Source organism: Pseudomonas sp. B35(2017), from assembly GCF_002113645.1.
In the GTDB taxonomy this organism is placed as follows: domain Bacteria; phylum Pseudomonadota; class Gammaproteobacteria; order Pseudomonadales; family Pseudomonadaceae; genus Aquipseudomonas; species Aquipseudomonas ekonensis.
The window spans coordinates 55383-113053 of the sequence record NZ_NEIZ01000016.1; the positions used below are offsets into that span (position 1 = coordinate 55383).

The 57671-nt window shown below is 65.7% G+C and carries 46 protein-coding genes (2 of these 46 cut by a window edge); 34 read left to right on the top strand and 12 right to left on the bottom strand.

Translation table 11 applies throughout. The features are described from left to right. The 4 genes from speA to CAG41_RS22065 form a co-directional block, all read right to left on the bottom strand. A protein-coding gene (gene speA, locus CAG41_RS22050) for an arginine decarboxylase (RefSeq protein WP_085582687.1) crosses the window boundary here: on the bottom strand, positions 1-1839 show its 5' portion. Its footprint begins 75 nt before the window's first position; only the first 1839 of its 1914 coding nucleotides appear in the window; it begins with the start codon at positions 1837-1839; its stop codon lies off the left edge, out of view. Between the two features lie 219 nt (positions 1840-2058). After that, positions 2059-2430, bottom strand: a complete 372-nt coding sequence (locus CAG41_RS22055) for a translation initiation factor Sui1 (RefSeq protein WP_085582968.1) — start codon at positions 2428-2430, stop codon at positions 2059-2061. Between the two features lie 188 nt (positions 2431-2618). Further along, complete coding sequence (locus CAG41_RS22060; protein ID WP_085582689.1) at positions 2619-3176, bottom strand: NUDIX hydrolase; 558 nt, start codon at positions 3174-3176, stop codon at positions 2619-2621. Between the two features lie 3 nt (positions 3177-3179). Beyond that, entirely contained in the window at positions 3180-4247 is a 1068-nt protein-coding gene (locus CAG41_RS22065) for a DUF2333 family protein (RefSeq protein WP_085582691.1), read from the bottom strand. 503 nt (positions 4248-4750) lie between these two features. On the opposite strand from CAG41_RS22065, the gene gcbA reads away from it, so the two are divergent. The 13 genes from gcbA to CAG41_RS22135 all read left to right on the top strand — a co-directional run bounded on the left by gcbA (position 4751) and on the right by CAG41_RS22135 (position 22860). Beyond that, the gene (gene gcbA, locus CAG41_RS22070) at positions 4751-6421 is read left to right on the top strand and encodes a diguanylate cyclase GcbA (protein ID WP_085582693.1); all 1671 of its coding nucleotides are present in this window, start codon (positions 4751-4753) and stop codon (positions 6419-6421) included. A 51-nt stretch (positions 6422-6472) separates the two neighbouring features. Continuing rightward, complete coding sequence (locus CAG41_RS22075) at positions 6473-8419, top strand: methyl-accepting chemotaxis protein (RefSeq protein WP_085695299.1); 1947 nt, start codon at positions 6473-6475, stop codon at positions 8417-8419. A 192-nt stretch (positions 8420-8611) separates the two neighbouring features. Continuing rightward, a complete protein-coding gene (locus CAG41_RS22080; RefSeq protein ID WP_085707474.1) occupies positions 8612-10357 on the top strand; it encodes a protein-disulfide reductase DsbD in 1746 nt (581 codons plus the stop codon). 132 nt (positions 10358-10489) lie between these two features. Next, positions 10490-10942, top strand: a complete 453-nt coding sequence (aroQ, locus tag CAG41_RS22085; RefSeq protein WP_085582699.1) for a type II 3-dehydroquinate dehydratase — start codon at positions 10490-10492, stop codon at positions 10940-10942. 48 nt (positions 10943-10990) lie between these two features. Further along, on the top strand, positions 10991-11452 hold the full coding sequence (gene accB, locus CAG41_RS22090; RefSeq protein ID WP_085582701.1) for an acetyl-CoA carboxylase biotin carboxyl carrier protein: 462 nt from the start codon (positions 10991-10993) through the stop codon (positions 11450-11452). 17 nt (positions 11453-11469) lie between these two features. Next, positions 11470-12828, top strand: a complete 1359-nt coding sequence (gene accC, locus CAG41_RS22095; protein WP_085582703.1) for an acetyl-CoA carboxylase biotin carboxylase subunit — start codon at positions 11470-11472, stop codon at positions 12826-12828. Positions 12829-13095: 267 nt separating this feature from the next. Then, complete coding sequence (gene prmA, locus CAG41_RS22105; protein WP_085582707.1) at positions 13096-13974, top strand: 50S ribosomal protein L11 methyltransferase; 879 nt, start codon at positions 13096-13098, stop codon at positions 13972-13974. Between the two features lie 30 nt (positions 13975-14004). Further along, positions 14005-15294, top strand: coding sequence for a DUF3426 domain-containing protein (locus CAG41_RS22110; protein WP_085582709.1), 1290 nt, complete (start codon positions 14005-14007; stop codon positions 15292-15294). 185 nt (positions 15295-15479) lie between these two features. After that, entirely contained in the window at positions 15480-16490 is a 1011-nt protein-coding gene (gene dusB / locus CAG41_RS22115) for a tRNA dihydrouridine synthase DusB (RefSeq protein WP_085582712.1), read from the top strand. After that, the gene (gene fis, locus CAG41_RS22120; protein ID WP_085582714.1) at positions 16487-16807 is read left to right on the top strand and encodes a DNA-binding transcriptional regulator Fis; all 321 of its coding nucleotides are present in this window, start codon (positions 16487-16489) and stop codon (positions 16805-16807) included. The genes dusB and fis overlap by 4 nt, the downstream gene beginning before the upstream one ends. Positions 16808-16890: 83 nt before the next feature. Next, positions 16891-18498 carry a bifunctional phosphoribosylaminoimidazolecarboxamide formyltransferase/IMP cyclohydrolase gene (purH, locus tag CAG41_RS22125; protein WP_085582716.1) on the top strand — a complete coding sequence of 536 codons (1608 nt, stop codon included), beginning with the start codon at positions 16891-16893 and terminating at the stop codon, positions 18496-18498. A gap of 189 nt (positions 18499-18687) precedes the next feature. Beyond that, a complete protein-coding gene (purD, locus tag CAG41_RS22130) occupies positions 18688-19980 on the top strand; it encodes a phosphoribosylamine--glycine ligase (RefSeq protein ID WP_085582718.1) in 1293 nt (430 codons plus the stop codon). A gap of 102 nt (positions 19981-20082) precedes the next feature. Beyond that, complete coding sequence (locus CAG41_RS22135) at positions 20083-22860, top strand: hybrid sensor histidine kinase/response regulator (protein ID WP_085582720.1); 2778 nt, start codon at positions 20083-20085, stop codon at positions 22858-22860. On the opposite strand, the gene CAG41_RS22140 is transcribed toward CAG41_RS22135, so the two are convergent. Further along, positions 22861-23577, bottom strand: a complete 717-nt coding sequence (locus tag CAG41_RS22140) for a hypothetical protein (protein ID WP_085582722.1) — start codon at positions 23575-23577, stop codon at positions 22861-22863. A 62-nt stretch (positions 23578-23639) separates the two neighbouring features. Beyond that, positions 23640-24434 carry a hypothetical protein gene (locus tag CAG41_RS22145; RefSeq protein WP_085722051.1) on the bottom strand — a complete coding sequence of 265 codons (795 nt, stop codon included), beginning with the start codon at positions 24432-24434 and terminating at the stop codon, positions 23640-23642. Positions 24435-24686: 252 nt separating this feature from the next. Here CAG41_RS22145 and CAG41_RS22150 point away from each other — a divergent pair, with 252 nt between their 5' ends. Then, complete coding sequence (locus tag CAG41_RS22150; protein ID WP_085582726.1) at positions 24687-25283, top strand: MarC family protein; 597 nt, start codon at positions 24687-24689, stop codon at positions 25281-25283. 62 nt (positions 25284-25345) lie between these two features. Here CAG41_RS22150 and CAG41_RS22155 read toward each other — a convergent pair whose 3' ends face one another. The 6 genes from CAG41_RS22155 to CAG41_RS22180 all read right to left on the bottom strand — a co-directional run bounded on the left by CAG41_RS22155 (position 25346) and on the right by CAG41_RS22180 (position 37819). Beyond that, complete coding sequence (locus CAG41_RS22155) at positions 25346-32410, bottom strand: TcdA/TcdB pore-forming domain-containing protein (protein WP_085707475.1); 7065 nt, start codon at positions 32408-32410, stop codon at positions 25346-25348. Positions 32411-32683: 273 nt separating this feature from the next. After that, positions 32684-34378, bottom strand: coding sequence for a precorrin-3B C(17)-methyltransferase (cobJ, locus tag CAG41_RS22160; protein ID WP_085707476.1), 1695 nt, complete (start codon positions 34376-34378; stop codon positions 32684-32686). Further along, on the bottom strand, positions 34378-35112 hold the full coding sequence (locus CAG41_RS22165; protein ID WP_371856109.1) for a precorrin-2 C(20)-methyltransferase: 735 nt from the start codon (positions 35110-35112) through the stop codon (positions 34378-34380). Before CAG41_RS22165 ends, cobJ begins: the two co-directional genes overlap by 1 nt. Next, positions 35109-35735, bottom strand: a complete 627-nt coding sequence (locus CAG41_RS22170) for a precorrin-8X methylmutase (RefSeq protein WP_085582734.1) — start codon at positions 35733-35735, stop codon at positions 35109-35111. The genes CAG41_RS22165 and CAG41_RS22170 overlap by 4 nt, the downstream gene beginning before the upstream one ends. Next, a complete protein-coding gene (cobG, locus tag CAG41_RS22175; protein WP_085656619.1) occupies positions 35728-37026 on the bottom strand; it encodes a precorrin-3B synthase in 1299 nt (432 codons plus the stop codon). Before cobG ends, CAG41_RS22170 begins: the two co-directional genes overlap by 8 nt. A gap of 142 nt (positions 37027-37168) precedes the next feature. Further along, positions 37169-37819 carry a hypothetical protein gene (locus CAG41_RS22180; protein ID WP_085582738.1) on the bottom strand — a complete coding sequence of 217 codons (651 nt, stop codon included), beginning with the start codon at positions 37817-37819 and terminating at the stop codon, positions 37169-37171. Positions 37820-38001: 182 nt separating this feature from the next. Between CAG41_RS22180 and cbiE the strand changes: the two genes are divergently transcribed. The 20 genes from cbiE to urtE all read left to right on the top strand — a co-directional run. After that, a complete protein-coding gene (cbiE, locus tag CAG41_RS22185) occupies positions 38002-39213 on the top strand; it encodes a precorrin-6y C5,15-methyltransferase (decarboxylating) subunit CbiE (protein WP_085707477.1) in 1212 nt (403 codons plus the stop codon). Continuing rightward, on the top strand, positions 39206-40303 hold the full coding sequence (locus CAG41_RS22190; protein WP_085707478.1) for a cobalt-precorrin-5B (C(1))-methyltransferase: 1098 nt from the start codon (positions 39206-39208) through the stop codon (positions 40301-40303). Before cbiE ends, CAG41_RS22190 begins: the two co-directional genes overlap by 8 nt. Next, entirely contained in the window at positions 40300-41022 is a 723-nt protein-coding gene (locus CAG41_RS22195) for a cobalt-precorrin-6A reductase (RefSeq protein ID WP_085707479.1), read from the top strand. Before CAG41_RS22190 ends, CAG41_RS22195 begins: the two co-directional genes overlap by 4 nt. A gap of 59 nt (positions 41023-41081) precedes the next feature. Then, entirely contained in the window at positions 41082-41417 is a 336-nt protein-coding gene (locus CAG41_RS22200; protein ID WP_085707480.1) for a type II toxin-antitoxin system RelE/ParE family toxin, read from the top strand. 4 nt (positions 41418-41421) lie between these two features. Continuing rightward, positions 41422-41745 (top strand): DNA-binding protein, encoded by a 324-nt coding sequence (locus tag CAG41_RS22205; protein WP_085582748.1) that lies wholly within the window; start codon positions 41422-41424, stop codon positions 41743-41745. A 112-nt stretch (positions 41746-41857) separates the two neighbouring features. Beyond that, positions 41858-42259 carry a DUF2946 domain-containing protein gene (locus CAG41_RS22210; RefSeq protein WP_085582750.1) on the top strand — a complete coding sequence of 134 codons (402 nt, stop codon included), beginning with the start codon at positions 41858-41860 and terminating at the stop codon, positions 42257-42259. A 48-nt stretch (positions 42260-42307) separates the two neighbouring features. Further along, complete coding sequence (locus CAG41_RS22215; RefSeq protein WP_085582752.1) at positions 42308-42787, top strand: copper chaperone PCu(A)C; 480 nt, start codon at positions 42308-42310, stop codon at positions 42785-42787. Between the two features lie 21 nt (positions 42788-42808). Beyond that, positions 42809-43255 carry a DUF2946 domain-containing protein gene (locus CAG41_RS22220; protein WP_085707481.1) on the top strand — a complete coding sequence of 149 codons (447 nt, stop codon included), beginning with the start codon at positions 42809-42811 and terminating at the stop codon, positions 43253-43255. Positions 43256-43339: 84 nt separating this feature from the next. Beyond that, positions 43340-45457, top strand: coding sequence for a TonB-dependent copper receptor (locus tag CAG41_RS22225; RefSeq protein ID WP_085707482.1), 2118 nt, complete (start codon positions 43340-43342; stop codon positions 45455-45457). A 179-nt stretch (positions 45458-45636) separates the two neighbouring features. Next, a complete protein-coding gene (locus tag CAG41_RS22230) occupies positions 45637-47016 on the top strand; it encodes a PepSY domain-containing protein (RefSeq protein ID WP_085707483.1) in 1380 nt (459 codons plus the stop codon). Between the two features lie 151 nt (positions 47017-47167). Continuing rightward, the gene (locus tag CAG41_RS22235) at positions 47168-49291 is read left to right on the top strand and encodes a TonB-dependent siderophore receptor (RefSeq protein WP_085707484.1); all 2124 of its coding nucleotides are present in this window, start codon (positions 47168-47170) and stop codon (positions 49289-49291) included. A gap of 12 nt (positions 49292-49303) precedes the next feature. Further along, positions 49304-50092, top strand: a complete 789-nt coding sequence (locus CAG41_RS22240) for an ABC transporter ATP-binding protein (RefSeq protein ID WP_085582762.1) — start codon at positions 49304-49306, stop codon at positions 50090-50092. Then, positions 50089-51036, top strand: coding sequence for an ABC transporter substrate-binding protein (locus CAG41_RS22245; RefSeq protein ID WP_085707485.1), 948 nt, complete (start codon positions 50089-50091; stop codon positions 51034-51036). Before CAG41_RS22240 ends, CAG41_RS22245 begins: the two co-directional genes overlap by 4 nt. Further along, positions 51033-52043 carry an iron ABC transporter permease gene (locus CAG41_RS22250; RefSeq protein WP_085582766.1) on the top strand — a complete coding sequence of 337 codons (1011 nt, stop codon included), beginning with the start codon at positions 51033-51035 and terminating at the stop codon, positions 52041-52043. The genes CAG41_RS22245 and CAG41_RS22250 overlap by 4 nt, the downstream gene beginning before the upstream one ends. A 44-nt stretch (positions 52044-52087) precedes the next feature. Beyond that, the gene (locus tag CAG41_RS22255; RefSeq protein WP_085707486.1) at positions 52088-52387 is read left to right on the top strand and encodes a hypothetical protein; all 300 of its coding nucleotides are present in this window, start codon (positions 52088-52090) and stop codon (positions 52385-52387) included. Between the two features lie 224 nt (positions 52388-52611). Then, complete coding sequence (gene urtA / locus CAG41_RS22260; protein ID WP_085582770.1) at positions 52612-53877, top strand: urea ABC transporter substrate-binding protein; 1266 nt, start codon at positions 52612-52614, stop codon at positions 53875-53877. Between the two features lie 159 nt (positions 53878-54036). After that, positions 54037-55539: an urea ABC transporter permease subunit UrtB gene (urtB, locus tag CAG41_RS22265; protein WP_085707487.1), complete on the top strand. Its 1503-nt coding sequence runs from the start codon at positions 54037-54039 to the stop codon at positions 55537-55539. After that, positions 55539-56618, top strand: a complete 1080-nt coding sequence (gene urtC / locus CAG41_RS22270; protein WP_085582774.1) for an urea ABC transporter permease subunit UrtC — start codon at positions 55539-55541, stop codon at positions 56616-56618. The genes urtB and urtC overlap by 1 nt, the downstream gene beginning before the upstream one ends. Further along, complete coding sequence (urtD, locus tag CAG41_RS22275; protein WP_085695234.1) at positions 56615-57487, top strand: urea ABC transporter ATP-binding protein UrtD; 873 nt, start codon at positions 56615-56617, stop codon at positions 57485-57487. The genes urtC and urtD overlap by 4 nt, the downstream gene beginning before the upstream one ends. Positions 57488-57626: 139 nt before the next feature. Beyond that, positions 57627-57671, top strand: the start of a protein-coding gene (gene urtE, locus CAG41_RS22280; RefSeq protein ID WP_085630908.1) for an urea ABC transporter ATP-binding subunit UrtE. It continues 654 nt past the right edge of the window; the window shows 45 of its 699 coding nt (coding positions 1-45); the start codon lies at positions 57627-57629; its stop codon lies off the right edge, out of view.

Sequence of the window (57671 nt, forward strand, 5' to 3'; positions counted from 1 at the left end):
GATGCGGGCACTGGCGCACTTGTCGCGGTAGTGGGTCATCAGTTCCTCCGGCGACAGGTGCACATAGCGCAGCATGTCTTCGATGGTGTCGTGGGTTTCGATGCCGGCGTGGTACACGCTGCCGTCGGCGTTCTGGTAGATGTTCACCGAGTCGGTGTCGCCGAACAGGTTGTGCATGTCGCCGAGGATTTCCTGGTAGGCGCCGACCAGGAACACGCCCAGCAGATAATCCTCGCCATCGTTCAGTGCGTGCACCGGCAGGCTGGTCTCGATGCTCTGCTCGTCGACGTACTGGTTGATCTTGCCGTCGGAGTCGCAGGTCAGGTCCTGCAGCACGGCGCGGCGCAGCGGCTCTTCATCCAGACGGTGCAGCGGGATGATCGGCAGCACCTGGTCGATCGCCCAGGTGTCCGGCAGGCTCTGGAACACCGAGAAGTTGCAGATGTACTTGTCGGCCAGCTTGTCGTTGAGTTCGTCCAGCACCTGACGGTGCGAACGCTGACGCGCCTTCAGCGAGTTGTGCAGGCGACGGCACACGGCGAAGTAGCACTGCTCGGCCAGGGCCTTTTCGGCCAGGGTCAGCTTGCCGTCGGCGTACTGGGCCGCCACGTCGCTCATGTAGTGGGTGGCGCGCCAGTAGGTTTCGGTGACCATCTCGATGTCGGTCGGGCCGAGCAGGTCCACCAGCCACTGCACGGTTTCCGGCAGCGCTTCCTTGTTTTCGATCTGCGGCACGTCGTCGTTGTGTTTCTCGACGTCGGTCACCTGCACCACCAGCATGGCGTGGTGGGCGGTCAGCGAACGGCCGCTCTCGGAGAAGATGTGCGGGTGCGGCAGGCTCTGCGCGTCGCAGAACTCCTTGAGCATGCCCACCACCACTCCGGCGTAGTCGTCCATGTCGTAGTTGATCGAGCTGGCGTTGCGCGAGTGGGTGCCGTCGTAGTCCACGCCCAGGCCGCCGCCGACGTCGATGTGATCGACCGGCAGGCCGAGGTTGCGCAGCTCGCCGTAGTAGCGGATCGCTTCCTTGAAGCCGTGCTGGTAGTCGGCGAGGTTGGCGATCTGCGAACCCATGTGAAAGTGCAGCAGGCGGATGCCCTGATCCAGGCCCGCCGCGCGGAAACGCTCGACCACCGACAGCAGCTGCGCCGCCGACAGGCCGAACTTGGACTTCTCGCCGCCGGTGTCCGCCCACTTCGACGAGGCCAGCGACGACAGGCGCACGCGCAGGCCGACCTGCGGCTTCACCCGCAGGGAGGCGGCCTCTTCGATCACCAGGCCGACTTCCGATTCCTTCTCGATCACGATGAACACGTTGTGGCCGAGCTTCTGGCCCATCAGCGCCAGGCGGATGAACTCGCGGTCCTTGTAGCCGTTGCAGACGATGGTGCCGCCCTTCGGCGCCAGCGCCAGCACCGCCAGCAGCTCAGGCTTGGAACCGGCCTCAAGGCCGATGGACACGTTCTGGGTGGCGATGATGTTCTCGATCACCGCTTCTTGCTGGTTGACCTTGATCGGGTACAGCGCGGTGTACTTGCTCTGGTATTCCAGACGCTCGATGTTCGCGTCGAAGGCGCCGGTCAGCTGACGGACGCGGTCTTGCAGGATGTCGGGGAAGCGCACCAGCAACGGCAGGGACAAGCCGCTCTTGCGCAGCTGGTCGACCTGTTCGAACAGGTCGATGGGCGAACTGCTCGGGCCGTTCGGACGAACTTCGACGCGACCGGCGTCATTGATCGCGAAATACCCGGCCCCCCAATGGCGGATCCCGTAAACACTGCGGCTGTCCGCAACTGTCCATTGGCTGCCATCGTCTTTGCGTGTGCGTCGTACGGACATCGAAGTCCCCTATAAAGAAGTCATGAAGCGTCGCCTGACAGTCAGGCCGGCGCAGTCTAAAGAATGAAAATGACGGTTCGTCAGCGGGCGGTAGACCGCGCCCGCTGTCACGAGTTTAGAGACCGGTCATGAACAGGCTCTGTGAAAACCAATGAGACGACGCCGGACCTGAAGGGATTCAGGGCCGGATCAAGCCGCGAGTGGCTTTCACAGAGGCTGCTAGCCGCCGGACTTCTTCGCCTTGAAACCTTGCTTGATCAGCTCGGCCAAGAGTAGCTCGACATGATCGCCCTGGATTTCGATGACCCCGTCCTTCAGCGCACCGCCGGTGCCGCAACGTTTCTTCAACGTCGCCGCCAGCTCCTTGAGCGCGTCGATGGCCAGCGGCACGCCGGTGATGGTGGTCACCGTCTTGCCACCACGGCCCTTGCTCTCGCGTCGCACGCGGGCAATGCCGTCGCCGGCCGGGATTTGCGTCTGTCTGCAGATGCAGGCGTCCACCGGTTTACTGCATTCCGGGCAATGACGACCTGCGTCGGTGGAAAACACCAGGCCGCCCAGGGCGGCGAAGGATGCGGCTTTTTTGGCCACCGGCAATCCTCTCGGGAGGACAAAAGACTGGCCGCCGCCTTGGGCAAGGCGATCGACCGCGAAGCCCCACTCAGGCAGGGGCAGCGCTACTGCACCGACGCTTTCGGGAAAGCGGGCCGGCGCAGCTTGAAAAGGTCGCGCAGTGTAACGGCAAAAAGCCGACTTGCTAAGAGCCAATCGGCGCCAATTTACACCTTCTTTGCGACGTCGTTGCCCCGGGCCTTCAGATAGCGTTCCAACGCCGCCAAGGAGTCCGGGCAGTAAGGCTTTTGCGTGATTTCCAGCATGACCTGTCCGACGGGCATGAAGCATGCCTCCAGCACTTCTTCGGGCTGCAGCTTCAGGGGGCCGTCCCACACCGCCGAGAACGCCGAGCACCATAGGCGGCTTTCGCTGTCCTCGAAGAAGAAATGGTCGTGGGCGGTCAGTTCGACGCCGCTCACGCCCAGCTCCTCTTCCAGCTCGCGGGCCGCCGATTCGGCGTAGGTTTCGCTGGCCAGCACCATGCCGCCGGCCGCCACGTCCCAATACCCGGGATAGATCGCCTTGCTCAAGGTGCGCCGGTGCACGCACAGCTCGCCGGCAGAGTTGAACAGCATGATGTAGGTGCCGCGGCCGATCAGCCCGCGCTCACGCAGCTCGGCCCGCGCCAGGGAGCCGAGCAGGTTGTCCCGCTCGTCGACCCAGGCGATGCGTTCGGCGTCCGAGGCGGCGCGGTGGGCCGCCTCGTCGGGAAGGTCGCTCATGGCTCAACCCTGGTTGAGCAGTTGGCGCAGGTCGATCACGGCGGCGTTGGCCCGGGAGATGTAATTGGCCATCACCAGCGAGTGGTTGGCCAGCACCCCGAAACCGCTGCCGTTGAGGATCATCGGGCTCCACACCGGCTCCTGCGAGGCTTCCAGCTCGCGGATGATCTGGCGCACGCTGACCGTGGCGTTCTTCTTGGCCAGCACGTCGGCGAAGTCCACTTCGATGGCGCGCAGCAGGTGCGACAGCGCCCAGGCCTGGCCGCGGGCTTCATAGAAGACGTTGTCGATCTGCATCCACGGGGTCTCGACCACTTCCTCGTCGACCTGCGGCACTTCGCCCACGGCCGGCACTTCGGTCTTCAGCGCAGTGTTGAGCTTGACCCGGCCGACGCTGGCCGACAGCCGCTGCGACAGCGAACCCAGACGGGTGCCGACATCGCCCAGCCAGTTGTTCAGGTTGTCGGCGCGGGCGTAGAACAGCGCGCTCTTCTGGTCGGGGCTCGCCAGGCGCGCCTGGTAACGGGTCAGGGAATTGATGCCTTCCTGATACTCCGACTCGCTGGACGGCAGGATCCAGCTCTTGTTGTCGAAGTTGAAGCGCGGCTCGGCCTTGGCCAGGTCGGCGTCTTCGGCCGACTGCGACTGCGAACGGGCGAAGTCCTTGCGCAGGGCCCGGGTCAGGTCGCGCACCTGCACCAGCACGCCGTATTCCCAGCTCGGCATGTTGTCCATCCACAGGCCCGGCGGGAAGCGGTCGTTGGAAATGTAGCCGCCCGGCTTGGTCAGCAACGTGCCGGCCACGGTCTTGAGGGTCTCGACGGTGGTGTAGCCGACCACCATCTGCTTGCCTTCCTTCTCGGCGGCGACCTGCGCGTTCTGCGCCACGGGAAACAGCGCCGGCTCCTGGCTCCAGTACCAGCCAAGGCCAATGGTCACCAACAGGTAAATGCCCACCAGGGTGGCCAGCGCACGGCTGAACAGCAGGCCGCCCAGATAGCTGCGGGTGGCCGACTTGGGTTCGGCGGCACGTTCAGGCGCGCTGCCCGCGCGGTTCTTCCAGTCCAGCATGGCGATATCCTTTCAGACTTGGGTTCAACGGTTCGACAGCAACCATACAGCAACGTGCCTTGCCCCGGCACCCGCCGTTGCGGGCATCCGGGAAAAACAGCGCTGCCGCGTCCCGAAAAAGGAAGGCTGGGCTGGGATTGGCATGGCGCCGCTCCTTGTTCGTTGAAACATGGGGTCATGACCGGGCAAACGTCTTCTAGGGGTTTCCCTGACCCTATCAACGATAAACACCCTGGAAACCGATGCTGGAGAAAAGCAGAACGCCCTGTAGGACAACATCCGAAACGCGTCGGGAAATCTCTTCAACCATGAGAGGAAACTTCCTGTAAGCCCAGCCTACGGGCACTTTTCGCAAGCGCATGTCCAGGCCGAAACCGCCAAGTCGAAAACTGAATGGTGCTGCGCCGCAGATTATTGACGTACGACACTCATGTAAGGGAAAAGAGGTGCTAGCATAGAGCCACCAGTCGATCTCAGCATGCACCCTAACTAGTAGTCAGGATATGACCGAGCCAGAAGACCCCAGCCGTGAGCGCCTCAAGCACCACTTTGCCCAGCGGGTAATTCATCAGGCACGTCAGATTCTTGAGATATGGCAGCGCCTGCAACGCAGCGAATGGTCCACCGCCGACCTCGCCGAGCTGAGCGAGGCCAACCTGCGCCTGCTGCGTTTCGCCGAGCGCTTCGAACAGCCTGAGCACACGCAGCTGGCCCGCCACATCAGCCAGTCGCTGGAAGCCGTCGACGCCAACCGCGGCCGGCTGAGCAGCGGCCTGATCACCGACCTCAACCGCTTGATGCAGCGCCTGTCGCGCACTGGCCTGCGCCACGGCGACCAGCTCGACCAGACGTTCCTGCCGCCGCTGCGCAAACCGATCTACGTGCTGCTGCAAGACCATGACCGCGCCGAGCGGCTGGCCAAGCAACTGGAGTTCTTCGGCCTCACCGCCCAGGCGCTGGACAGCGTGTCGGCGTTCCGTTCCTCGATGGTCGAGCGCCTGCCCGCCGCCATCGTCATGGACGTGGACTTCAGCGCCCCCGGCGTCGGCCTGACCCTGGCCGCCGAAGCCCAGCAGGGCCTGGAGGAGCCGCTGCCGCTGCTGTTCTTCAGCCTGCACGAAACCGACACCCCGACCCGCCTGGCCGCCGTGCGCGCCGGCGGCCGGGAGTTCCTCACCGGCACCCTCGAAGCGTCGAGCCTGCTGGAGAAGATCGAGGTGCTGACCTGCGTCGCCCAGTACGAACCCTATAAAGTGCTGATCATCGACGACTCCCGCGCCCAGGCCCTGCACACCGAACGCCTGCTCAACAGCGCGGGCATCGTCACCCGCACCCTGATCGAGCCGATCCAGGCCATGGCCGAACTGGCGGATTTCCAGCCGGACCTGATCATCCTCGACATGTACATGCCGGCCTGCACCGGCACCGAACTGGCCAAGGTCATCCGCCACAACGACCGCTACGTCAGCGTGCCGATCATTTACCTGTCGGCCGAGGACGACCTGGACAAGCAGCTCGACGCCATGAGCGAGGGCGGCGACGACTTCCTGACCAAACCGATCAAACCGCGCCACCTGATCACCACCGTGCGCAACCGCGCCGCCCGGGCGCGCAACCTCAAGGCGCGGATGGTGCGCGACAGTCTCACCGGCCTGTACAACCACACCCACATCCTGCAACTGCTGGAGGACTGCTCGTTCCGCGCCCGCCGCGAGGGCAAGCCGCTGAGCTTCGCCATGCTCGACATCGACCACTTCAAGCGGGTCAACGACAGCCACGGCCACCCGATGGGCGACCGGGTGATCAAGAGCCTGGCGCTGTTCCTCAAGCAGCGCCTGCGCAAGACCGACTTCATCGGCCGCTACGGCGGCGAGGAATTCGCCATCGTCATGCCCGACACCGACCTGACCGCCGCGCACAACGTGCTCGACGAGATCCGCCAGCGCTTCGCCGAGATCCACTACCCGGCGCAGCCGCAGGATCTGTGGTGCACCTTCAGCGCCGGTGTCGTGGAGATGAGCGAGGACTCCGACAGCCTGATGATGGCCACCCAGGCCGACGAGGCCCTGTACCGCGCCAAGGGCGAAGGGCGCAACCGGGTGCAGGTCGCCCGGGACTCAAAGCAAAGTGCCACTTTTTCATCGGAATCCACTGATTCGGTCATAACCCTGTAACAGAACCGCAATAAATTCAGGCGCTTACCATTTCTGCCGTTGGTAGCCGTCATGCGCCTGAAGTTGCTCACCAATCTCAACACGCTGTTGCTGGTCGCCGTGTGCGTGGCCCTCGGCGCCACGCTGTGGTGGTCGCAGAGAGCCCTGGAGCGCCCTTACCTGCTGATGGAGCGCTACCTGGGTCTGTCGCAGCGCTTTCAGAACGATGCGGCACGCAACGTCGAAGACTACCTCGCCAGCGGCGACGCCCTGCGCCTGAGCGGCGCCACCGCCGCCCTCGACGACCTGCAAAAGGAACTCGGCGAACTGTCGCCCGCCCTGGCCGACACCCTGCGGCCGAGCCTTTCGGACCTGGACGATTTCAGCAAGACCGACCTGCTGGCGGCCGGCAAGCTGGCCGGCGACCCGCAAGCGCTGCTGGTGCAGGCCGAACGGGAGCTGAGCGCCAGCCTCGACCAGCTCAGCACCTACGCCAACGGCAATGCGGCGTACCTGGCGCCGCTGCTCAACGCGGCGCAGCACCTGGGCAAGCTGACGCTGGCCCGGGACAAACTGGTCAGCAGCGGCCGCAGCGAACTGGCCGCCGACGTCGAACGGGAAGTCGCCAACCTGCGTGCCCAGGCCCAGGCCATCGATGCCCTGCCGTTGCTCGGCGTGATCAGCCAGAGCGAATCCGGCAGCGACGACTTCGCCGCGATGATGGGCATCGAAAGCACCGAAAAGGCCGCCGCCGAAGACGCCGGCGTCGGCCTCAAGCGTGAACTCAACAGCCTGCTCGGCCGCTACCCGGCGGAGCTTTCGCGCACCCGCGAGCAGATCCAGAAGCGAACCGACCTTGCCGCCGCCACCCACCGGAAGATAGCCGCCGTGCAGCAGGCCATCGCCGGGCTGGAGCCGGCCGTGCGCGCCCAGCACGGCCAGATCCAGGGCGAGGTGCGGCTGATGCAGGGCGTGATGATCGGCCTGATCCTGTTGATCGCGCTGCTGATCGACACCTTGCAGCGGCGCCTGGCCCGCACGCTCACCAATCTCGCGCCGGCGCTGTCGACCTGGGCCGAGGGCGACTTCAGCCGCGACATCCGGCTGGGCAAGACCAACCGCGAACTGCACGACATCGAAGCCTCGCTCAACCGCTTGCGCGCCTACCTGGTGGATCTGGTCGGCACCATCCGCGGCAACGCCGAGCAGGTGGCCGGCAGCAGTCGCACCCTGGCCGAGCTGAGCAACGACCTGCACAGCGGCGCCGAACACCAGGCCGGGGACACCGCGCTGATCCGCGACTCCCTCAGCGAACTGGAAGCGACCATCCAGCAAGTGGCCGGCGACGCCCGCCAGGCCGCCGACGCCAGCCGCCATGCCGGGCAGGCCGTCGAGCACGGCCAGCAGGTGATCGGCCAGAGCCTCACCGGGCTGCATGCGCTGGTCGGCGAGGTGCAGGGCAACGCGCAGATGATCGAACACCTGGCGGAGGAGTCCGCCACCATCGGCGGCGTGCTGACGGTGATCCGCTCGATCGCCGACCAGACCAACCTGCTGGCGCTCAACGCCGCCATCGAAGCGGCCCGGGCCGGCGAGATGGGCCGCGGCTTCGCCGTGGTGGCCGAGGAAGTCCGCTCGCTGGCGCAACGCACCGCCGGGGCCACCGCCGAGATCCAGACGCTGATCGCCGGCCTGCAGACCGCCGCCCGTCAATCGGTCGAAGGCATGCGCACCCAGGTCGAACACGCCGAAGCCACGGCCAACCAGGCCCAGGCGGCGGACGGGGCGCTGGACAAGATCGTCGGCGCGATCCAGACCATCGCCGCCACCGCCGTACGCATCGCCGACGTCACCGCCCAGCAGAGCGGCGCGGTCAGCGAGATCCGCGACCACAGCGAGCGGATCCACCAGTTGGGCGGGGACAACCTGCTGCGCATCGGCCAAGGGCGCGAGCAAGGCGAAAACCTGCTGGAGCTGGGCGGGCAACTGCACACGGCGGTGCAGGCTTTCCGCGTCTGACCGGCGGCATGGGCGGGCTGGGCCTGCGGGAGCAACCGTCTTGCGCTGCCGGCCCCATCGCCGGCAGGCCGGCTCCCCCAGGCACGATATCGCACACACCATTGCGCTGCGTCAGGCCAATCGCCGCAGCGCGTCCTGCAGCCCCCGGCACCGTCCGCTATCATGCCCTCAATTCCGATACGCGAGATTGTCATGCGCCGCCTGCTTTGCCTCCTGCTCTTGATCCTTGCCCTGCCGGCCGGCGCCGCCGGGCTGTTCGACAGCAAACCCAGCGCCTCCCTGGGCTCGATCAACAACAGCGCCGACTTCCTGCCGGTGCGCGAAGCCTTCCGGCTGAGCCTGGTCGAAACCACGCCGCAGTCGGTCAAGCTGCGCTTCGTCGCCACCGAGGGCTATTACCTCTACCGCCACCGCTTCCAGTTCCGCGCCGACCCGTCCGACGTGACGCTGGGCGCCGCGCAACTGCAGCCGGGCGAGCAGAAGCACGACGAGTTCTTCGGTGACGTGGAGGTCTACCACGGCATCACCGATGTCGAACTGCCGCGCAACGATGCCCGCCCCTTCACGCTCGCCGTCACCTATCAGGGCTGCGCCGACAAGGGCTTGTGCTATCCGCCGGAGACCGAACGGCTGAACATCGAAGGCAGCGCTTCGGCCGGCACGGCGCCGCCCGCCTGGGACTGGCGCGACCTGGCGCTGTTCTTCCTTGCGGGCCTGGGCCTGACGTTCACGCCCTGCGTGCTGCCGATGCTGCCGATCCTTTCCGGCGTGGTGCTGCGCGGCCAGGTCGGCGGGTTACGCGGCTTCAACCTGTCGCTCGCCTATGTGCTGCCGATGGCGGCGTGCTTTGCCCTGCTGGGGGCGCTGATGGGACTGTTCGGTGCGCAGCTCAACCTGCAGGCGCGGCTGCAGTCGGCGTGGGTGCTGGTGCCGTTCGCCCTGTTCTTTGCGGTGTTCGCCCTGGCGATGTTCGGCGTGTTCGAGCTCAAGCTGCCGCACGTCATCAGCAGCCGCCTCGACCGTATCGCCGGACGCACCGAAGGCGGCTCGTTGTGGGGCGCGGCGGTGCTGGGCGTGGTCTCCAGTTTGCTGGTGTCGCCGTGCGTCTCGGCGCCACTGGCCGGTGCGCTGCTATATATAAGCGCCAGTGGCGATGCGCTGGGCGGCGGGCTGAAGCTGTTCATGCTCGGCCTGGGCATGGGCGCGCCGCTGTTGCTGGTGGCCACCGGCGGCGCCGCATGGCTGCCCAAGAGCGGGCCATGGATGATGTACGTGAAGAACGGCATCGGCGTGCTGTTGCTGGGGCTGTCGATCGGTTTGCTCAGCCGCGTGCTGCCGGGCCAGGTCACGTTGCTGCTGATCGGGCTGCTGGCCGGCGGCGTGGGCCTGTTCCTCGGTGCGCTGGAGTTCGTCTACAAGCCGCCGCGCAAACGCCTCGGCCAGTTGCTGGGGATGTTCCTGCTGTTCTATGCGCTGGCCTGCTGGTACGGCGCGTTCAGCGGCCAGACCGACCCGCTGAACCCCATTGCTCCGCGCATGGCCCAACATGACGCACCGGCCCAGGACAGCGGTCAGTGGCAGACCGTCAGCACCCCGGCGGAGCTGGACCGCGTGCTGCTGGAGGCGAAGGCCGCCGGCACCCCGCTGCTGCTCGACTGGTACGCCGACTGGTGCATCAGCTGCAAGGTCATCGAGCACGAAGTGCTCAACGACGCCACGGTCATGGAGCGGCTCAAGGGCTACCGGCTGATCCGCTTCGATATCACCGCAAGCACCGCCGAACAGCGCTCCCTGCTCGACCGCTACACCTTGTTCGGCCCGCCGGCGCTGATGTTCTTCGGCAAGGACGGTAACGAACGCCTTGATGTGCGGGTGATCGGCGAGATCGGCGCGGCCGGCTTCCTTGAGCGGATCCGCCAGGCGAATGACCGGATTTAATCACTCGGTCACATACTTTGCGCAAACATCGGGCATCGTGCTGGCTATTGCAGAGAACTGGACAGTCACAAAGTCTTTGCGGCATAGTCGCCGGGTTCCGACGAAGGCTCACCCCAAACAAGGTACACGCAGATGGCAACGCTATTGGTGCTGCACGGCCCCAACCTGAACCTGCTCGGCACCCGGGAACCGGGCACCTACGGCTCGACCACCCTGGCGCAGATCAACCAGGACCTGGAGCGCCGCGCCCGCGAAGCCGGCCATCACCTGCTGTACCTGCAGAGCAACGCCGAGTACGAACTGATCGACCGGATCCATGCCGCCCGCGACGAGGGCGTGGACTTCATCCTGATCAATCCGGCGGCTTTTACGCACACAAGTGTCGCATTACGTGACGCGCTGCTGGCGGTGAGCATCCCATTCATCGAAGTGCATCTGTCCAACGTGCACAAACGCGAACCTTTCCGCCATCACTCCTACTTCTCCGATGTTGCGGTGGGAGTGATCTGCGGCCTTGGCGCCAGCGGTTACCGACTGGCCCTGGAGGCCGCCCTGGAACAGCTTGAACGACAGGCAACGGCTTGAACAACAAGCGTTAAACGCCCCTGACCGACCCTTGGGAGTTGATGATTCATGGATATCCGTAAAGTTAAGAAACTGATCGAATTGCTGGAAGAGTCCGGCATCGACGAGCTCGAGATCAAGGAAGGCGAAGAGTCCGTACGCATCAGCCGCAACAGCAAAGTTGCGCCGCAGCAGTACTACGCGCCGGCGCCTGCTCCGGTCGCCGCCCCAGCCGCACCGGCCGCCGCCCCAGTGGCTGCAGCCGCCCCGGCCGCCGCTGCCGCTCCAGCGCTGAACGGCACCGTCGCCCGTTCGCCGATGGTCGGCACTTTCTACCGCAAGGCATCGCCGACCTCGCCGGCCTTCGTTGAAGTCGGCCAGACCGTGAAGAAAGGCGACACCCTGTGCATCGTCGAAGCCATGAAGATGATGAACCACATCGAGGCGGAAGCCAGCGGCGTGATCGAATCCATCCTCGTCGAAGACGGTCAGCCGGTTGAGTTCGACCAACCGCTGTTCACCATCGTTTGAACTGCGGAGAGCCTTTGATGACTGCGAAGTTGGAAAAAGTTCTGATCGCTAACCGCGGTGAGATCGCCCTGCGGATTCTGCGTGCCTGCAAAGAGATGGGCATCAAGACCGTCGCCGTTTACTCCAAGGCCGACAAAGAGCTGATGCACCTGGGCCTGGCGGACGAATCCGTCTGCATCGGCCCGGCTTCCGCCGCGCACTCCTACCTGCACATCCCGGCGATCATCGCCGCCGCCGAAGTGACCGGCGCCACCGCCATTCACCCAGGCTACGGCTTCCTCGCGGAAAACGCGGACTTCGCCGAGCAGGTCGAGAACTCCGGCTTCGCCTTCATCGGCCCGAAGGCCGACACCATTCGCCTGATGGGCGACAAGGTCTCGGCCAAGCACGCGATGATCACCGCCGGCGTTCCGACCGTACCGGGCTCCGACGGCCCGCTGCCGGAAGACGAAGAGACGGCGCTGCGCATCGGCCGTGAAGTCGGCTACCCGGTGATCATCAAGGCTGCCGGCGGCGGTGGCGGTCGCGGCATGCGCGTGGTGCACAAGGAAGAAGACCTGATCGCCTCGGCGAAACTGACCCGTTCCGAAGCGGGCGCAGCGTTCGGCAACCCGATGGTCTATCTGGAGAAGTTCCTGACCAACCCGCGCCACGTCGAAGTGCAAGTGCTCTCCGACGGCCAAGGCAACGCCATCCACCTGGGCGACCGCGACTGCTCGCTGCAGCGCCGTCACCAGAAGGTCCTCGAAGAAGCGCCGGCACCGGGCATCGACGAGCAGGCCCGCAAGGAAGTCCTCGCCCGCTGCGTCCAGGCGTGCATCGACATCGGCTACCGCGGTGCCGGCACCTTCGAGTTCCTGTACGAGAACGGCCGGTTCTACTTCATCGAAATGAACACCCGCGTTCAGGTGGAGCACCCGGTTTCGGAGATGGTCACCGGCATCGACATCGTCAAGGAGATGCTCAGCATCGCCGCCGGCAACAAGCTGTCGTTCACCCAGGACGACGTGGTCATCCGCGGCCACTCGCTGGAGTGCCGGATCAACGCCGAAGACCCGAAGACCTTCATGCCGAGCCCTGGCACGGTCAAGCATTTCCATGCACCGGGCGGCAACGGCGTTCGCGTCGATTCGCACCTGTACAGCGGTTATGCGGTTCCGCCGAACTACGACTCGCTGATCGGCAAGCTGATCACCTACGGCGCCACCCGCGACGAGGCCATGGCACGCATGCGCAACGCCCTGGACGAAATCGTGGTGGACGGGATCAAGACCAACATCCCGCTGCACCGTGACCTGACCCGCGACGAAGGCTTCTGCAAAGGGGGCGTGAACATTCACTACCTCGAGCACAAGCTGGCCGGCGACAAGCACTAAGCTTCAGCCTGCGCACGACAAGGCCGCCTCCGGGCGGCCTTGTCGTATCCGCACCTCCGCTTCCTTGTGGAAGCGAGCCTGCTCGCGATGACGTCGGCACATTCAACACATACGGTGAATGGCACACCGCCTTCGCGAGCAGGCTCGCCCCTACAGGGGAAAGGCTGCGGTCAACACTGCTCCCACAAACGCCGTGCGCTCGCGTAAACTTGCGCGCTTCGCGCAGACCGCTAGGCTGCACATCAATCTTTTTCACAGGTGCCCGCCATGCCTTGGCTGCAAGTCCGTCTCGCCATCAGCCCAGAACAAGCCGAAACCTACGAAGACGCTTTCCTTGAAGTGGGCGCCGTTTCGGTGACCTTCATGGACGCCGAAGACCAACCGATCTTCGAGCCTGAACTCAACACCACCCCGCTGTGGTCGCACACCCATCTGCTGGCCCTGTTCGAGGGCGGCACCGAAGCCGCCGCCGTGCTGGCCCACCTTGAGCTGCTGACCGGCAGCCCGCTGCCCGAGCACCACAGCGAAGTGATCGAAGACCAGGACTGGGAACGCAGCTGGATGGACAACTTCCAGCCGATGCGCTTCGGCCAGCGCCTGTGGATCGTGCCGAGCTGGCACGCCGCACCCGAGCCCGGCGCGGTCAACCTGCTGCTGGATCCGGGTCTGGCGTTCGGCACCGGCACCCACCCGACCACCGCCCTGTGCCTGGAATGGCTCGACGGCCAGGACCTCAAAGGCTGCAACGTGCTGGACTTCGGCTGCGGCTCGGGGATCCTGGCCATCGCCGCCCTGCTGCTGGGCGCCAAGGAAGCGGTCGGCACCGACATCGACGTGCAGGCGCTGGAAGCCTCCCGCGACAACGCCGGGCGCAACGGCATCGCCGACGAACTGTTCCCGCTCTACCTGCCCCAGGATCTGCCGCAGGAAAAGGCCGACGTGCTGGTGGCCAACATCCTGGCAGGCCCCTTGGTCTCCCTCGCTGCGCAACTGTCCGGCCTGGTCAAGCCCGGCGGACGCCTGGCGTTGTCCGGCATCCTCGCCGAACAGGGCGATGAGGTCGCCGCCGCCTACGCCCAGGACTTCGACCTGGATCCGATCGCCAACCGTGACGGCTGGGTGCGCATCACCGGCCGTCGGCGCTAGAATGGCCGCCTGCACAATCCGGATCCTCGCATGACCGACAGCTTCGTCACCCAGTGCCCGCATTGCCAAACCAGCTTTCGCGTCAGCCACGCCCAATTGAGCGTGGCCCGCGGAGTGGTCCGTTGCGGCTCGTGCCTGCAAGTGTTCAACGCCGCCAAACAGCTGCTTGAACAGCGGGCCGGCAGGGAAACGGCCGTGCAGGCCGCGCCAGCGCCGAGCGAGCCGCCGCGCCCCGCGGAGCCGGCAGCCGCCGTACCGCAGCCTGCCGCCCCTGTCGAACCGGCACCGCCGCGCGCCATCAGCCAGAAGCAATGGAGCGCCGCCGAGCTGGACCTCGACAGCCTGGACCTGGACGAAGAGCTCGCCCGTCTCGAACAGCGTGAAATCCAGCCGATCACCGAGTCCGGCCGGCCCCGCGAAGAGTCCCTGAGCGCCCGCCGCGACAGCCACGAGCCGGACGACGGGGCCTGGCCCGACAGCCTGTTCAGCGAACCGGCGGACGAACGGATGGCCGCGCCGGCGCCGGACGACGAGCCACCGGCCGTCGAGCCGGAGCCGGCCAGGCCGCAGCGCACGGAGCCGTCGCTGTCGCTGGAACCTGTTGATCTGGACGACGAGCCGCCGATCCCGCAACTGCGGCTGCACGACCCGATCGACCCCGCCGCCCGCCAGGAGCGCCTGTCCGCGGACGACGAGCCCGAAGGCGAACTGCCGTCGGTCGAGCCCCTGCGCAAGAAACGCGAACGCGGCGAGCGCGCAGCCCCTGGCGTACGCGCCGAAGTGCTGCAGGACCTGACCGACGACCCGCTGCAGCTGGACTGGCAGAAACGCCGCTCCCCTTGGGGCCGGCGCTTTCTCTGGCTGCTGCTGATCATCCTCGCCGCCGCCGGTTTGGCCGGCCAGTACGTGGCCTACCATTTCGACGAACTGGCCCGCCAGGACCAGTACCGCCCGTGGTTCCAGCAACTGTGCCCGCAGATCGGCTGCACGGTGCCGTCGAAGGTCGACATCGCCAAGATCAAGAGCAGCAACCTGGTGGTGCGCAGCCATCCGGAGTTCAGCGGCGCGCTGGTGGTCGATGCGATCATCTACAACCGCGCTCCGTTCTCCCAACCGTTCCCGTTGCTGGAACTGCGCTTCGCCGACCTCAACGGGCACCTGATCGCCAGCCGTCGCTTCAAGCCCGGCGAGTACCTCAACGGCGACCTCGAAGGCATGGCGGAAATGCCGCCGCAGACGCCGATCCACATCGCGCTGGACATCCTCGACCCCGGGGCCAAAGCGGTGAACTACAGTCTGAGTTTCCACTCCCCCGAGTGAAACGCCCGGCCGCTGCGCGATTGGCGGCGGTTTTCTGACTTTGCCCGGCTCGACCAAACCGCTGGCGATAACAGAATAACTGTTCAGATTTTGTTCAATTCAGCCTTTATCCAGTCATCGAGAGCGGGTATCATGCCAACCCTTTTTCGAACTCTCATGATCCGGCCCCACTTCAGGGAAGTCCTATGTCGGCGGTACGCATCGGCCCATACACATTGCAGAACGGCTTGGTCCTCGCCCCGATGGCGGGGGTCACCGACCAGCCCTTCCGGCAGCTTTGCAAGCGTCTGGGCGCCGGGCTCGTGGTCTCGGAGATGGTCACCAGCGACATGAGCCTGTGGAACACCCGCAAGTCGCGCATGCGCATGATCCACGAAGGCGATCCCGAGCCGCGCTCGGTGCAGATCGCCGGCGGCGATGCGCAGATGCTGGCGGACGCGGCCCGGGCCAACGTCGGGCTGGGCGCGCAGATCATCGACATCAACATGGGTTGCCCGGCCAAGAAGGTCTGCAACAAGGCCGCCGGCTCCGCGTTGCTGAAGGATGAGGCGCTGGTCACCGAGATCCTGCACGCCGTGGTGGCGGCGGTCGATGTGCCGGTGACCCTGAAGATCCGCACCGGATGGGATCGCGAGAACAAGAACGGCCTGACCGTGGCGAAGATCGCCGAACAGGCCGGGATCACGGCGCTGGCGGTGCATGGCCGCACCCGCGCCGACCTGTACACCGGTGAGGCCGAGTACGACACGATCGCCGCGATCAAGCAGGCGGTGTCGATCCCGGTCTTCGCCAACGGCGACATCGATTCGCCGGAAAAGGCCCGGCACGTGCTCGACGCGACCGGCGCCGACGGCCTGCTGATCGGCCGGGCCGCCCAGGGGCGGCCGTGGATTTTCCGTGAGATCGAGCATTTCCTGCGCACCGGCGAAAAGCTGCCGGCGCCGGAGCTGATCGAGGTGGAACGCATTCTGCTTGAGCATCTGGCCGCCCTCCACGCGTTCTATGGGGACGTGATGGGCGTGCGCATCGCCCGCAAGCATGTGGGCTGGTATCTCGCAACCCTGCCGGGCGCCAGGGAGTTCCGCGCCCGCTTCAATCGTTTGGATGGTACGGAAACACAATGCGCCAACGTTCGGGAGTTCTTCGCCGAACGTTACAAGAGCCTGACAGGGGACGGAGAAGGGGTGGCCGCATGACGATGATGACCGAGACTTTAGTGAGTGGAACAACACCCGTGAGCGACAACGTGAATTTGAAACAGCACCTCAATACGCCGAGCGAAGAAGGCCAGACCCTTCGCGGGAGTGTCGAGAAGGCGCTGCACAATTATTTCGCCCACCTCGAGGGCGCAACCGTCACGGACGTGTACAACCTGGTGCTCTCCGAAGTCGAGGCTCCCCTGCTCGAAAGCGTGATGAACTACGTCAAGGGCAACCAGACCAAGGCCAGCGAGCTGCTCGGACTGAACCGCGGCACGCTGCGCAAGAAACTCAAGCAGTACGATTTGCTGTAAGCATTCAATACCAACCAGAAAGGCGCCCGCGTGAAACCGGTCGCCTTTTTTGCTGACTTCCCTTGCTTTTGATGGAAATTGAGATGACCGACCAGACTACCCGCCTGCCGATCCGCCGCGCCTTGATCAGCGTTTCCGACAAGACCGGGATCCTCGAATTCGCCAGGGAGCTGGAAGCCCTGGGCGTGGAAATCCTTTCCACCGGCGGGACCTTCAAGCTGCTGCAGGACAATGGCGTGTCCGCAGTGGAAGTCGCGGACTACACCGGTTTCGCCGAAATGATGGACGGCCGGGTCAAGACCCTGCACCCGAAAATCCACGGCGGCATCCTCGGCCGCCGCGGCACCGACGACGCCATCATGAACGAGCACGGCATCAAGCCGATCGATCTGGTCGCGGTCAACCTCTACCCGTTCGAAGCCACCATCAGCAAGCCCGGCTGCGACCTGCCGACCGCCATCGAGAACATCGACATCGGCGGGCCGACCATGGTGCGTTCGGCGGCGAAAAACCATAAAGACGTCGCCATCGTGGTGAACGCCAGCGACTACGCCAACGTGCTGCAGAACCTCAAGGCCGGCGGCCTGACCTACGCCCAGCGCTTCGACCTGATGCTCAAGGCCTTCGAGCACACCGCCGCCTACGACGGCATGATCGCCAACTACATGGGCACCGTGAACCAGGCCACCGACGTGCTGAGCACCGAAGGCCGCAGCGAATTCCCGCGCACCTTCAACAGCCAGTTCATCAAGGCCCAGGAAATGCGCTACGGCGAGAACCCGCACCAGAGCGCGGCGTTCTACGTGGAAGCCAAACCGGCCGAAGCCGGCATCGCCACCGCCACCCAGCTGCAAGGCAAGGAACTGTCGTACAACAACGTGGCCGACACCGACGCCGCGCTGGAATGCGTGAAGAGCTTCGTCAAGCCGGCCTGCGTCATCGTCAAGCACGCCAACCCGTGCGGCGTTGCCGTGAGCCCGGACGCCGAAGGCGGCATCCGCCAGGCCTATGAGCTGGCCTACGCCACCGACACCGAGTCGGCGTTCGGCGGCATCATCGCCTTCAACCGCGAACTCGACGCCGAGACCGCCAAGGCCATCGTCGAGCGTCAGTTCGTCGAAGTGATCATCGCCCCGAGCGTCAGCGAAGAAGCCCGCGCCGTGGTGGCCGCCAAGGCCAACGTGCGCCTGCTGGCCTGCGGCGAGTGGTCGGCCGACCGCAGCCCGGCCTGGGACTACAAGCGCGTCAACGGCGGCCTGCTGGTGCAGAGCCGCGACATCGGCATGATCAGCGCCGACGACCTGAAGGTCGTGACCAAGCGCGCGCCGACCGAGCAGGAAATCAACGACCTGATCTTCGCCTGGAAAGTGGCCAAGTTCGTCAAGTCCAACGCCATCGTCTACGCCAAGAACCGTCAGACCATCGGTGTCGGCGCCGGCCAGATGAGCCGCGTGAACTCCGCCCGCATCGCCGCGATCAAGGCCGAGCACGCCGGTCTGCAGGTGGCCGGCTCGGTCATGGCGTCCGACGCGTTCTTCCCGTTCCGCGACGGCCTGGACAACGCGGCCAAGGTCGGCATCACCGCAGTGATCCAGCCGGGCGGCTCGATGCGTGACGCTGAAGTGATTGCCGCTGCCGATGAAGCCGGCATCGCCATGGTCTTCACCGGCATGCGCCACTTCCGTCACTAACCAGCCGACGGCCGCACTGAAGCCGGCATCGGCTGCGCAGGAGTCGACCTCGATGATGCTCATTGCCAACAGGCAACTGCGCTCACCGAGGTCGCCTCGGCCTTGCATCCACCGGCTTCATTGCGACCTCCTACAGCGTGAAGCGCTTTAGGCTCTACAACCGAATTAGCGTCATCCGAGGTTTCTGAAATGAATGTTTTGATCATCGGCAGCGGTGGCCGTGAACACGCCCTGGCCTGGAAAGTGGCTCAGGATCCGCGCGTGCAGAAGGTTTTCGTGGCGCCGGGCAACGCCGGCACCGCCATTGAGGCCAAGTGCGAAAACGTCGCCATCGACGTGCTGGCCCTGGAGCAACTGGCCGACTTCGCCCAGAAGAACGTTTCCCTGACCATCGTCGGCCCGGAAGTGCCGCTGGTGGCCGGCGTCGTCGACCTGTTCCGCGCCCGTGGCCTGGACTGCTTCGGCCCGACCCAGGGTGCCGCGCAGCTCGAAGGTTCGAAGGCCTTCACCAAGGACTTCCTGGCCCGCCACAAGATCCCGACCGCCGACTATCAGAACTTCACCGAGATCGAGCCGGCCCTGGCCTACCTGCGTGAAAAAGGCGCGCCGATCGTGATCAAGGCCGACGGCCTGGCCGCCGGCAAAGGCGTGATCGTCGCCATGACCCTGGCCGAAGCCGAAGACGCCGTGCGCGACATGCTCGCCGGCAACGCCTTCGGCGACGCCGGTTCGCGCGTGGTCATCGAAGAATTCCTCGACGGCGAGGAAGCCAGCTTCATCGTCATGGTCGACGGCAAGAACGTCCTGCCGATGGCCACCAGCCAAGACCACAAGCGCGTCGGCGACGGCGACAGCGGCCCGAACACCGGCGGCATGGGCGCCTACTCCCCGGCCCCGGTGGTCACCGCCGACGTGCACCAGCGCGTGATGGATCAGGTGATCTGGCCGACCGTGCGCGGCATGGCCGCCGAAGGCAACGTCTACACCGGCTTCCTGTACGCGGGGCTGATGATCGACAAGGCCGGCAACCCCAAGGTCATCGAGTTCAACTGCCGCTTCGGCGACCCGGAGACCCAACCGGTGATGCTGCGCCTGCAGTCGAGCCTGGTGCTGCTGGTCGAGGCCGCCCTGGCCCAGGCGCTGGACAAGGTCGAAGCGCAGTGGGATCCGCGCCCGAGCGTCGGCATTGTGCTGGCCGCCGGCGGCTATCCGGGCGACTACGCCAAGGGCGCCGCGATCAACGGCCTGGACGCCGCCGCCGCGCTGGAAGGCAAGGTCTTCCACGCCGGCACCGCGCAAAAGGACGGCCAGATCGTGACCGCCGGCGGCCGGGTGCTCTGCGCCACCGCCATGGGCGACAGCGTCGGCGCAGCCCAGCAACAGGCCTACCGCCTGGCGGCGGCGATCGACTGGGAAGGCTGCTTCTACCGCAAGGACATCGGCTACCGCGCCATCGCCCGTGAGCGTGGCGAATCCCGCTGATCGGTTGTCCGTGACGTCCGGCCGGGGGGCCATCCCCCGGTCGGGCTGTTCCGACGCTGCGCATCGTTATATTCTGGCATCAACCTACGAAGGGATTTCGCCGTGCGCTGGCTCAGGATCGCCATAGGCTTCACCGTCACGCTGTTGACCCTGCTCTGCATGCTGCCGGCCCAGGCCGGACAAGGCAGTGGCTGGGCGGTATTGCTCGACGAACAGGGCAACCTGCAACTGAGCGACATCCGCTCGCCCCGCTACACCAACCAATTCAGCCCCATCGACCTCGACCGCCTCACGGCGGCGGAGCCCGATGGTGCACTGTGGCTGCGCTTCAGGCTGGCCGCCGGCAAGCACGAGCAAGTGCTGCGGATCTTCGCCCCTGACCTGTCGCGCCTCAATCTCTACGTGCTGGACGGCGACACGCTGATCGACCAGCGCGAAAGCGGCACCGGCCAGCCCCAGGTCGACCGGCCGCTGCCCAGCAGCGACTTCCTGGTGCCGCTGCCCCAGCGCGACAAACCCCTTGAGGTCTACCTGCGGCTGGTCTCCGACCACCAGCTGCGCCCGCACATCACCCTGCAGTCGGCGGTGATGTCGGCGGCCAACCAGAACCAGACCCTGCTCTATGGCCTGCTGTTCGGCTGCCTGGGCATGCTGATCCTGCACAACCTGATCCGCTACGGCTACACCCGCTCACGCAGTTGCCTGTGGCTGGCGGTCTGCGAGGGCCTGCTGGGGCTCAGCCTGCTGCTGCTGCTCAACCTCGCCGGGCCCTGGCTGCCGGACTGGCACGCGATCCAGACCCCGGGCGCCTATCTGGCCCTGCTGCTGACCGCACCGGCCGGCCTGATGTTCGCCTTCCGGTTCTTCGCCCCGATCGGCCCGCACCCGCTCAACAAGCTGCTGCTGGCCGACATCCTGATCACCGTGATCTGCGGCCTGCTGCTGTTGTTCGTCAACACCCTGCCGCTGAACATCATCACCTACGCCCTGGTGGCCCTGGCCGGCCTGAGCATGCTGCTGGTCGGCGGCTACCACTGGCAGAAGGGCTACCGTCCGGCGCGGCTGTTCGTCGCCGCCATGGTGGTGTTCAACATCGGCACGCTGATCATCCTGCCGGCCCTGCTGGGCCTGACCCTGGTCGCGCCGCAGGGCCTGATCATGACCCTGATGGGGTTCATCTGCATCAGCGGCCTGCTGATGAGCATCGCCCTGGGCGAGCGTCAGCGCAGCATCACCGAAAGCCGGTTCAGCATCAGCCGCGACCTGGCGGCGAGCAACGCCGAGATCAACGCCAAGGCCGAGTTCCTGGCCAAGATCAGTCACGAGATCCGCACGCCGATGAACGGCGTGCTGGGCATGACCGAACTGCTGCTGGGCACGCCGCTGTCGGTCAAGCAGCGCGACTACGTGCAGACCATCCACAGCGCCGGCAACGAACTGCTGACCCTGATCAACGAGATCCTCGACATTTCCCGCCTCGAATCCGGGCAGATCGAGCTCGACGACGTGCAGTTCGACCTCAACGCCCTGATCGAAGACTGCCTGAGCATCTACCGCGCCAAGGCCGAACAGCAGAACGTCGAGCTGATCAGCTTCATCCAGCCCCAGGTGCCGCGGGTCATCAGCGGCGACCCGACCCGCCTGCGCCAGACCCTGCTGAGCCTTCTGGAAAACGCCCTGAAGAAAACCGACGAAGGCGAAGTGCTGATCGTCGTCGCCCTCGACGACCGCAGCGTCAAGCCGCGCCTGCGCATCGCCGTGCAGGACAGCGGCCAGCCGATGGAGCAGGAAGAGCGCGACGCGCTGCTGCACGCGGAACTGCACAGCAAGCACTTCCTGTCGGCCAACCGCCTGGGCGGCAACCTGGGGCTGGTGATCGCACGGCAACTGATCCGGCTCATGCAGGGCGAGTTCGGCATCAAGAGCGGCGCAAGCCAGGGCAGCACCCTGTGGCTGACCCTGCCGCTGGATCCTGACCGCCTCGAACACCCGACCTCCGACCTCGACAGCCCGCTGCAAGGCGCGCGGGTGCTGGTGGTGGACGACAACGACACCTGCCGCAAAGTGCTGGTGCAGCAGTGCAGCGCCTGGGGCCTGAACGTCAGCGCCGTGCCGTCGGGCAAGGAGGCGTTGGCCCTGCTGCGCACCAAGGCGCACCTGCGCGACTACTTCGACGTGGTGCTGCTGGACCAGAACATGCCGGGCATGACCGGCATGCAGCTGGCGGCCAAGATCAAGGAAGACCCGAGCCTGAACCACGACATCCTGCTGATCATGCTCACCGGCATCAGCAATGCGCCGAGCAAGATCATCGCGCGCAATTCCGGGGTCAAGCGCATCCTGGCCAAGCCGGTGGCCGGCTACACCCTCAAGACCACCCTGGCCGACGAGCTGAACCAGCGCAACAAGGGGCAGGCCGTGTTCCAGCCGCAGCCGGCCGTCCCCGGCGCGGCGGTCAAGGTGCCGAGCGACTTCCGCATCCTGGTGGCCGAAGACAACACGATCTCCACCAAGGTGATCCGCGGCATGCTCGGCAAGCTCAACCTGCAGCCGGACACCGCCAGCAACGGCGAGGAAGCCTTGCAGGCCATGAAGGCCCAGCGCTACGACCTGGTGCTGATGGACTGCGAAATGCCGATCCTCGACGGTTTCTCCGCCACCCAGCAACTGCGGGCGTGGGAAGTCGGCAACCAGCGCATCCGCACGCCGATCGTGGCCCTGACCGCGCACATCCTCGCCGAACACAAGGAACGCGCGCGCCAGGCCGGCATGGACGGCCACATGGCCAAGCCGGTGGAACTGTCGCAACTGCGCGAACTGATCGAACACTGGGTGGCCCAGCGCGATCAGCAGAACCGCAACACGGTGCGAACGCCCTGATCAACCGGCCGGTTCGCAGCGAACACTGTCCGGCGGGCTGAAGTCGATCTCCCTGATGAGATCGACATGCGGCTCCAACCGCTTGGCCAGCGTGTCACGGACGGGATCGAACAGCGGCGCGGCGAGGTCAGCCTGAAAGAAGCGTTGCTCCAGCGGCCCATGGAGCGTGTCCGCGGAGAAGACCCAGGCGTACGGATTGCCCTCGGCGGCGGCCGAAGACTTCAGCGTCACATAGGCGGCGTTCAGGCGAGGGCCGGGTTGCGCCACAACCACCATGAAGCGGTAGCGGTCACTTGCGGCTACCTGATCCTCCCCTTCGGCACCCACCGCTTGCCGGATCCTCCCTTGCAGAAACGCGACGGCAGGATCCGAGACCGGCAATGCCGCGATGGCCTGCAGGACCGGCACCCAGTCCCCTGCCTCGGCCAGCGACGGCTGCAGAACGTCGATCATCCCGCCCATCGCCTTGAACCCGACGCCCTGAGCCGGCGTGACCGTGCTCCACTCCACTTTCCTTTGCAGCCATTGGCCCTTCAGAACTTGCTGCCAGATGGAATACCAATCATCCGGATCGGCCGTGAGAGGAAACTTCTTGTTGGCCGCCAACTGCGCAAACAAGATTGAATGTTGAACATCTTGTATTTCTTGCTCAGCCATCCCGTACGGAAACAAAACGATGGCGCCTGAGTTGGCATAAACCGAGTATTGCTCTTTCATCTTTGCCTCCTGCACATGAAAAAGTGGCGACCACTGTGTGGTCGCCACTCAATGACGTCAAATCAGATTTCCCATTCGCTGATTTGCTTGACGGCACGGTCACCCAACTTGCCGGCAATGATGTCGCGGGTCTTTCCGATGATGGCCGGCACCATGGTCATGCTGGATTCGCCCTTGTACAGGTCCACCGAACTGCTGTCCCAATTCACGAAAAGAACCTTGGTCTGGTTGACCCGGTTGATGAAGCGCACCGCGCCCAGGGTCAGGATCACTTCCTGCCCCTCGGTCTCAAGGCAGGAACCTACCGCAAAACCGCCGGTGCCCTTGTTCTTGATGTTCTGGTCGAAGACCTGAAGCGGCTTGTCGCTGGCCTGCAGCGAAGCCATCGCATCGGTCGCCACCTTCAGCAGGAGCGCCGAGGTCGGCCCGGGGACCGCCGCAGCGGCCAGGGCGGAACCCAGGATGGTCAGCGCCAGTTGATCCATCTTGAAACTCTTGCCGGACGCCGAAGTGGAATCGTAGTACTTCTTCAGGATGATCCAGCCGGCGTCCTGCATGACGGTGAGAAAGGTCTGGTACCACTCCTTGCCCTGGCTTTCCAACGGGTACTTCTTGTTGGCGGCCAACGAGGCGAACAGATAGGTGTTCAGTACATCCGCACGGTTCTGCTCGGACATGCCCGACACGAACGCCAGAATGGCATCGCCCACGACAGAAGCGCGATCAGGCACTTCGATATTGAAGGGCGTCAACCTGTTGAGGCTGCGCGGGGCCAGGGTGATGTCCTGCGGCGTCACATCATAGGCATTCAGTCGTTCCAGGCGGTCGGCTACGGTTACAACAGTGTTTACATTCATGTTTCGTCTTCCTTAGTTAATTAGTTCGACTCTTCCCGAGCCGACAGGACTAACTTACGAAACTCATCAAACCCCCACAAGCCAATGAGTATTTCCAATGAATAACAATAAAAACTTACAACCGCCGACAACTCCTAAATAACGCCAAAAACAACAAAGACAACTAACCAATAAACAAAACACCGAATGCGCCGACAGACCGTCCGGCGCCTGATAGACTCCGCTCAACTTTCGCCGACGCGGGTTTCCATCATGCTCCACGAGTTGTTCAGCGTTTACCTGAAGATGCTGGTGCTCTACAGCCCGTTCTTCGTGCTGTCCTGCTTCATCAGCCTGACCCGCGGCTACTCGCGCAAGGAGCAGCGGCGGCTGGCGTGGAAGGTGGCGATCGCCACGCTGGTCTCCAGCGTCCTGCTGTACCTGTTCGGGCGGGTGATCTTCGATGTGTTCGGTATCACCGTGGACGCGTTCCGCATCGGCGCCGGCAGCGTGCTGTTCATCTCGGCGCTGGGCATGGCCCAGGGCAAACCGGCGGTGCAGGCCGACAACGTGCAGCAGGACGTGACCATCGTGCCGCTGACCATTCCGCTGACCGTCGGTCCCGGCACCATCGGTGCGCTGCTGGTGATGGGCGTCAGCCAGCCGCACTGGGACGACAAGCTCGCGGCGATCATGAGCATCGCCATGGCCAGCTTCACGGTCGGCGTGGTGCTGTTCCTGTCGAACCGCATCGAGCGGATTCTCGGCGACCAGGGGTTGCAGATCGTCAGCCGGTTGATGGGGCTGTTCGTCTGCGCACTGGCGGCGCAGATCATCTTCACGGGGGTAAAGGGTTATCTGGTGCCTTGAGCCGGTCACGCAAAGAGCGCCGCAGGCAATCAGGCCTGCGGCGCTTTCCTTTCGGCGGACCGTCAGTCGGGCCCAGCGCTTGCGAGGCGGCTGCGCGAAGGCGCCAGCAACGTCCCCAGCGCGGCACCGCCCGGCGCGCCCTGTGCAGTGCGCATCAGCTGGACAAGGCGCGAAGCCGACATGGTGGGATAGGCCCCGAACGCAAGAAACACTTCGCCGCGCAGCAGGGGATCGTCACTGCACACATCCCTGAGTATCAGGCAATGTTCGCTGTCGGGGTCGATCAGCACCAAATGGCCGTCAACGATCTGCAACTGCAGCCTCTGCGGATCGTCCAGCAGCCAGACCAGCTTCGCCGGAACCGTCACGGCGTCTGCCGGCACGGGCCGACAGTCGACGATGACTGAATCGCGCTCGAGCCAGAGCGCCGTCGGCAAAAAGTAGGTCACCGCGCCCTGCCCCGCCCGCAGAACCACGGTGCCGACGCCGTCAGGCACCAGCGCAGGCAGATCCGTCACCCGGTTCTGCCCTTCGACCACCATCACCTCGGCATCGCGCTGCACATGCGTGAACGGCCCGAGGCGTTTCGCGTCCGGGTAGACGAGCACACACCGGTCCTGCCGGTCATGCAGCAGCACTTGCTCGCGGCGTCGGGTGCCCAGCAGCTCGTCACCGTCGCGCAGGGCCGTGCCGACGACCCGGACCAGGCAAGCGTTCTCCACGTCGTACCATTGCCGCACACCGGGTTCCGCTTCGGTGGACACAAACCCGTCGTGCTCTACGGAGCGCAGCAGGGCTTGAAGGTTCGGGATCAGATGATCCCCTTGGGCAGTCACCCAGGCGTGGTTGACGCCGGTCACACGCTCAGTTTCCCCGAAGCGCAGAACCAGTTCCACACCGTCCACGGTGGTGCCTCTGAGCCCGGCGCCCTCGCGCCTGACGTCACTGAAACGCCAGTCATCCCACTCCTCCTGCGGTGCGGGCAGCAGGCCGCTGCGCAGCAACTGCGCACCGTTGGCGAACGCTTGTTCCAGAAGCCCGGGATCGACAAAGGCCTGAGAAAGAATCCTGCCGCCGGACGGATCGAACAGCCAGGCCTGGCGCCTGTCCGGCGCCAGACCGAGCAAGCGGACCCGATCACCGTTCGCCGACGCGCACAGCAGCAACCGCTGATCGATGTACCAGGCGCCCAGATGCCCATGCCCTCCATGTTCGAGCAAACCGATGAGGGCGAAGCGATCCACCGGATAACGTTGCGCGACCGCCTTGAGCGTCTCCCACCAGCGGGAGCGGCCCTGCAGCCAGTGCTCGGTCAGCCCGCCGAACTGCAGCCGGCCGTCGGTGTTCAGGTTGAAGAAGTGCCCGTCTTCGGTGATGGCGACATAGCCACCCGGCGTCGTGACCACCTGTTTGAGCCGATCAGGCTCGATCCACGCATGCGACCAGCGCCCCTCCCCCGGCATCCGCTGCAACCGGCAAAGGCGTTGGGCCGAGCGGTCGTAAACCACGTACACCTCTTCGTCATTCGCCGGAACCAGCAACGTCAACCGATCCAGGTTCCTGGTCGAGTCGTCCCAGCCCCGCGGTTGCCCCGGCGCCGGCAGAGGGTTGATCAGCAGACGGTCGCGACCGCGGATCCAGACCAGGTCCCGCCGCGCCTCATCCATCTGCCAACACACCGAAACGTAGGGTGCCGGCGCCCATCCGATCGTCGTGTCGCTTTCCTTCGCGGACGAGCCCGCTTGCGGCCAATGCTCCCCCAACACCGACGCCCAGCGCGCCAGCCTCTCCCCGGCAAAGGCCTGTGCCCGCAGCTTGGGGGTTGATCCGCAAGTCACCGAGCAAAGCAGCAATTGCCGGTCATGAATCAGGTAACCCAGTTCTTTGACACGCCCTCGGTCGACGGACATCTGCACCACGTGAATCATCCCTCGGGCATCGGCTTCGATGCGCTGGATCGAACTTTCGCCGGGCATCAGCAGCAATCGGTACTCCGCCTGGGGCAGGCCGCTGACGGCATCGACTTGCCAGACCAGAAAGGATGACGGCTCATAGAAATAGGCCGAGCCGCCGGACACCAGAGCCAACTGCGTCTTGTCGGAACCGCTGATTGCCAGGTCGCGCATGTACAGGAAACGGTCTTCGTGCGCGTCGTACCAGGCCTTGGTGTGACGCGGCGTCTGCGGTGGCTCGAACGGGATCAAGTAGTTGTCGACCGGCGTGTACGGCAGAACCAGGCGATGGTCGTGCGCAAGCGTTTTGTAGCGTTCAAGCAACGCCGTCTCATCGAGGCCGTCGGGTGCCGTGTCCTGCAGCAGATCCAGTTTCGCGGAAACCAGGTCGACGCTGAACACACGCCGGTCGGCCAGAGCCAGCGCGACGTCATGCCGGCCCTTGCCGATGAACTTGACGCGAATGCCGTCGATCAGCAGTCCCCCTTCCACTTTCTTGATCGCCTGCTCGCTGGCCCAATCGGCCCGCAGCACCCAACGGCAATGTGTGAAGCGGGTCGAATGCAATTCGACCGACACCCCCGGGTTGAGCAACAGCGTGCAGGTGCCGCCCGCGCCCTTGAGCGCGTAGGTCAGCAACCCGTGCCATGCCGGCGGCACAATCGGTACCGCCAGCTGCCGCTCGGCCGCATCCAGCCGCACCTCGACGGTCGTGGGGAGGTAGTTGGGGAACAGGCGATGCACGATGTAGTGACTGGGGAAGGAGTAGAAGGAGAACAGGAATTTCCATTGCCCGCTGCCATCCTTGCGCTCAAGACGGCGCGCCGCATCGAAACCGGCGTCATGACGCCATGACGCGAACGGCAAGGCCTGGTATTCATAGCTGTAGTTCGTGTTCGGCGTGCACGGCAGAACGACGCATTGCCCGGCGGGCAACGGTGCCTTGATCCGGCTGGAAATCCCCCACGTCTGACGGATACCGAAGGCTTCCTTGTCATCCGGGTTGATGCCCGGTACGCCGAAGTGGTCGCGCAGCCTGAACAGTTTCGGGCTGCCGAGCGTCAAGGTGCCGGTGCCCAGGTCGACGCACTCGATGATCAGGGAAGACGGATCCACCACCCACGCCTGCAACGCCTCGTCGAAGCGGTAGACGGCGCCGTTCCAGGCCTTTTCCAGATGGTCGAAAAACAGCCCGACGGTTTTCGCCTCTTCGGCGATGATGGCGAAGCCCTGGGCCAGCGCCGCCGCCCCGATCGCCAGGCCACCCAGGATGACGCCCGCCCCGCCGAGTACCGCAGCGGCCGTGCCGGCCCCCGTGGCGGCCGCCGCCAGCCCCCCCAACCCCGCGACGAGACCTGCCGAGTCGAACGCCAACTGCGTGCCGAAACGGGCCACCTCCACCTCGCGCTTCGCGGTCGCCAATTGGTAGATGTCAAAACCCACGTTGGCCAGCCCCAGCAGCGATCCCACCCCTTCATCGGCGACGTGGCCCAGCGCTTCGCCGACCAGCGGGGCGCAGGTGCGGGCAATGACCGGCTCCTGGTTGATCGCAGCGGCATACAGTCTCATCAGGCCGGCCGCATCCACGGCCAGGCCATGGGCGAGCTGCGCATAATTCACGTAGCCGTGCAGGCGTACCGCCAGGGTCAGTGTGCGGTCATCCCCTTCACGCTCACGCAACGCCATCATCAGCGACTGCAGCGCGAAGCCGGCATTGAGCGTATGGACCGCGCCCGCCTCGACAGGCCCCGACGGCAGCACCGCCCCTTGGGGTTTGCCCACCAGGGTCGAGAATCGCTCGGTCAGCCACTGCCTGATGCGCAGCAACCGGTGATCCTTGCTGGCGACCTGCACCACATGGGTCGCGTCCAGAGGATCGACCAGGGTTATCCGGTAGGCGCTGTCAGGCGTGACTTCAAGCGTTTCGAACAACGGCACCCAAGGTCTGGGCGAGGCGTGCAACGCCTGCAGCCCCACCGTCGCATCGGCGATCTGCCGGGCCCACCAGCGGCTGTCCAGATCCAGCAGGCTACGTCCCAGATGGGCATTGTCGCTCAGTGACCGGCCACGGGCACTGGCCACCCGCCGGCGGATCGGAAGGGCCGAGGGCTGCCCCGGCAAAGTGTCGGACTCCAGCAGGTGCGCCAGCCGCAACCCGGCGGAGAGCGGCAACGCGGACACCCGCTCGCCCTGAAGCTCGATCACATCGAACATCGGCCGGCCGGGCTCACCGAATGCGGCGTAGTGGCCGGCCATGCCTGCGCCGACGAAGAAATCCTCCAGCGCCTGCTGGAACGCGGCGGGCTCCTTGAATCCGAACAGACCGAAGTTGGGATCGAAGAAATGCAGCGTGGCGCCGCCGGCATCCGCAGCCGTCTTCGCCACGAGCAGCACGTGATTGTCGGAGATGAGCATCAGGCCGAGGCGGTCGCCGGAGGCCTCCAGCCTGGTGCGGATCCCGCTCAGGTCCATCCGCGCCGCAGGCCTGCCCACCTCGCTCAACGGTACATCGCGCAGCGTCTCCAGTCCGTTCAGAAAGGCGATGGAATCACTCTGCTCAGGCTCCAGGACCGCCAGGTAAAAGCGCTCGCGCAGACGCCGGGAGGCCTGCTCACCCTGCGCCAAAGCGGCCCCCATCACCAAGGACAACGGATAGCAGCGCCCTGCGAGGTCGTCCCCCGAACCTTGCAGCAGCAGATCCTGCGGCACCAGCTTGACGCTGGCCGCGTCGAAGCGCTGCAGCACCTGTTCCACGCGCTCCTGCACCTGGATCCGGTGTTCCAGCGTGGCAAGCTGTCGGATCTGCGCCACATGACGCCCCCATTGGAACGGTGTGTGCGCATTGAGCATCACGCTCTTCATCAGGTCCAGCGCCCTGCCGGAGGCAGGCGCCGGTTCATCGGCGACACTGGCCAGCCCCTCCAGGAAACCGGGTGGACGGCGCTTGAACAGATGCCGTTCGAGGGCGGCGTAACGATTGGAGCTTCCCCGTTCGCCGATGCTGTTGGCCAGGTTGTCCAGCTCGCTGTGCAACTGCACCAGACGCCGGTTGTCCAGCGAGTCCGCGCCCAGCAGAGCGCCCAACGCCAGACGCTGCACCGGGTCGGCCTGCACAACGTGCAGGGTGCCTTTGGCGAGCATGCCCAAGACTTCGTCCACCCCTGCGCCTGCGGTCCCGGTTTCACCCGCAAAGGCCGGCGGGAGGACATCCAGCGGCTGCGCCTTGATGGCCTGCCGATCCTCGAAGCGCAGCGGCAGCGGCTTGTCGAACCTGACCTCACCGTCCAGACCGCTGCGCATGGCCTGCACCAACGGTTCTCCCAAGGCGTCGACCAGCCGTTGCAGGACACCGCTCAGGAGCACAGCCCGTCCTTCGATCACGGGCCAGCCGGACTGGAACTCGACCGTCGAATGCTTGAGCAACTGGGCGATGTCGCCGCCGTAACGGATGGCATACCGACCGTCCCGCCAATGGGCCTGTTCGTCGCTGACCCACTTCAACGAATCGGTTCCGTTGTCCTTCCAGGAATGATCCTGTTCTTCTTCCGTCATGCGGTTGACCGTCGCCGAAGGGACGATGACCAGGTCGTTGCCCAGCGCCGCAGCGCCCTGCGGCGTGAAATGCCGCTTCTGGTAGTTGCGCATGCCGTCACGCATGGCGGCAGGCCCTGTCAGGTAGATGGTGCCCTCGCTTTGCGGGCGAATGCCGTCACGGAAGTAACCGGCAGCGGCGTCGGCCAGCAAACCGGCGAAGATTTCCTCTTCCATCGGCAGTTCGGGCAACGGCCCCAACGCCTGCTCAACGGTCTCGTGCGCAAGCGACACCATGCTCTCGTTGTCGCTGAACGCCACCCCTCGCTCCCGGGCCAGCTTCGCTGCGCCATCGACGACGGCATAGCTCAGGCGCATGCGTTCCAGCACCGCCTCGATCATCCCGGCACCGGGGTGAGCCATGAGGAAAGCATTGCTCAACGAATTGGACTCCGCGACAGCACGCAGTTCGAACGGTCTCGCCGACCGCTCTGCCGGTCGCCGAAAGACGTCTCCCAGCGACGGATGGCTGCTGGCGAACGCATCGAGGGCGGCCCTGGACTGTTCAGGGATACGTTCGAAGTAGGAGATGTAGCGGCCGCGAACGGCCTGCCGGCCCGGCATCCAGTCAGGGTTGCGGTCGAGCAACAGTTGCAAGGCCCCGAGCCGGGCATCGGCGCCCCAGCCGGTGATGTCGACCGCGCCGAGCCGCTCCGCCAGCGGCGGCAAGCCGTCGACATCCGCATAGCTGCCGCCCTCGCTGACCAGCGCATGCAGGCGCACGATGTCGGAGGCCGCCGCCAGGTTGCCGCGCAGGCGGATTTCCCGTTCGTAGAGGTGCTGCAGCGCCATCGGCGCCTCAAGGTCGCCAAGGTCGCGCAGCGTCAGGACGTCGTCCCCGAAGGCCGCGACGCTGAGCAGGTTTTGCGTGATCCGTTCCCGCAACGCATCGGCATCCTGGCCATAGGCACGCACCAGAAGATCGATCCTGGCGTCATCCGCCGACCGGCCGGCGGCGACGGCCGCCTCGATATGGGCCTGCATCTGCTGCTTGAGCACGATCGCCCGCGCTTCATACAGCGTCGCCAGTTCATCCGCTGTGACGCTTCGGCCGTCCACCTGCGCAAGGGCATCGGCCTTCGCGGCCTCGACGATCAGCTTGTTGGTGTGGTGGGCCAGCAGCGCATCGCTGTCGTACCAGAGATTGAGGACATGGCCGGTGCCGGCCATCACCCGTTTCCAGAGATTGAGGTAATCGCGCTGAATCTCGCCGACGCCCCCGCCGAGCCAGACGAAATGCATGATCTTCGGCACTTCGGTGGCTGGCGTTCGCAGTTGTTCAAGGCTGCGCTGCACGCGGGTTTCATAGTCGGCGATCTTTTCGCAGATCGGCGTCAATCCGTCCGCCGGCCCCTTTCCGGCACCGGTCTGACGCATCGGTTCCAGTGTTTGTCTCAGCAGCGCCAGCGGCTCCTGCAACCTGTGCAACTCAAGCTTTGCGATACAGGCGAAGTAGTAACGCAACACCGCGTCGTGTTCCTGACTGCCCTTGAATGGGCTCAATGCCTGTTCCAGCGCGCTCAACTTGAACAGTTCGATGAACTCACAGTACGCCTCATCCTTTTTGATTTTTGCATCCTGCATGGAATGTATGCCTCGACATCACTGATCATTTTTGAAGTACGCAGAATTGCGTCCAACAGGAAACTACTCAGCGCAGGCCCCCGGCTCCATTGACAACGAATGCAATTCTTTTCAAAAACAGAACAACGAAACATGCTCAAACCAAATGATGCCGACAATGTTTATCGGCACTTTTCGAGCCTGTTCCGAGCACTCCTGTTTGCACCACAAAAAAGGCCGTGAAACTTTCCGTTTCACGGCCTTCCTTAATACAACGACACGTTTTTCACGTTGTCACGACGTTGGTTTTTCACCGTACCAACGCGGCGTGTAGACCCACTCCCCGCCTTCCGCACGGGGGAACGTGCACGTCGTTGAAGAGCCGATCAGCACCATGGTGCGCATGTCCACCTGATCCGGCGTCAGCGCACCCAGCGTGGTCGTGCGCAGGGTCTGGCCCGGACGGCCGATGTCGCGGCCCAGCACCACCGGCGTCTGCGGCGCGCGGTGCCGGGCGACGATCTCCAGCGCACGGCCCAGTTGCCAGGGACGTGCGCGGGAGATCGGGTTGTAGAACGCCAGGGCCAGGTCCGCTTCGGCGGCCAGATCCAGACGCTTCTCGATGATCGACCACGGCTTGAGGTTGTCCGACAGCGACATCACGCAGAAGTCATGCCCCAACGGCGCGCCGGCCTGGGCAGCCGTCGCGAGGGACGCAGACACCCCCGGCAGGATTTCCAGCTCGACGCTGTGCCACGCCGGATCGTCCGACTCGTGCAACGCCTCAAGCACCGCCGCCGCCATGGCGAACACGCCCGGGTCGCCGGACGACACCACGATCACCGAACGCCCCTCGGCCGCCAGCCGGAACGCATGGCGGGCGCGCTGCATCTCTTCGCGGTTGTCGGTGCAGTGCTGGATCTGATCGTCGCGGAACGGGCCGGCCATGCGCACGTAGGTTTCGTAGCCGAGCACGTCGGTGGCCCGGGCCAGTTCGGCCTTCACCGCCGGCACCATCAGTTCGGCGGCGCCGGGGCCGAGGCCGATCACGGCCAGGCGTCCGCGCGGGCGGCCGATCCTGTCGACCGAAAGCGGCTGATCGGCCACGGCGATGGCAATGCGCGAGGACACTTCGATGACCTTCGCGCCTGGGACGGCCGCGCGGGCCAGCCCGGCGATGTCATTCGCGGCGGCGACAAAACGCAGCGGCACACCCAGCTCCAGCGCGGTTTCACGCAATGCCGGATCCGTCATTCGGGTGTCGGCGGCGACCAGGCAGGCCAGCGACGGCAACGCCACATCGGCCGCCTGCAGCGCGGCGCGAATGTGCTGCGCACCTTCGGCACTCACCGCCACCGCGACGTTGCGCGGGTAGATCCGCAACTCATCGGCGCTCACCGCCTGCGCATCGCTGCCGACATGGATCGAACGCTGCGCCTGGGGATCCTGCGGCAACTGCGCCTGATCCAGCCACGGCGCAGCGCCTTCGATGCGCACACGGTGCCCGGCCAACAGATCGGAGACAAAACGTTTACCCGACTCCAGGTCGCTCAGCACGTAGCCTTCCGGCGGATTGAGCAGGCAGGTGCCGAAGCGCAGCTCGCCGCTGGTGGTGATCGCCGCCGCGACCTGCAGGCCGGCCGCGATCTCCCTGGCCATGACGTTGACGCCACCCAGGCCGCCCAGCAGCGGCACCACGGCGCTGCCGTTCTCGGCGACGGCCAGCACCGCCGGCTCAGCGCCCTTTTCCAGAAGGAGCGGGGCCAGGGTGCGGATGACGATGCCCGCCGCGCACAGGGCGACGATCGGCGTCCCCTGCGCGTACAGCTCACGCAAGGCGGCGCCGAATTCGGCGTAGGTGCGGTCGGCGCCGTCGACCCGTCCGGCCAGGCCCAGGACCTGCGCCGTCGGGTAGACCTGCTGAATGCGGCGGGCCGTGGCCAGGCTGCCCTGGCCGAGGATGACGATGGCTGGAGGCATGGGAGTCATCAGCCTTGCCACCGTTCGCCGGGAACGATGATCAGCGAGAAGTACGGCGACGACATCGGTTCGACCTCATCCAGCGGCACGATTTTCTGGTTGGCCATGGTCGCGCGCTCGACGTAGAGCGCACGCCCGGCCAGGCCGAGCTCGTCCAGCACCTGGCGCACCTTGGGGAAATTGCGTCCCAGCTTCATGACCACCGCCGCGTCGGCATCCGCCAGGCGCCGCTTCAGCTCTTCGTGCGGCAATACGCCGGAGAGCACCGACAAGCTCTGGTTGCGGTACACCAGCGGCGCGCCCAGCACCGAGGCGCCGCCGAGCATCGAGCAGACGCCAGGCACCACTTCGGCTTCGTAGCGGGCGGCGAGGCGGTCGTGCAGGTACATGTAGGAGCCGTAGAAGAACGGATCGCCTTCGCAGATCACCGCCACGTCGCGGCCGGCGTCCAGGTGCGCGGCCACCTCTTCGGCGGCGCCGTCGTAGAAGTCGCTGATCACCTGTTCATAGGACAGCGGCGCCGGCAGCGCTTCGGTGGTCACCGGGTAGACCAGCGGCAGCAGGTTCTGTGCGTCCTGCAGGTGCGCCTCGATGATGCCGAAGGCGTTGCCTTTCTTGCCCTTGGCCACGAAGTAGGCCACCACCGGCGACTCGCGCAGCAGGCGCAAGGCCTTCACGGTGATCAGCTCCGGGTCGCCGGGGCCCACGCCCAGGCCGATCAAGCGTCCTTTTGCCTGCATCATTCGATCTCCGTGGCGAGTGCGTTGACGGCGGCGGCGGCCATGGCGCTGCCGCCGAGGCGGCCCTGCATGATCACGAACGGCACGCCGCGGCTGTCGGCGGCCAGCGCGGCCTTGGATTCGGCAGCGCCGACGAAGCCCACCGGGAAGCCCAGGATCAACGCCGGTTTCGGGGCGCCGGCATCGATCATCTCCAGCAGGTAGAACAGGGCGGTCGGCGCGTTGCCGATCACCACCACGCTGCCTTCCAGGTGCTCGCGCCACAGCTCCAACGCGACGGCGGAACGGGTGTTGCCCAGCTCGCGGGCCAGCGCCGGCACACGCTCGTCGCGCAGGGTGCAGATCACCGGGTTGTCCGCCGGCAGGCGTGCGCGGGTGATGCCCTCGGCCACCATGCGCGCATCGCACAGGATCGGCGCCCCGGCGGCCAGCGCATCGCGCCCGGCCTTGCCCGCGCCTTCGGAAAACTGCAGGCCGTCGACCGCCTCGACCATGCCGCAGGCGTGGATCACCCGCACCGCGAGTTTTTCGAGGTCGGCCGGAATGCGCGCCAGGTCGGCCTCGGCGCGGATGATCGCGAAGGAGTTGCGATAGATCTCCTGACCGTCGCGGATGTAATCAAGCATCAAGGGGGCTCCGTGAGCGGGCGGCGAGCAAGCTCGCGGCCGCGTCGATAGTGAGGTTTTGAGCGTGCAGCGCGCCGAAGCCGGGCAACGCCGCATCGCGCAGATAAAGGTCATAGTGGCCGGGGCCGACGGCCAGCAGCGTCGCCGGGGCACGGTGTGCGGCGGCGCAGGAACGCGGGCAGCCGGACAGGTGCACGGCCTGGGCCTGCGGCAGCAGCGCGGCCAGCCGGCGGGCGTCGGCCTTGGTGTCGGCCAGGCCTTTGCCGCAGCCGCTGGCGCCGGTGCAGGCGATCACGGCAGTGAGCGGATCGCGTGCCTGGGTGCGCAGACCCAATTGCTCAAGCCCGAGCAACACCTGCCCGGCGTCGGCCTCTTCGATGTTCGGCAGCAGCAGGCTTTGCCACGGGGTGAACCGCAGGCTGCCGTCGCCGAACCGTCGCGAAAGGTCCGCGACGCCACGCAGCATCGCCGGGTCGAGACGCCCCAGCGGCGGCACCGCGCCGACGTAGACCCGTCCCGGCACGTGCAGCCGGTGAACGCCGATGTGCAGCGCACCGTCAGCCTGCGGGCGCTGCCAGCCGTCGAGGGCCATGAGCGGCACGCGCGCCCCGAGCCGTTCGAGGAAGGCCGGCAGCGGCAGTTCATCCAGCAGATGGCGCATCCGCGTCTGCTCCGGGCGCGCCGACTCGAGGAACAACTCCAGCACCGCGACAATCAACTCATGGCCGTCCTCCAGCGCCACCGCCGCCGACGCAGGTTCCGTCGGGCAACCGGCCAGGCCGAAGGCCAACAACGCCTGCCCGTCGCGATCCCAGGCCGACAGCCACAGGTCATGCGGATGTTCGAGCATCGCCAGGGCTTCGCCGCCGTCCAGCTGCACGGCGAACTTGGCGCTCAGTTCATGAAAGCGCGGATGGCATTGCAGGGTTTCGAGGATCTGCTGCGCCAGCGGACGGGTGTCGAAACGCATCTGCCGGTCGATCCCGGCAGACGGGCTGAGCATCAGGTTGCGCACATCGTCGCCGGCGGCGGTGCGCGGCCCGAGCCCTGCGGCCAGCAGCTGGTCGATCAGGGCTGCGGAGCGGTCGCCGATCCCGCGGATCTGCAGGTTGGCGCGGTTGGTCGCCTCGATGACGCCGCCGGCGAAGCGCTCGGCGGCCTCGGCCACCGCCTCGGCCTGGTCCGCCGTGATCGATCCACCGTCGAGCTTGATCCGGCAGATGCCGCCGTCCAGCGCCTGGACAATGCGCAGCAATCCCGGACAGGCCGAGGGGCGAAGGGCGGTGGACATCGGACGTTCGTTCAAGGGTTGACCGGCTGGGTGGGCACGTGGGCGGGCGAAAGGCTGCCATTATGCCTGCTTTGCCCGAGGCCATGAAAAGCCTGACGGTCGGAAACCCTCCACCAGGCTGCACGGCACGCCCGAGAAGCGGCTACAGCTCGTAATCCTTGAACCCGAACGACAGTTTTTCCATGGCCTTTGCCACGCTCGGCCGTCGGGCCTCCATGACCCTGCGCGAGATCACCACCCGCCGGGCCCGGATGTCCAGCTGGGTCATGGCCTGCGAGATGTCCCAGAACAGATAGCGGGTGTTCAGGCTGGATTTGATGAACCGCACATGGGTGACGACCAGTTCCATGTCGCCGGCCGCGTTGTAGCTGACCGGCACGATCTTCAGGTCGAAGGCCTTCCCGCTGAGCCCTTTGGTCGCCTCCAGCAGATCGGCCCTGCGCTCGAGCGAGGTCAGCCCGGCCTCCACGCCGGCCACCTGGGCACGGGACAGCAGCGCGGTGGCGACCCTGATCCACGCCTGCTTCACGCTGCCGGAAAACTGTGGCTGAACGTATTCCACGGACGGCTGGTCACGGTTCCAGCCATGGGACCACAAAAGATCGGCGCAATAGTCGATCCACCGTCCCGGCTGGGTACTGCTGTTGTAGACGCGGTCGGCCTCTCTCTTGGCCAGATAGGTGCAATCGCGCGCAAAACCATAGTCCGCCATCGGCTGCCCCCGGACACCGGTGAGCAAGACATCGCCCACCAGCGTCGCTTCATGCCCGAACGACCCTGTTCCTTCATTCATTTCCCTATTCCTTGCTGCCAACCCTGGCATGCCTGTTTGTTTAGGCTGCACCCTAGCAAACGCCCCGGGCAGGACAACCGGCTTTCCACGACATGAAGTTTCAGCGGCAACCGGCCGGCGCCAGACGCCGTCAGCCGCGTTATCATGCCGCCTTGACCCATAACCCCGGATTGAGGAGCGGCATGGCGCCCTGGCTGACAGTGGTAGGTATCGGAGAGGACGGCTTCAAGGGACTGGGCAGGAATGCCCGGCGCGCCCTGATGGACGCCTCGCGGATCGTCGGCGGCCAGCGCCAGCTGGATCTGCTGCCGGTGTGCATCCGTGGCGAGCGCCAGCTGTGGCCGAGCCCGTTTTCGCTGGCGCCGGTGCTGGAGCGCCGGGGCGAGGCGGTGTGCGTGCTGGCCAGTGGCGATCCGATGTTCTACGGCGTCGGCGCCAGCCTGGCCCGTCAGGTGCCGGGCGACGAGATGAGCGTCCTGCCGGCGCCGTCCTCCTGCTCGCTGGCCGCCGCACGGCTCGGTTGGCCGTTGCAGGACGTGGTGACGCTGTCCCTGGTCGCCCGCCCCCTGGCGGCGCTCAACGCGCAGCTGTCCAATGGCGTGCGCCTGTTGCTGTTGAGCAACGACGCCCAGAGCCCGGCGGCGGTCGCGGCGCTGCTGCGCGAGCGCGGGTTCGGCCCGAGCCGCCTCACGGTGCTCGAGCATCTGGGCGGCGACGCCGAGCGCCGCATCGACGGCACCGCCGACGACTGGAACGCCCCGGTCGTCGCCGACCTTAACGTGATCGCCCTCCAATGCCTGGCCGACACCGGCGCCCCGCGCCTGTCGCGCCTGGCCGGGCTGCCGGACTCGGCGTTCCGCCACGACGGCCAGTTGACCAAGCGCGATGTGCGCGCCGTCACCCTCGCCCGCCTCGCACCGTGCCCCGGCGAGCTGCTGTGGGACGTCGGCGCCGGCAGCGGCTCCATCGGCATCGAATGGATGCGCGCCCATCCCAGTTGCCGGGCGCTGGCCATCGAGGCCGACGAGGGCCGCCAGCAACTGATCGAACACAACCGCGACGCCTTGGGCGTGCCCGGCCTGCAACTGGTTCGCGGCCGCGCGCCCGAGGCGCTCGCTGGCCTTGAACGTCCGGACGCAGTGTTCATCGGCGGCGGCGTCACCCGCGAGAACGTCTTCGAAACCTGCTGGGCGCAGCTCAAGCCCGGCGGCCGGCTGGTGGCCAACGCGGTGACCCTGCAGAGCGAGACCGCGCTGATGCACTGGCGCGAACGCCACGGCGGCGAACTGACCCGCCTCCACGTCGCCCAGGCGCAGCCGCTGGGCGGTTTCGACACTTGGCGCCAGGCGCTGCCGATCACCCTGCTGGAACTGGTCAAACCCCTCGATGCGTGACGAAACCGCCGAACAACCCGCCCCCCTGCGCAGCGGCCTGACCACCGGCAGCTGCGCCACCGCCACCAGCCTCGCCGCCGCGCGGCTGCTGCTCGGCGGCGCCCCAGCGGACGCGGTGCAGATCACCCTGCCCAAGGGCAAGCAGGTGCAGATGCGCCTGGAGTTCTGCCGCTTGACCGGCGACGGCGCCGAGGCCGGCACGATCAAGGACGCCGGCGACGACCCCGACGTGACCCACGGCGCCCTGCTCTACTCGCAGGTGCGGCTGAGCGCTGAACCCGGGATCCGCTTCAACGCCGGCAAAGGGGTCGGCACCGTGACCCGGCCGGGGCTGGTGCTGGCCGTCGGCGAGCCGGCGATCAACCCGGTGCCGCGCAAGATGATCAGCGACCACCTGACCCTGCTCGCCGAAGAGACCGGCTATGGCGGCGGCTTCGACGTCACCGTCAACGTCGAGGGCGGCGAGGCCCTGGCGCTGAAGACCATGAACCCGCGCCTGGGCATCCTCGGCGGGCTGTCGATCCTCGGCACCAGCGGGATCGTCCGGCCGTTCTCCTGCGCGGCCTACATCGCCTCGATCCATCAGGGCATCGACGTCGCCAAGACCAACGGCTACCTGCACATCGCCGCCTGCACCGGCAACGCCAGCGAGGACACCATGCGCCGGGTCTACGGCCTGCCGGAAATCGCCCTGATCGAAATGGGCGACTTCGTCGGCGCGGTGCTCAAACACCTGCGCAAAGTGCCTGTGGACAAGCTCAGCCTGTGCGGCGGCTTCGGCAAGATCAGCAAACTGGCGGCCGGACACATGGACCTGCATTCGCGCCATTCGAGCATCGACCTGCCGCAACTGGCCGGTTGGGCGGCGGCGGTGGGCGCCGATGCGGCCTTGCAGCAACGCATCCGCGAAGCCAACACCAGCCAGCAGGCGCTGACGATGGCCAGCGCGGCGGGCATCGCCCTCGGCGACGAGGTTTGCCGCCACGCGCTGGAGTTCGCCCGCAGCGTGGTGCCGGCGCAAGTGCAGGTCGAAGTCTTCGCGATCGACCGCCAAGGCGGCATCGTCGGCCATGCGGGAGCGTTTCGATGAAGCGGATCCTGTTGCTCGGCGGCGTCACCGAAGCGCTGGCCATCGCCCGCACCCTGGGGCCGCCACACATCTACAGCCTGGCCGGCATCGGCCGGGTGCCGACCGACCTGACCTGCCGGGTGCGCACCGGCGGCTACGGCGGCGCCGAAGGCCTGGCGCAGTTCATCCGCGACGAGGGCATCGGCCTGCTGCTCGACGCCACCCACCCCTACGCCGCGCAAATCAGCCACAACGCGGTGAGCGCGGCGCAACGGACGGGCATCCCCTGCTGGGCCCTGCGCCGCCCCGCGTGGCAAGCCGAACCCGGCGACGACTGGCGCGAAGTGGCCGACTGGTCCGAACTGGTCAAGGCGCTCGAACCCTTCCGCCGCCCGCTGTTCACCTTGGGCCGCGAACCCTTGCAGCACCTGGACGAAATCCCCGCGCACCAGTTCTGGACCCTGCGCGCGCTCGACGTCTACCCCGGCAACGAACGCTGCGAAGTCATCGGCGCCCGTGGACCGTTCCTGATCGAGGACGAACGGGCGCTGTTCGAGCAGCGGCGGATCGACGTGCTGATCAGCAAGAACAGCGGCAGCGCGGCGACCGAGCCGAAGCTGGCGGTGGCGCGGGAGCGTGGGGTGCCGGTGATTGTGTTGGGTCGGCCGGTGTTGCCGGAGGTGGATCGGGTGTTTTTGACGCTTGAAGATACACTTGCCGCATTGGAGACAGGTCGCTGATGAGGCAAGATCCACGCCTTGCATGATAAGTAACCTATTTGTTACCTTCAGGGCCGTCTGTGATCTCACTCGAAGAATATCTACAAGAAAACGATTCAAGCCCTTTTGGCCGGTGGCTTGCCACTCTGAATGCGCAGGCCGCAGCCAGGGTCTCGACTGCCTTGGTTCGATTGGAGATGGGCAACACTTCCAATATCAAGTGGTTAGATGGTCTTGGCGAATACAGAATCAACTGGGGGCCGGGGTACAGGATCTATCTGACGCAAGAAGGAAAACGTCTGATCATTCTTTTCGGTGGAGGGGACAAGTCCACTCAGAAAAAGGACATCAAACAAGCGAAAGCGCTGATAGCGGAATTTCGAACCCGAAAGAAAGCTGAACAGAACCGGAGGTGATGTGATGGTTCTCACTCGAAGCTACAAACATTCAATTGCCGAACGCGCCCAGCGTGACCCGGAATTTGCTCAGGCACTGCTTGACGAGGCTGCGACGCTGTTCCTGAATGGCGAACCCGAAATGGCCAGAATCATACTGCGCGACCTCGTGAACGCGACCGTAGGTTTCGAAGAACTCGCAAGAGAGACTGAAAAGCCAAGTAAAAGCCTGCATCGCATGCTGTCCGCCAAAGGCAATCCGAGCATGGACAATCTGGCGAAAATCTTTTCAGTAATTCGCGCTACGCTTGGTGTAGATATGGAAGTTCATGCGGTACCGGCGAACTGAGCGAAAGACTGATGGATTTGCTGCGACACCAAACCGCACGACGCTTTTTTACTTATCGGCCCTGATCAGGCTAAATAGCCGCGCCTGATCGCCCACCCGACGGATCCGTCCCATGAACCGACACCGGCTTGCCATTGCCTGGATCGCCTGCTTCGCAGTGCTGTTCAACATGCTCGCCATGCCGTTGACGGGTTCGATGGCCCAGGCGGCGCAGTCGCCGGCCGAACAGTTGCTGTGGAGCAGTTTCTGCACCGGCAGCGGGACGAAGATGGTGGCGGTGTCCATCGGCACCGTCGACCAGAAGGCCCCCCAGGGCGGCGACGACCATTCCACCATGCAGCATTGCTGGTGCTGCTCAGGCGCAGCGCCGGTGCTGGCGTTGCCCGGGCATACGCCGCAGCTGTATTTCGCCCGTTACGAAAGCAACCGCAGCGTGGCGCCCGTCACCCTGCAGACGCCTTCACCGCGCCAGCAATGGCCCAACCTCAATCCCCGCGCCTCCCCTCTGGCTTGATTTGTTGCCGCATTTGACCTGCGTTTCAAATCGATCTGGAGAACCGTCATGCTGAACAAATTCATCGTCCTGGCCGCGCTGCTGTTGCCTGCGTGCTTCGCCCATGCCCACGACTACAAGGCCGGCGAGCTGGAAATCGCCCACCCATGGTCGCAGGAACTGCCGCCCAACGCCCCGACCGTCGCCGCCTATTTCGTGATCCACAATGCCGGCAAGACCGACGATCGCCTGCTCGGCGTCGATTCCCCGATCGCCCCCAAGGCCGAACTGCACGAGCATGTGATGCAGGGCGACCTGATGAAGATGCAGCAAGTGCCGAACGTGGCGATCCCGGCGGGCGGCAACGTGACCTTCGCGCCGATGGCGTACCACGTGATGCTGATGAACCCCAGCGACCGCAGCCTGCTCAGCGACGGCAAGCGCTTCCCGCTGACCCTGCACTTCGAGAAGGCCGGTGACGTGACCGTCGAAGTCGCCGTGCAGAAGGAAGCGCCGCAGGCCATGGCGGCCCACGCGCACGCCCAGTAACCGCAACGGCAGACGCCGGCCATGCGCCCGCTGAGCGCCAGGCCCTTCCAGCAACGCCGTCAGGCCAGAGACCTGACCCGCGGCAGCTGGATCGCCCTGTTCGCCATGTTGATGATCTTCATCGGCCCGCTGGTTTCCCAGTCGATGCCGATGGACTCGCACGCCTCCATGAACATGCCGATGAGCATGGACATGGACATGGGCATGCCGGGCATGGATCACGCCGCGCCGGACGCGCAACCGGCCGCCGAGCACTGCCCGCCGCAGTCATCCCGCCACGTGATGTGGGAGAAGTGCGGTTACTGCAGCCTGCTGTTCAACTGCCCGGCGCTGACCGGCGGCGGCAGCTTCGCCACGTTCAGCATCCCGCTGGCCACCACCTTCACGCCACCCTCCCCGCGCCTGGGCCATCCCCGGCAGACCTTCTTCCCCGGCGCCCGCACCCGCGCCCCGCCCGTCGCAGCGTAGACACCCACCTCTGATTGCACACGGTCAAGAAGACAGCCCCAGGCTGCCGCCCGTGTCGTTTACGACTGTCCGATGGAAATTGTCATGTCCAGGTTTTCCGCTGTCCCGCGTTTGAGCCCTGCCCGAACGTCCTTTGCCCTGACCGAATTCCGCGTTCGCTTCAGGCACGCCACCGCCGTCCTTTGCGGCGTCCTGCTGTCCCCGCTGGCATTGGCCGATGAACACGCCGGCCACAGCGCCGCCGGAAGTGAAGAACTGAGCCCGACGGTGATCACCGCCCTGGCCCCGAGCTCGCCGCTGACCGTCGTCACCAACCCCAAGGATCCGCGCCAGCCCGTACCCGCCAGCGACGGCGGCGACTACCTCAAGACCATCCCCGGCTTCGCCCTGGTGCGCAACGGCGGCACCAACGGCGACCCGGTGCTGCGCGGCATGTTCGGTTCGCGCCTGAACATCCTCACCAACGGCAGCGTGATGCTCGGCGCCTGCCCCGGCCGGATGGACGCACCGACCTCGTACATCTCCCCCGAGACCTACGACAAGCTCACCGTGATCAAGGGCCCGCAGACCGTGCTCTACGGCCCCGGCGCCTCGGCCGGCACGATCCTGTTCGAACGCGAGCCGGAGCGCTTCGGCGAGCTCGGCACCCGGGTCAACGCCAGTGTGCTGGCGGGCTCCAACGGGCGCTTCGACAAAGTGGTGGATGCCGCCGCCGGCGGCTCGCTGGGCTACGTGCGGGTGATCGGCAACACCGCCCACTCCGACGATTACCGCGACGGCAACAACGACACCGTCGCCTCGCGCTACGACAAGTGGAACGGCGATGTGGCGCTGGGCTGGACGCCGGACGCCGACACCCTGCTGGAACTGACCGCCGGCCGCGGCGACGGCGAAGCGCGCTACGCCGGGCGCGGCATGGACGGCTCGCAGTTCCTGCGCGAAAGCCTGGGCCTGCGTTTCGAGAAGTCCGACATCACCGACGTGCTGGAGAAACTGGAGGCGCAGGTCTACTACAACTACGCCGACCACGTGATGGACAACTACACCCTGCGCACGCCGTCCGGCACCGGGATGATGGCCGGGCCGATGGCCTCCAACGTCGACCGGCGCACCCTCGGCGCACGGATCAAGGCGACCTGGCGCTGGGCCGACATCCAGTTGGTCACCGGCCTCGACGCGCAGACCGACGAGCACCGCCAGCGCGCCGCCATGGGCATCGACGCCTACAAGGACGTGCCGCGCAACAAGGACGCCGATTTCCACAACTACGGCGTGTTCAGCGAACTGACCTGGTACGCCGCCGACCGCGACCGACTGATCACCGGCGCCCGGGTGGACCGCGCCTCGGCCAAGGATTACCGCCAGCGCATCGGCTCGGGCATGATGTCGCGCCCCAACCCGACCGCCGACGACACCCGCGCCGACACCCTGCCCAGCGGCTTCGTGCGTTACGAGCATGACCTAGCCAACACCCCGACCACGCTGTATGCGGGCCTGGGCCACGCCCAGCGCTTCCCGGACTACTGGGAGCTGTTTTCGCCCAAGTCCGGCCCGGCGGGTTCGCTGAACGCGTTCGATTCGATCAAGCCGGAAAAGACCACCCAGCTCGACTTCGGCGTGAACTACAAGAGCGCCGACCTCGACGCCTGGGCCTCGGGCTACATCGGCCAGGTGCGCGACTACATCCTGTTCGACTACACGGGCATGGCCTCCCGCGCCGAGAACATCGACGCCCGGATCATGGGCGGCGAGCTCGGGGCCGCCTACCGGCTCACCGAAAACTGGAAAGCCGACGCGACCCTGGCCTACGCCTGGGGCAAGAACAGCAGCGACGGCACGGCATTGCCGCAGATGCCGCCGCTGGACGCGCGGTTCGGCCTGACCTACAGCGAAGACGACTGGAGCGCCGGCGCCCTGTGGCGGGTGGTGGCCGCGCAGAACCGCATCGACCAGAACAAAGGCAACGTGGTCGGCAAGGACTACGACAAGAGTTCGGGCTTCGGCGTGTTCTCGCTCAACGGTGCCTATCGGATCAACCGGCACTGGAAGGTCAGCACCGGCGTCGACAACCTGTTCGGCAAGGCTTACGCCGAACACCTGAACCTGGCGGGCAACGCCGGGTTCGGCTACCCGGCCAACGACCCGCAAGCGATCAAGGAGCCGGGGCGCACGCTCTGGACCAAGGTGGACATGAGTTTCTAAAGCATCGCGGGTACGTCCGCCCTCCCTGTGGGAGCGGGCTTGCCCGCGAAAGCGGTGCATCAGCCGGCCACGATGCCGACTGTGCCGCCGTCTTCGCGGGCAAGCCCGCTCCCACAAGGGATGCGGCGGTCAAGCCTGAATGAACAACTAAAAGATCCAAGCCAAGCGGAGCACACGTGATGAAACAGCCCAAACCGAATTTCTACAACCTGGCCTGGCGCTGGCATTTCTATGCCGGTCTGTTCGTCGCGCCATTCATGGTGATGCTGGCCCTGACCGGCATCATCTATCTCTTCAAGCCGCAGCTCGACTCGCTGATGTACGGCAGCCTGCTCAACGTCCCGGCCGGGCACCACACCGTGCCGGCCGATGACCTGCTGCAAAGGGTCAAGGGCGCTTACCCGCAAGGCCAGGTCACCCAGTACCTGCCGCCGGCGGCCGCGGGACGCAGCGCGCAGTTCGTGGTCAAGGACGCCGGCCACGAACTGAACGTGTTCGTCGATCCGTACCACGGCGACATCCTCGGCGAGCAGGACGCCAAGCAGAACCTGCAGGCCGTCGCCCGGGCGATCCACGGCGAGCTGATGATCGGCACCGTCGGCGACCGGCTCATCGAGCTCGCCGCCGGCTGGGGCGTGGTGCTGGTGGTGTCCGGGGTGTTCCTGTGGTGGCCCCGGGGCCAGGCCGCCGGGATCCTGTGGCCGCGCCTGAGCAGCCGCGGCCGCCTGCTGTGGCGCGACCTGCACGCGGTCACCGGGTTCTGGGGCGCCGCGCTGCTGCTGGTGATGCTGCTCAGCGGCATGACCTGGACCGGTTTCTGGGGCAAGCAGTACGCCCAGGTGTGGAACGTGTTCCCGGCGGCGATGTGGGACAACGTGCCGACCTCCGACGTCGAGGCCCGCAGCCTCAACACGGCCGCCCGCCAGACCGTGCCGTGGGCCATGGAGAACACGCCGATGCCGATGTCCGGCGACCACGCCGAACACATGGCCCACGGCGGCATGCAGCACGGCCCGGCGGCCCCGGCCGTCAGCCTGCAAGCGGTGCAGGACATCGCCACGCAGCGCAACGTCGAGCCGGGCTACAGCATCACCCTGCCGACCACCGCCACCGGCGTGTTCACCGTCTCCGTGTTCGCCGACGACCCGCGCAACGACGCCACCCTGCACATCGACCAGTACACCGGCAAGGTGCTCGCCGACGTGCGCTTCGAGCACTACGGCGCCGTCGCCCGGGCCACGGAGATCGGCGTGATGCTGCACGAAGGCAAGATGTTCGGCGCCTTCAACCAGATCGTCGTGCTGCTGATCTGCCTGATGATCCTGCTCAGCGCGGTCAGCGGCGTGGTGATCTGGTGGAAGCGCCGCCCGCAGGGCAAGTTCGGCGTCCCGCCGCTGCGCCACGACCTGCCGAAATGGAAGACCGGGGTGGCGATCATGCTGGCGCTGGGCGTGGCATTCCCGCTGGTGGGGGCTTCGCTGGTGGTGGTGGGGCTGCTGGACTGGCTGGTGCTGTCGCGGTTGGGGCGGCAAACTGAATCGGCTTCAACTTCATCATGAATCAGGCGAGATGCGTGATTTAGACGCTTCTATACACTTTCGGGGCTTAGCCCCCCGGACATTTTAGTGTTACTGTATAACGCTAAATGACCGCTTTGCCCGCCGTCGAAGGACGGCGGGCTTTCTTTTGAAGAAGCGATTTGAAGCTCAGATGAACAAGTACCTCCTGTCCGGCCTTTGCCTGTTCGCGGCGAACGGCGCCCATGCCGACGCCCCGCCGCTGACGCTGCCCACCGGCACCATCACCGCACCGGCGGTGGATGACGAGGCCGTCAGCCTCGCCACCCCGACCGGCGCCGGCTCGCGCCTGAACCTCAGCGCCCTGGAGACCCCGGCCAGCACCGAAAGCCTCACCGGCGAGCGGATCCGCACCCGGGGCGACCGCAGCGTGCAGGACGCCGTGTCGCGCAGCACCGGCATCAGCCGCACCGGCACCCCCGGCGACGGCGGCACCTCGTTGCAGGCCCGCGGCTTCACCGGGCAGAGCTCGGTGATGCAGCTGTATGACGGCAACCGTATGTACACCGGCATGGGCACCGTGACCTTCCCGGTCGACACCTGGTCGGTGGAGCGCGTCGACGTACTGCGCGGCCCGGCCTCGGTGCTGTACGGCGAAGGCGCCACGGGTGCGGTGGTCAACACGATCCCGAAAAAGCCCTTCGAAGGCGAGATCGAAAACCGCCTGCGCGTCGGCTACGGCTCCTTCGACACCCAGCAGCAGGCGCTCGACAGCGGCGGCTCGCTGAGCGACACCCTGAGCTACCGCCTGAACCTCAACCGCCTGCGCAGCAACGGCTGGATCGACCGCGGCGACTCGGCCGCCGACTTCGTCAGCGCCGCCCTGCGCTGGCAGGCCCGGGACGACCTGACCTTCACCCTGGCCCACGACTACGGCGACCAGCGTCCGCAGAACTATTTCGGCACCCCGCTGATCGGCGGCCGCCTGAAGGACAGCCTGCGCAACAAGAACTACAACGTGCGCGACGACAAGCAGCACTACAACGACCAGTGGACGCGCTTGACCAGCGACTGGCAGATCAACGACACGGTCAGCGCCAGCAACGAACTCTATTACCTCAAGGCCCGACGCCGCTGGCAGAACGCCGAGAACTACAACTTCGACCGCGACAGCCAGCAGTTGAGCCGCAGCGGCTACTTCGGCATCGGCCACAAGCAGGAGCAGGTCGGCGACCGCCAGACCTTCACCTTCAAGCACTCGCTGTTCGGCCTCGACAGCCAGACCGTCACCGGCGTCGACTACAACCGCATCCGCTTCCGCCTCGACAGCAACTCGCCGTTCAACGACGTGTTGCCGGACGGCCAGCCGCTGGACGTGTACCGTCCGCAGCCGGGCTATTTCGAGAGCGCCGATCCTTACCGCGGCCAGTTCCAGAGCACCACGAAGCAAATGTCGGCGTTCGCCGAAAACCGCACGCAACTGAGCGAGCGCTGGTCGCTGGTGACCGGCGTGCGCCGCGACTACGTGCACGTGGACCGCGACAACCTGGTCAACGACAGCCGCAGCGACAAGACCCTGACCGGCAACAACTGGAAGGCCGGACTGGTGTTCGCCCTGACGCCGCAGACGTCGTTCTACGGTCAGGTGGCCACCAGCACCGACGGCGTCGGCGGCCTGATTTCCCTGAGCCCGAGCCAGCAGCAGTACGACCTGGCCACCGCCCGGCAGACCGAGATCGGCATGAAGCAGCTGTTCTGGGACGACCGCGGCGAATTCACCCTGGCGGCCTACCGCATCGTGAAAAAGAAACTGCTGACCGACGATCCGGGCAATCCGACGCTCAAGCAGCAGGTCGGCCAGCAGTCGTCCAACGGCCTGGAAGCCAGCCTCGACCTGCAACTGCCGCACGCCTGGCGGATGCAGGCCAACGCGGCCATCGTCAAGGCCAAGTACGACGACTTCGAAGAGGTGGTCGCAGGCGTCCCGGTCTCGCGCAAAGGCAACCGTCCGGTGGACGTTCCGCGGCGCACCGCCAACCTGTGGCTGGACAAGGCCCTCACCGACGATCTGAAGGCCGGCGCCGGCGTGCGTTATGTCGATGCGCGCTACGCCGACATGGCCAACCGCAACGAGCTGCCGAGCTACACCGTGGTCGATGCGACGCTGTCGTGGAAAGCGCTGCGCGACACCACGCTGGGTCTGCAGGTGAACAATCTGTTTGACCGGCAGTACGCGCAAAGCCAATACAATGAGGGCCAGCAGTGGATTCTGGGTGAGCCTCGTTCGTTCTTTGTCACGGCTGATTACACCTTCTAGAACAGGAACGAAATGACCTCACTGTCCCTCACCGATCTTGCCTGGACACCTCTGGGCCACGGCCACTGCCATCACCAGTTCCAGCTGCGTGACGCCTCGTTGCAAGTGGCCGCCGGTGAGTTCGTCGGACTGATCGGGCCCAACGGCAGCGGCAAGACCAGCCTGTTGCGCTGCGCCTACCGTTTCAGTCAGCCGGAGCACGGTGAGGTCAAGCTCGATCACCACAACGTCTGGAAGCAATCCTCGCGCTGGTGCGCCCAACGCATCGCCGTGGTCTTGCAGGAATTCCCCGATGCCTTCGGCCTGACCGTCGAAGAAGTGGTCGCCATGGGCCGCACGCCGCACAAAGGCCTGTTCGACGGCGACACGCTGGAAGACCGTCACCTCGCCACTCGGGCGCTGCAATCGGTGGGGCTGCACGGCTTCGAAGATCACGCGTTCGCCACCCTTTCCGGCGGCGAAAAGCAACGGGTGATCCTGGCCCGCGCCCTGACCCAGCAACCGCAATTGCTGATCCTCGACGAGCCGACCAACCACCTCGACCCGCGTTATCAGTTGGAGCTGCTGCAACTGGTCAAGCGTTTGCGGATCGGCACCCTGGCGAGCATCCACGACCTGAACCTGGCCGCCGCGTTCTGCGACCGGTTGTATGTGATCAACCACGGCCGCATCGTCGCCAGCGGCACGCCGCAAGCAGTGCTCACCGTTGAATTGCTGCGCGACGTGTTCGGCGTCGAAGCATTGATCGATCCACACCCCCTCCACGGCTACCCGCGAATCACCTGGATTACCCGACCATGACTGTGCGCTCCCTGCTTTGCCTCGCCCTGTTGCTGGGCACCACCCAAGCCTTCGCCGAGGCCACGAAGTACCCGCTGATGATCCACAGCTGCAACCGCGAAGTCACCTTCAAGGAAGCGCCGAAACACGCGGTCAGCCACGACATCAACATGACCCAGATGATGCTCGCCCTCGGCCTCAAGTCGAAGATGGCCGGCTACAGCGGCATCAGTGGCTGGAAATCGGTATCGCCGCAGATGCGGTCGCTTTTGGACGGTTTGCCGGAACTGGCAGCCAAATACCCGTCGGTGGAAACGTTGCTCAACGCCAACGTCGATTTCTTCTTCGCCGGCTGGGATTACGGCATGCGCGTCGGTGGTGATCTCACGCCACAGACCCTGCAACCGCTGGGCATCAACGTCTATGAGCTGACCGAGTCCTGCGCCTTCGTGATGAGGCGCCCGGCCGCCACGCTGGACGACACTTACAACGACCTGCGCAACCTCGGCAAGATCTTCGACGTGCAGGATCGCGCCAATGCGCTGATCACCGGCATGCAAAGCCAGGTCGCGGAAATCCGCAAAGACCTGCCCGCCGAAAAACCGCGTGTGTTCCTGTACGACAGCGGCGAAGACCGCGCCATGACCTCCGGCCGCCTCGGCATGCCGCAGGCGCTGATCGACGCCGCTGGAGGGCGCAACGTTCTCGACGACGTCGAAGCGAGCTGGACCCGGATCAACTGGGAAACCGTGGTCGAGCGCAATCCGCAGGTAATCGTCATCGTCGACTACAGCGAAATCACCGCCGAGCAGAAGATTGAATTCCTGCTGAAGAACAAGGCCCTGCAATCGGTGGACGCGATCAAGAACCAGCGCTTCATCGTCATCCCCTACGTGCAGGCCACGCCGGGGATCGACAACGTGCTCGCGGTTGAAACCCTGGCCAAAGGGTTCCACGGCGAATGATCAGTCGTCGTTACGGCTGGCTGCTGATCGCCCTCGGCGCGGCGCTGCTGGTGTCATGCGTGGTGTCACTGGGCTTCGGCCCTGCGCGGGTGCCGGTGGACGTGGTGTGGCGGATCCTGCTGCACAAGCTGTTCGCCGTCGGCGTGCCCGACTGGAGCGCCGGCCAGGAGCACATCGTCTGGCTGATCCGCGTGCCGCGCATGTTGCTCGGTGCGCTGGTCGGGGCCGGACTGGCATTGATCGGTGCGGTGCTGCAGGCGGTCACGCGCAATCCGCTGGCCGATCCGCACCTGCTCGGCGTCACTTCCGGTGCAACCCTCGGCGCAGTGATCGTGGTGCTGCACGTCGGTGAAATCGTCGGTCTGCTGACCTTGCCGATCGCCGCGTTCATCGGCGCGTTGTCGAGCATGTTTCTGGTACTGGGCATCGCCAACCGTCAGGGTCGGCTGGACAGTGATCGCCTGCTGCTGTGTGGCGTGGCGGTGTCGTTCGTGATGATGGCGATCGCCAATCTGCTGCTGTTCATGGGCGATCATCGAGCCAGTTCGGCAGTCATGTTCTGGATGCTCGGCGGCCTCGGTCTGGCGCGTTGGGATTTGTTGGCGGTGCCGGCGCTCAGCGCCCTGCTCGGGTTGATCCTGCTGCTGGGCATGGCCCGACCGCTGAACGCCTTGATGGCCGGCGAACAGACGGCCGTCACCCTCGGCCTGAACGCCCGGTCGGTGCGTCTTCGGGTGTTCGTGATTGCTTCGCTGATGACCGGGGTGCTGGTGTCGATCAGCGGCTCCATCGGCTTTGTCGGACTGATGGTGCCGCACATCGCCCGGCGTCTGATCGGTGCAGAACATCGGCGCCTGCTGCCGGTGTGCGTGTTGCTCGGCAGTGTGTTTCTGGTGTGGGTCGACGTCGCCGCACGCACGCTGATCGCTCCCGAAGACCTGCCCATCGGCATCGCCACCGCGGCCCTCGGCGGACTGTTCTTCATCGGCCTGATGCGCCGCCGCTGAGCCTGCCTTAGACTGCGCACCCGATTTTTCTCAGGATGAGCGTCATGTTGAAAAAAGCTGTTGTCGCGTTGCTGTTTGTGGGATCCAGCGCGGTGCTGGCCGATACGACCGTCGATGTCTCGAAGGTCTACGGCAAGATCAAATTCGTCGACAGCTTCCCCGATTACAAGGTGAAGGTTGTGGACTCGTTTCCCGACCTCAAAGTGAAGAGAGTCGACTCGTTCCCGGACTCGGCCGGCAAATGGAAAACCGTCGACAGCTTTCCCGACTACAAAATCCAGATCGTTGATTCCTTCCCTGATTTCACCATCAAGTACGTCGATTCGTTCCCCGGCGTGAACTGAGTTGCAACCGACACCGCTGCCGCCTGGCGGCAGCACCACGATGAAGCACTTCCTTGCACCACACCCTGCCGCCTGTCCCCTCCTGGTGCGCCGCCTCTGCGCGCAACCGCTCTAGACCGACATTTTCCTGCCCGATCCAGACCGGGCACAGCCCTTGCAAAACACCCTTCAGTCGTCCGCATCTGCCAACCATAAAAAACTTTAACGTTCATGGAGATCGCACAATGAAGCGTCGCAGTTTGATCAAGGCTTTCACACTCTCGGCAAGCATTGCCGCGATGGGCATGACCTGGACGGCCCAGGCCGCCGAGACCATCAAGGTCGGGATTCTGCATTCGTTGTCCGGCACCATGGCGATCTCCGAGACGTCCCTCAAGGACATGGCGCTGATGACCATCGACGAGATCAACGCCAAGGGCGGCGTCAACGGCAAGCTGCTGGAGCCGGTGGTGGTGGACCCGGCGTCGAACTGGCCGCTGTTCGCCGAGAAGGGCCGGCAGTTGCTGACCCAGGACAAGGTGGCAGTGGTGTTCGGCTGCTGGACCTCGGTGTCGCGCAAATCGGTGCTGCCGGTGTTCGAGGAGCTCAACGGGCTGCTGTTCTACCCGGTGCAGTACGAAGGCGAGGAAATGTCGCCGAACGTGTTCTACACCGGCGCCGCGCCCAACCAACAGGCGATCCCGGCGGTCGAGTACCTGATGAGCGAGGACGGCGGCGGCGCCAAGCGCTTCTTCCTGCTCGGCACCGACTACGTCTACCCGCGCACCACCAACAAGATCCTGCGCGCGTTCCTGCACTCCAAGGGCGTGGCCGACAAGGACATCGAAGAGGTCTACACCCCGTTCGGCCACAGCGACTACCAGACCATCGTGGCCAACATCAAAAAGTTCTCGGCCGGCGGCAAGACCGCGGTCGTCTCCACGGTCAACGGCGACTCCAACGTGCCGTTCTACAAGGAACTGGCCAACCAGGGCCTGAAGGCCACCGACGTACCGGTGGTGGCGTTCTCGGTGGGCGAGGAAGAACTGCGCGGCATCGACACCAAGCCGCTGGTGGGCAACCTTGCGGCGTGGAACTACTTCGAGTCCGTCGAGAACCCGGTGAACAAGAAATTCGTCGATGACTGGAAAGCCTACGCGAAGAAACACAACCTGCCGGGCGCCGACAAGGCCGTGACCAACGACCCGATGGAAGCCACCTACGTCGGCATCCACCTGTGGGCCCAAGCGGTGGAGAAAGCCAAGTCCACCGACGTCGACAAGGTGCGCGAAGCCCTCGCCGGCCAGACCTTCGCCGCGCCGTCGGGCTACACCCTGACCATGGACAAGACCAACCACCACCTGCACAAGCCGGTGATGATCGGCGAGATCCAGCCGGACGGTCAGTTCAACGTGGTCTGGCAGACCGAAGGCCCGGTCCGCGCCCAGCCGTGGAGCCCGTTCATCCCGGGCAACGACAAGAAGCCGGAGTATGCGGTGAAGAGCAACTGACCCCTTGAACGTCAGGCTTGGGCACGACGCCTGAGCCTGACACCGATCCTGTGGGAGCTGGCTTGCCAGCGATGGCATCACCTCGGTTCGCCAGGTGCACCGAGTCGCCTGCATCGCCGGCAAGCCAGCTCCCACACAATCCAAGCAAGGCGCCTCTCTATGCCCACTGCCCTTATCCGCTTGATCCTGGCCGTCGCACTGTTGCTGCCGATGGCCACCCACGCCGGGGATGCCGAAGACTTCGTCGCCGCCACCCCCGCGCAACAGGCCAAACTGCTGGAAGCCTGGGCCGCGCAGCCCGATCCGGCGCGCATCGAACTGCTCGGCGCCCTGCAGCAAGGCGAACTGACCGTCGCCGGCCAGACCAAGACCCTGCGCCTGAACAACCGCCTGCGGGGCCTGACCGACACCGCCCTGGCCAGTCACCAGTTGCTCGCCGCCGACGCGAAGATCCGCCTGGGCGCTGCGCAGCAATTGCAGAAGAGCGCCAAGCCCGCCCAACTGAACTTCCTCGACCGGCAACTGGCCGGCGAAACCGATGAGCATGTCCACGCCGCCCTGAGCCTGGCGTTGGCCAACCTGCAACTGGCGGACGCCGACCCGGCGGTGCGCCTGGCCGCCGTGCGCCTGCTCGGCGAGACCGGCGACCCGCTGGCCCGCACCCGCCTCGAAGGCGTGCTCGAACCCGGCGCCGAAACCGACGCCGGCGTGCGCACGGCGGCCGAAACCAGCCTGGGCCAGGTCAAGCGCAAGCTGCTGGTGGGCGACCTGCTCGGCCAGGCGTTCAGCGGACTGTCCCTGGGCTCGATCCTGCTGCTGGCGGCGCTGGGCCTGGCGATCACCTTCGGCCTGCTCGGCGTGATCAACATGGCCCACGGCGAAATGCTGATGCTCGGCGCCTACTCGACCTACGTGGTGCAACTGCTGATCCAGCGCCACGCGCCGCAGGCCCTGGAGTTCTATCCGCTGATCGCGCTGCCGGTGGCGTTCTTCGTCACCGCCGCCATCGGCATGGCCCTGGAGCGCACGGTGATCCGTCACCTCTACGGCCGGCCGCTGGAAACCCTGCTCGCCACCTGGGGCATCAGCCTGATGCTGATCCAACTGGTGCGCCTGGCGTTCGGCGCGCAGAACGTCGAGGTGGCCAACCCGGCGTGGCTGTCCGGCGGGATCCAGGTGCTGCCGAACCTGGTGCTGCCCTACAGCCGCATCGTGATCATCGCCTTCGCGCTGTTCGTGGTGGCGCTGACCTGGCTGCTGCTGAACAAGACGCGCCTGGGCCTGAACGTGCGCGCCGTCACCCAGAACCGCAGCATGGCCGCCTGCTGCGGCGTGCCCACCGGACGGGTCGACATGCTCGCCTTCGGCCTCGGCTCGGGCATCGCCGGCCTCGGCGGCGTGGCGCTGAGCCAGATCGGCAACGTCGGGCCGGACCTGGGCCAGAGCTACATCATCGACTCGTTCCTGGTAGTGGTGCTCGGCGGCGTCGGCCAACTGGCCGGCAGCGTGTGCGCCGCCTTCGGCCTCGGTGTGGCCAACAAACTGCTCGAACCGCAGATCGGTGCGGTGCTCGGCAAGATCCTGATCCTCGCGCTGATCATTCTGTTCATTCAGAAGCGTCCGCAAGGCCTCTTCGCTCTCAAGGGACGGGTGATCGACTGATGAACCAGCCACTGCTGCTCACGGCCACGCAAAAGGCCGGCCCTACCATCACCCTCGCCGTCGGCGCCGCGGCGTTCGCCCTGTTGATCGCCCTGGCGCTGCTGTCGCTGCTGCCGGCGGACAGCGCGCTGCACGTCTCGGCCTACACCCTGACGCTGGTCGGCAAGATCCTCTGCTACGCCATCGTCGCCCTGGCGCTGGACCTGGTCTGGGGCTACGCCGGGCTGCTGTCGTTGGGGCACGGCCTGTTCTTCGCCCTCGGCGGCTACGCCATGGGCATGTACCTGATGCGCCAGGCCGCCGGGGACGGCTTGCCGGCGTTCATGACGTTCCTGTCGTGGAACGAGTTGCCCTGGTACTGGAGCGGCACCGACCACTTCCTCTGGGCCCTGTGCCTGGTGGTGCTGGCGCCGGGGCTGCTGGCGCTGGCGTTCGGCTTCTTCGCCTTCCGTTCGCGGATCAAGGGCGTGTACTTCTCGATCATGACCCAGGCCCTGACCTTCGCCGGCATGCTCCTGTTCTTTCGCAACGAGACCGGGTTCGGCGGCAACAACGGCTTCACCAACTTCCGCACGATCCTGGGCTTCGGCATCACGGAACCCGGCACCCGCGCGGCGCTGTTCCTGGCTACGGTGCTGTTGCTGGCGGCGAGCCTGTTCATCGGCTGGAAGCTGGCCCGGAGCAAGTTCGGCCGGGTGCTGACCGCCCTGCGCGATGCGGAGAACCGCCTGATGTTCTGCGGCTACGACCCGCGCGGCTTCAAGCTGTTCGTCTGGGTGTTGAGCGCAGTGCTGTGCGGATTGGCCGGCGCCCTGTACGTGCCGCAGGTGGGGATCATCAACCCGAGCGAGATGTCGCCGACCAACTCCATCGAAGCCGCGGTATGGGTCGCCCTCGGCGGGCGCGGCACCCTGATCGGCCCGCTGTTCGGCGCCGGCCTGGTCAACGGCATGAAGAGCTGGTTCACCGTGGCCTTCCCCGAATACTGGCTGTTCTTCCTCGGCGCGCTGTTCATCGGCGTGACCCTGTACCTGCCCAAAGGCGTGATCGGCCTGCTGAAAAAACGAGGTGAGCCATGAGAGTGACCGCCAGCGCCGAGTTCATGCTCGAACCGGCCTTCTTCCCGCCCCTGGAACCGAACCGCGACGCCGGCACCGGCCGCGATGCCCTGGGCCTCGGCCAGCGTGTCGGCCCGGGGCTCGACACCCGCCACGGCACGATCCTGACCCTGGAGGACATCAGCGTCAGCTTCGACGGCTTCAAGGCGCTGAACGACCTGAACCTGTACATCGGCGTCGGCGAGCTGCGCTGCATCATCGGCCCCAACGGCGCGGGCAAGACGACGCTGATGGACGTCATCACCGGCAAGACCCGCCCCACCCGCGGCAAGGCCTGGTTCGGCGAAACCCTGGACCTTGCGCAGATGAGCGAGGTGCGGATCGCCCAGGCCGGCATCGGCCGCAAGTTCCAGAAGCCCACGGTGTTCGAAGCCCTGAGCGTGTTCGAGAACCTGGAGCTGGCGCAGAAGACCGATAAGTCGGTGTGGGCCAGCCTGCGGGCGCGCCTGAGCGGCGAGCAGAAAGACCGCATCGCCGAGGTGCTGGAGACCATCCGCCTGAGCGCCTCGGTCAACCGGCCGGCGGGCCTGCTGTCCCACGGCCAGAAGCAGTTCCTGGAGATCGGCATGCTGCTGATGCAAGACCCGCAGTTGCTGTTGCTCGACGAACCGGTGGCAGGGATGACCGACGCCGAGACCGAGTTCACCGCCGAACTGTTCAAGTCGCTGGCGGGCAAGCATTCGCTGATGGTGGTGGAGCACGACATGGGCTTCGTCGGCGCCATCGCCGACCGCGTCACCGTGCTGCACCAGGGCAGCGTGCTGGCCGAAGGGTCGCTGGAGCAGGTGCAGGACAACGAGCGGGTGATCGAGGTGTACCTCGGTCGCTGAACCTTGCGAATACAAATCCTGTGGGAGCTGGCTTGCCGGCGATAGCGGTGGGTCAGGCACCCGCCATGTCGAATGTGCCGGCCCTATCGCTGGCAAGCCAGCTCCCACAGGGGCAGAGTGATACTCAAGGAACTTGAAGATGCTGCAAGTCGACGAGCTGCACCAGTACTACGGCGGTAGCCAC

Bases quoted from the DNA above. Each gene is read 5' to 3' on its own strand.
- CAG41_RS22060 (WP_085582689.1), bottom strand. From the start codon at position 3,176: ATGAGCGACCTTCCCGACGAGGCGGCCCACCGCGCCGCCTCGGACGCC.
- CAG41_RS22065 (WP_085582691.1), bottom strand. From the start codon at position 4,247: ATGCTGGACTGGAAGAACCGCGCGGGCAGCGCGCCTGAACGTGCCGCC.
- gcbA (WP_085582693.1), top strand. From the start codon at position 4,751: ATGACCGAGCCAGAAGACCCCAGCCGTGAGCGCCTCAAGCACCACTTT.
- CAG41_RS22075 (WP_085695299.1), top strand. From the start codon at position 6,473: ATGCGCCTGAAGTTGCTCACCAATCTCAACACGCTGTTGCTGGTCGCC.
- CAG41_RS22080 (WP_085707474.1), top strand. From the start codon at position 8,612: ATGCGCCGCCTGCTTTGCCTCCTGCTCTTGATCCTTGCCCTGCCGGCC.
- aroQ (WP_085582699.1), top strand. From the start codon at position 10,490: ATGGCAACGCTATTGGTGCTGCACGGCCCCAACCTGAACCTGCTCGGC.
- accB (WP_085582701.1), top strand. From the start codon at position 10,991: ATGGATATCCGTAAAGTTAAGAAACTGATCGAATTGCTGGAAGAGTCC.
- accC (WP_085582703.1), top strand. From the start codon at position 11,470: ATGACTGCGAAGTTGGAAAAAGTTCTGATCGCTAACCGCGGTGAGATC.
- prmA (WP_085582707.1), top strand. From the start codon at position 13,096: ATGCCTTGGCTGCAAGTCCGTCTCGCCATCAGCCCAGAACAAGCCGAA.
- CAG41_RS22110 (WP_085582709.1), top strand. From the start codon at position 14,005: ATGACCGACAGCTTCGTCACCCAGTGCCCGCATTGCCAAACCAGCTTT.
- dusB (WP_085582712.1), top strand. From the start codon at position 15,480: ATGTCGGCGGTACGCATCGGCCCATACACATTGCAGAACGGCTTGGTC.
- fis (WP_085582714.1), top strand. From the start codon at position 16,487: ATGACGATGATGACCGAGACTTTAGTGAGTGGAACAACACCCGTGAGC.
- purH (WP_085582716.1), top strand. From the start codon at position 16,891: ATGACCGACCAGACTACCCGCCTGCCGATCCGCCGCGCCTTGATCAGC.
- purD (WP_085582718.1), top strand. From the start codon at position 18,688: ATGAATGTTTTGATCATCGGCAGCGGTGGCCGTGAACACGCCCTGGCC.
- CAG41_RS22140 (WP_085582722.1), bottom strand. From the start codon at position 23,577: ATGAAAGAGCAATACTCGGTTTATGCCAACTCAGGCGCCATCGTTTTG.
- CAG41_RS22145 (WP_085722051.1), bottom strand. From the start codon at position 24,434: ATGAATGTAAACACTGTTGTAACCGTAGCCGACCGCCTGGAACGACTG.
- CAG41_RS22150 (WP_085582726.1), top strand. From the start codon at position 24,687: ATGCTCCACGAGTTGTTCAGCGTTTACCTGAAGATGCTGGTGCTCTAC.
- CAG41_RS22155 (WP_085707475.1), bottom strand. From the start codon at position 32,410: ATGCAGGATGCAAAAATCAAAAAGGATGAGGCGTACTGTGAGTTCATC.
- cobJ (WP_085707476.1), bottom strand. From the start codon at position 34,378: ATGACTCCCATGCCTCCAGCCATCGTCATCCTCGGCCAGGGCAGCCTG.
- CAG41_RS22165 (WP_371856109.1), bottom strand. From the start codon at position 35,112: ATGATGCAGGCAAAAGGACGCTTGATCGGCCTGGGCGTGGGCCCCGGC.
- CAG41_RS22170 (WP_085582734.1), bottom strand. From the start codon at position 35,735: ATGCTTGATTACATCCGCGACGGTCAGGAGATCTATCGCAACTCCTTC.
- cobG (WP_085656619.1), bottom strand. From the start codon at position 37,026: ATGTCCACCGCCCTTCGCCCCTCGGCCTGTCCGGGATTGCTGCGCATT.
- CAG41_RS22180 (WP_085582738.1), bottom strand. From the start codon at position 37,819: ATGAATGAAGGAACAGGGTCGTTCGGGCATGAAGCGACGCTGGTGGGC.
- cbiE (WP_085707477.1), top strand. From the start codon at position 38,002: ATGGCGCCCTGGCTGACAGTGGTAGGTATCGGAGAGGACGGCTTCAAG.
- CAG41_RS22190 (WP_085707478.1), top strand. From the start codon at position 39,206: ATGCGTGACGAAACCGCCGAACAACCCGCCCCCCTGCGCAGCGGCCTG.
- CAG41_RS22195 (WP_085707479.1), top strand. From the start codon at position 40,300: ATGAAGCGGATCCTGTTGCTCGGCGGCGTCACCGAAGCGCTGGCCATC.
- CAG41_RS22205 (WP_085582748.1), top strand. From the start codon at position 41,422: ATGGTTCTCACTCGAAGCTACAAACATTCAATTGCCGAACGCGCCCAG.
- CAG41_RS22210 (WP_085582750.1), top strand. From the start codon at position 41,858: ATGAACCGACACCGGCTTGCCATTGCCTGGATCGCCTGCTTCGCAGTG.
- CAG41_RS22215 (WP_085582752.1), top strand. From the start codon at position 42,308: ATGCTGAACAAATTCATCGTCCTGGCCGCGCTGCTGTTGCCTGCGTGC.
- CAG41_RS22220 (WP_085707481.1), top strand. From the start codon at position 42,809: ATGCGCCCGCTGAGCGCCAGGCCCTTCCAGCAACGCCGTCAGGCCAGA.
- CAG41_RS22225 (WP_085707482.1), top strand. From the start codon at position 43,340: ATGTCCAGGTTTTCCGCTGTCCCGCGTTTGAGCCCTGCCCGAACGTCC.
- CAG41_RS22230 (WP_085707483.1), top strand. From the start codon at position 45,637: ATGAAACAGCCCAAACCGAATTTCTACAACCTGGCCTGGCGCTGGCAT.
- CAG41_RS22235 (WP_085707484.1), top strand. From the start codon at position 47,168: ATGAACAAGTACCTCCTGTCCGGCCTTTGCCTGTTCGCGGCGAACGGC.
- CAG41_RS22240 (WP_085582762.1), top strand. From the start codon at position 49,304: ATGACCTCACTGTCCCTCACCGATCTTGCCTGGACACCTCTGGGCCAC.
- CAG41_RS22245 (WP_085707485.1), top strand. From the start codon at position 50,089: ATGACTGTGCGCTCCCTGCTTTGCCTCGCCCTGTTGCTGGGCACCACC.
- CAG41_RS22250 (WP_085582766.1), top strand. From the start codon at position 51,033: ATGATCAGTCGTCGTTACGGCTGGCTGCTGATCGCCCTCGGCGCGGCG.
- CAG41_RS22255 (WP_085707486.1), top strand. From the start codon at position 52,088: ATGTTGAAAAAAGCTGTTGTCGCGTTGCTGTTTGTGGGATCCAGCGCG.
- urtA (WP_085582770.1), top strand. From the start codon at position 52,612: ATGAAGCGTCGCAGTTTGATCAAGGCTTTCACACTCTCGGCAAGCATT.
- urtB (WP_085707487.1), top strand. From the start codon at position 54,037: ATGCCCACTGCCCTTATCCGCTTGATCCTGGCCGTCGCACTGTTGCTG.
- urtC (WP_085582774.1), top strand. From the start codon at position 55,539: ATGAACCAGCCACTGCTGCTCACGGCCACGCAAAAGGCCGGCCCTACC.
- urtD (WP_085695234.1), top strand. From the start codon at position 56,615: ATGAGAGTGACCGCCAGCGCCGAGTTCATGCTCGAACCGGCCTTCTTC.